We start from the raw sequence: 57,537 nt of genomic DNA, 5'->3' as shown, positions 1-57,537 counted from the left end.
CTGCCGTACACGTCCATAGTAAATGTGGTCTGCTCAGGCGTTGATGACTACTGCCCCGACCTTTACGTCACCCCCACATCGCCGTATTCAGGGGTCGAGGGCATTATTGACATAGGCGGCAAAAGCTATCTTTACAGCGGTGCGTATGCGCTGCTTGATGAATAATAGGAGGGAGAACATGAAAAACAAACTTGCAAAACTTATCGACGTAAAATCCATCGTCACTATCCTGCTGACGATAGTGTTCTGCGTGCTGGCACTCAAACATACCATTTCAGCGGAGCAGTTTTTGACGATATTTACAACGGTCATAGCTTTTTACTTTGGTACACAGTATCAGAAAGGCAAAGGTGAAAACGAATGACAGAAGCAATAATCGTGGCACTGATAACGGCGGCATCGGCGGTGATATGTCAGCTTTTGATCGCCGCCAACAGCCGAAAATCAATGCGTCAGGCGCAGTATGACAGCCAGAAGCTGCTTGAATACAAGATAGACAAGCTGTCAGAGCGTGTGGACAAGCACAATTCCGTTATCGCACGCACTTACAAGCTGGAGCAGGATTATGCACTTATGGACGAGAAAATCAAGGTGGCTAATCACAGGATTGACGATTTGGAAAGGAAGGAATAGTTATGGCAAAGACATTCAAAGGCATTGATGTTTCGCAGTATCAGCAGGGCGTTGACTTCAAGAAGGTAAAGGCTTCGGGGGTTGATTTTGTTATTATTCGTGCTGGCTTCGGCAAGTATGCCAATCAGAAAGACCCTTGTTTCGAGAGTCATTACAAGGCGGCTAAGGCGGCAGGACTTAAAGTCGGCGCTTACTGGTACAGCTATGCAGCGACTGTCGAGGAAGCAAAGGCAGAGGCTCAGACCTGTATCAACGCTATCAAGGGCAAGACATTTGAGTATCCGATATACTTCGACCTTGAGGAGCGTTCACAGTTTGTAAAGGGCAGAGCATTTTGCGATAGCCTTGTCAAGACTTTCTGCAACGCACTTGAAAGCGCAGGATACTGGGCAGGGCTGTACATCAGCCGCAGTCCTTTGCAGCAGTACATATCCACAGATGTCGCAAAGAGATACGCTCTATGGGTAGCTGAGTACGGCTCACGCTGCAACTATGGCGGTACATACGGTATGTGGCAGTACAGCTCAACAGGCAAGGTCAACGGTATCAGCGGCAATGTTGATATGGATATTTGCTATGTGGATTATCCGACGCTCATCAAAGCCAAAGGATTGAACGGATTCAAGAAGGTCACCAGTTCGACCAGCAAGCCGTCTACGACCACCGCAAAAAAGGTAGTAACTTATACCGTAAAACGTGGCGACACTCTTTCAGCGATCGCTCAGCGTTATAAGACTACTGTTGCGAAGCTTGTCAAGGACAACGGTATCAAGAACGCAAATCTCATTTATGTGGGGCAGAAAATTAAGATAAAGTAGATATAGTTTCAGCCGACAGGGGTTATTCCTTGTCGGCTGATTTTTTATTTTTATCATTCTTGACCACGCATGGCGTATGTGTTTTTATATATTAATACTTCATACACTCGGAGAGTATCGGGGCGGGTATTTTGGGTAAAAAATAAGGATAGTAATGAATAAAATCCATTAACTATCCGTGCAAAAACCTCACAACAGGTTTTTTATTTCTTTAATATTATATGCGATTTCTTAGAAAAAGTCAACAAGATTCTTCAAGAAAATTATTGAACTTTTTATTAATAAACTATCACTAAAATAATCTATTTCTCTAATAAGTCTTTTATTACAAAATTCCTTAAATTCCTTCTTGCGTAAAGATTTCATGTCTTTGGGAAGTAATTGATCGACAACATACAGTACGGAAGTAAATTCCAAAATAAATTGATTTTTTAGTTTCTTTCGTCTGGAAGTTTTGCCGATAGTGTTACATTTGCTCACAAAATAGTCTATCTCATATAACGATTTTGTGCTTTGACTGGGAGAAAGATCATGTATTATACAATTGTTGTGTGCGCAAGCATTTCTTAAACTTCGTACAGAATTTAGAATATTAGCCTTAATCGGAAAACCATTATACTTATTGTAATAAAAGTTATAAAAATCAATTAATGTGCCAAATGAAATCATTTCTAAAAAGGCCCATACAGGACAATCAAGTTGCAATTTGCCATTAGTAATTTCATAGTTAAAATAATGGTCAATCAATTCCCCATTATAATGAGAAGACGACGCTCTGCGTATTTCATCTATAACATATTTTTTCTTTGGTATGGACAAAAAGCTTTCTACAATATCATAACCATTTTCGAGATTATTATATTCAATGTCATGTAATATTTTTACTTTTAAACAGTGTTCTATATCAATACACGCTTTAATAATTAGATTGCGTAAGTACATATCTATTTTTGACAGTTCAACAAGGTAAGAAAAATCAAGTTTCTGATAAGTTCCATTAATTTTTTTATAGTTTTTCTTGTACGATATAATTCTAAAGTAATTATTTCTGCTTTGAAGAAATTTTACGGCTTGCGTCCTTGTAATATTATTGAATGTTACTCCTTTGTTAAGGCTCATCTCTCTTACTAATTGAACTGCTGTTTTTTTAGGTCTTGAGCTTTTTAGTCTGCAATTCATATTTACGCCTCGCTTAAGTGTCGATTATTAAAAAGCATATGTATAATTGTAATAGTTATAACGATTACATAACTATAATAACATATTTTTTTACATTTTTCAAGACTATTTGTATTATTATACCTTAAATTTAAAAATTCTAGCTTTTAAAGATACAAATTAATCATCCTCATTATCTGTTTTTTCAGCTTGGCGGACCCGATGGCGAACTTGGTGCGGCGCTGAGGTATCTCAACCAGCGTTATTCTGCACCGTGCAGAGAGGTGCAGGCGATACTAAATGATGTTGGCACGGAGGAACTTGCTCACATCGAGATGATCGGTACTATCCTTTATCAGCTGACAAGGAACCTGTCCATGAAGGAAATAAAGGAGAGCGGATTTGACACCTATTTCGTGGATCACACCACGGGCGTTTATCCTATCGCAGCTTCTGGAGTGCCATTCTCTGCCTCAACGTTCCAGTGTACAGGCGATGCGATCGCAGATCTGACGGAAGATCTTGCGGCGGAGCAGAAGGCAAGAGTCACATACGACAACATTCTGCGGCTTGCCGATGATCCAGACGTGCGTGACCCGATAAAGTTCCTGCGTGAAAGGGAAATAGTGCATTTCCAGCGTTTCGGCGAGGGACTTCGCCTTGTGCAGGATATGCTTGACAGTAAGAATTTCTATGCATACAATCCGAGCTTTGACAAGTAGCGGATAGGTATAAGATGAGCCGTTTTGAGAGATCAAGGCGGCTTTCTTCTATTATGTGTTGGCATACGGATATCTGAAAATAGAATCAATAAAGCCTGCTGTTTTGGTTGACAAAACCATAAAATATGGTATAATATAGGCAGGAAGTGATGATGTGGCTGAGATAATAGAACTTGGCAAACTCAATACTCAGCCATTAGAAAGTGAATTCGGTAAATTAAAAACTGATGAGCTGATCGTTACTAATGAGAGGATAGAACATATCAGGGTAAGACATCCTGAGGATTTTGAGCTGTTTGAGGAGTATAGTCTGTCTGTTGTTAGTGATCCTGAGTTTATTATAAAAGACGGAAAGAATGAAAACACAGTTTTTGTTACTAAAAAACTGGAGAATACAAATTTGAATTTGGTAGTAAAGGTTATTCTAGAAACTGACGAAGATGAACTGAAAAATTCGGTTATGACTTTTTATCGTATCAGAGATAAGAATTTGCGTAAGTTGATAAATAAGAATAAGACTCTTTACAAGAAAGAATAAATATGCTATAATATGAGTAGGATAAGAATAGGTATTTTGAAGTAGAGAATGTGCTGCTACGCACCCTTTGGGTCAAAAGAAATGTGGGAAAGGGCACACCCACCAAAATACCATTGCTTTGAAAGCCGTTTTGAGAGATCAAGGCGGCTTTCTTCTATTATGTGTTGGCATACGGATATCTGAAAATAGAATCAATAAGCCTGCTGTTTTGGTTGACAAAACTGCGCAAAGTGATATAATAAATACCAAGACCACAGGAACGGCGGTAAATGATGTGTATAGTATAGGAAAGATAGATGTTGAGATATATAAATGCGTGACGGAGGATATTCAGACAGATGAAGTTATTATCACTGAACGCCAGATCGAGCATATAAAGGAACGTCACCCTAATGACTTTGAACGATTCGGCCGATATTTTGAGGAAATAGTTAAGTATCCAGATTTTATTATAGAAGCGAATAAACCGAGCACGGCATTGATTTTAAAAGAAATAGAGATCAACAATGAAAAGTTCAAAACAGTTTTACGACTTGCAACTTCCGGAGATGATCCCACATATAAAAATTCTATTATTACTTTTATGAAAATTGATGAAAAGGAATGGAATCGACTTATAAAAAATAAAAAAATACTTTACAAATCAGAATAAATATGCTATAATATGAGTAAGATAAGAAAGGTTATTTGAGGTGGAGGAATTCGTACAGTCCACACGCCGCTGGTACTGACAGGAGCAATCCGAGAGACGCAGGAGAGTTGTACGCCTGCCAAATAACCATTGCTTTGAAAGCCGTTTTGAGAGATCAAAGCGGTTTTCTTCTATTATGTGTTGGCATACAGATATCTGAAAATAGAATCAATAAAGCCTGCGAGGTTGGTTGACAAAACTGCGGAAAGTGGTATAATTAATACCAAGACCACAGGAACGGCGGTAAATGATGTGTATAGTATAGGAAAGATAGATGTTGAAAAGTATCAAAATATTACCGATAAAAGAATATTAACTAATGAAGTAATAATTACAGATAATCGCATTGAGCATATAATTCAACGACGAGGTCAGAACTTTTATGTTGAGTATCACGAGTATTTCAGCAGTATAATTGAGGATCCTGATTACATATTTAAAGATATTAAGGCTGATACTGCAATTGTATCCAAAGTATTTTCTCATAAAGGAAAAAACATAAATCTTGTGGTAAGATTAGTTGTTGAAGGCGATGATCCTAACTTTAAAAACTCGATCATAACCGCTATAAGCGAAAGTGAAAAACGATTTGCACAACGTTTAAGAAATAACACTCCTGTATATAAAAAACTTGACAGTCAAGAATAAATATGCTATAATATGAATAAGATAAGAAAGGTTATTTGAGGTGGTAAACTTCGTAGCGACCACACGCCGCTGGTACGACAGAGAGAAATCTCGAGAGATGCAGGAGAATGCTACGCCTGCCAAATAACCATTGCTTTGAAAGCCGTTTTGAGAGATCAAGGCGGCTTTCTTCTATTATATATGTTTTTTCGCCCACAAGTATATATTATAATAGTATACCCGTGGAAATGTGGAAATATGAAAAGCGTGAAAAACATGAAAACAGAAAATTAAAAAGTTAGTCCTTGTAATGTGGTATGAAATGTGTTATAATGTATCGAACAGCGGAGGTGAAGATGTTGCTGCTTGAAAAAATAGATCAGCGTGAGGCGCTGAGATATATGGGGTATAAGTCGGATATGCCCGATGAAAAAATTCAGGGGATAATTGATCGGTGCGAAAAGGATCTCCTTGCGGTGGTAAAACCGAAATTTATTTATAAGGTCTTTGACATCAGTCACGGCGAAAATGCGGTGAATGTGGAGGGGACTACTCTTGTGCTGGAGGGGAAGGATATCTCCGCTCATCTTAAAGACTGCACAAAATGCGTCCTGCTTGCGGCAACGCTGTCATCTGGGGCGGATATGATAATTAGGCGGCTTGAGGCAGAGGATATGACAAAAGCCGTTATTACTGATTTCCTCGCAAGCGCCGCTGTTGAGCAGGTGTGCGATATAGTGGACAAAACTGTGAAAAGCGACCTTCCTCAGCTTGAACAGACATGGCGGTTCTCACCGGGATACGGCGATCTCCCTATTGAGATACAGGGCGAGTTCCTTCAGGTGCTTGACGCTCCGAAACGTATCGGTCTTAATGCTACGGCAAACAATATACTGACACCGAGAAAGTCTGTTACGGCTGTTATCGGTCTGTCTGAAAATAAAATATCAAAGGGCAGGAGAGGCTGCGTCATATGCAGTATGAAAGACACTTGTCCGTATAGAAAAAGAGGCGAACATTGTGGATCTTAGAACAATGCTGAAAGAAAAAGAATTTATCATACTTGACGGCGCAATGGGTACTATGCTTCAGGCAAAGGGTCTGAAAATGGGCGAGACACCTGAGGCGCTCAATATCGAAAAGCCTGACTGGCTGGTGGATATCCATAAGCAGTACGTTGACGCAGGCTCGGACGTTATTTACGCAAACACATTCGGCGCAAACCGATACAAGCTGGCGAAGTGCGGCTACTCAGTGGAGGAAACTGTGGCTGCGGCTATAAAGAACGCAAGAACTGCGGCGGAGGGTACTTCAACTCTGGTGGCTCTCGACATCGGTCCTATCGGTCAGCTGCTTGAACCGACAGGAACGCTGACTTTTGAAGAGGCTTATGACGTTTTCAAGGAGCTTGTTATCGCAGGAAAGGACGCTGACCTTATAGTTTTTGAAACTATGACTGACCTCTATGAGCTTAAAGCGGCTGTGCTTGCGGCAAAGGAAAACAGCGACCTGCCTATCATATGCACTATGACTTTTGAGGAGAATATGAGAACATTCACAGGCTGCGATATAAGCTCTATGTGCCTTACCCTTGAGGGACTGGGTGTTGACGCAGTGGGTGTAAACTGCTCCCTCGGACCGAAGGAACTTTATCCTGTTGTGGAAAAGCTGTGCAGATGGACAACTCTGCCTGTTGTGGTAAAGCCGAACGCAGGTCTGCCTGACCCTGTGACAAATGAGTATAACTGCTCGCCGGAGGAGTTTGCGGAGCTTGCCGAAAAGCTTATACCACTGGGAATAAAGGTAATAGGCGGCTGCTGCGGAACTGACCCTGACTACATTAAAAAACTGGCAGAGATGCTTACGGACAAGAAGTATGTTCAGCGTGATGTGAAGGTACCTGCTGCCTGCTGTTCTGCCGCAAATACTGTTGTTATAGATCAGCCGAGAATAATCGGCGAAAGAATAAATCCTACCGGCAAAAAGCGTTTCAAGGAAGCTTTGCTGGCAGGGGATATCGACTATATCCTCGGACAGGCTATCGAGCAGGTACACGCAGGTGCGGATATACTTGACGTGAACGTTGGTCTGCCTGCCATTGATGAAAAGGCTATGATGTGCAGAGCGGTAAAGGCTTTGCAGGGCGTAACGGACGTTCCGCTCCAGCTTGATTCCACTATCCCAGAGGTAATGGAGGCTGCGCTGAGGGTGTACAACGGCAAGCCTATCGTCAACTCGGTAAACGCAGAGGAGAAGTCACTTTCCACGGTTCTGCCCCTTGTTAAAAAGTACGGCGCAGCGGTGGTCGGTCTTACCCTTGACGAAGAGGGAATACCTAAGAGCGCAGACAAGCGTTTTGAGCTTGCGAAAAAGATACTGGACAGAGCGCTTTCCTGCGGCATAAGAAAAGAGGACGTTTATATCGACTGCCTTACCCTTACAGCTTCGGCTGAGCAGGAGAACGTTATGGAAACGGTCAAGGCGGTGGAGCGTGTAAAGAACGAACTTGGACTGAAAACTGTCCTCGGCGTTTCAAACATCAGCTTTGGTCTGCCGAACAGAGAGCTTGTGAGCCACAACTTCCTTATGATGTGTCTTACAAAGGGACTTGACCTGCCGATAATAAATCCTAATATCGACGCTATGACAGGCACAGTGCGTTCGTACAAGCTGCTTGCGAACATAGATAAGAACTCGGTGGATTACATTGCGCACTACGGAAATTCAGACGGCGCAGCCCCCGTAAAGAAAGAGGCAAAGTCGGATATCGACCTGCCGTATGCTATCTCGAACGGACTTAAAAAAGAGGGCGCAGACATTACTGCAAAGCTTCTTGAAGAGAACACAGACCCTATGGTAATAGTGAACGATCTGCTTATCCCTGCACTGGACAAGGCAGGCGAGGAGTTTGAAAAGGGCAAGATATTCCTCCCACAGCTTATACAGACCGCAGGCACAGCACAGGGTTGTTTTGAGGTAATAAAGCAGTATATACTTGCCCACGGCGAAAAGAGCGTATCAAAGGGAAAAATAATCCTTGCCACAGTAAAGGGCGACATACACGATATCGGCAAGAACATCGTAAAAGTGCTGCTTGAAAACTACGGCTATGACGTTATAGACCTTGGCAAGGACGTTGACTATCAGACGGTCGTTGACGCAGCCATAGAGAATGACGTTCACCTTGTGGGACTTTCAGCGCTTATGACAACAACTCTTGTAAGTATGGAGAACACCATAAAGCTGCTGAGGGAGAACAATGTTGACTGCAAGATAATGGTAGGCGGAGCAGTAGTTACCCCCGACTATGCGGAGCAGATAGGAGCAGATTTCTACTCAAAGGACGCAAAGCAGTCGGTAGACATTGCAAGGCAGGTATTCGGAAACTGACCTGATAGACAGGAAAAAGTAAAAATATTATCGGAACGTGGAGAGAGTTTCTGCGTTCCGATTTTTTGTGGGGATTTGCTTACGTCTTGTGAGGTAAAGGCATACGAGAATTTAGCAAGGTGGGGTTAAGTATAAGCCACATCTCCGTTTTTTCCGAGCACAAAATGAGAAGTTCGGACAGTAGACAGCGAGCTTGTCGAGCGTAGCGAACCGAGCCGTCCGCCCGAGGACAGCGCAAGGGGCAAGCCCTTGCGGGGGAGTTTGTGCGTGAGGCGAGTAAGGGGCAGCCCTCTATCGCAGGGCTTGCCCCTCTTTGAAAACAGTCCGCTGGACTATTTTCAAATTCACCCTGTGCGGAGCTCCTCCGATGGGGATTTCGCTCCTGCGGGAGCGACAAGGGGACGCTGTCCCCTTTGAACCCTAGCAACCCCTTTTGTAAAAGGGGTTGATCCTAAAACTTGCTTTGTGCGTTTGATAGTTTGTGAGTACTTTTGCTTTGTTTGGTGTTTATGGTTTGTGTGCAGGATTTTAAAAGCCGAGATAAGACCTAATCAAACCCAAAAGAGCCAAAACAAGACCTCATCAAACCCTGTTTCAGTAAAAGCCATATCTCGGTTTCTTCCGAGCGCAAATGAAAAGTTCGGACGATAGACAGCGAGTTTACCGAGTGTCCCGAACGACCCCGTCTGGGAAGACGATTAAAAGTTTTTTTTCTGTCAATAATCATATCAGAAATGATTTGATTGGAGCGGGTATTATGTATTCATTTGAAAAAAAATTCGGGAAAAACTGCGGCTTTAAAAAGCTTTCCTTTTGCCTTTGCGCTGCTTTTGCCTTTACTGTTATGTCCTCTGCGGAGAGCGGTGGTCGGCTGGATATGTGCAGAGCGCAGAAAATGTCGCTCTTTTTCCCATCTCAGGCAATAGAACAGCGTGAATTCACAGATGACGGCGAAACCGAAAACAGCCGACTTAAAAAAGCTAAGATAGGCTCTGTCACCGTCATTGAAGAGGACGGCTCGCAGACAGAGTTCGGCTTTAAACTGGCGGAGATAATAAAAAGTTTGTTTTCTTGACTAATGTACAAAATTTCGGACACATGATCGTTGACAAAACTTTGCGGCAGTGTTATAATTATCTAAATAATAACAAGCGGAGGCGGCAGAGTATGGTGAATATTATCACAGGCGGAAGCGACAGCGTCAGAGAAGATCTGTTTACCGATAAAATAAAAGAGGCTGCACAGCAGGGCAGGGACGTCCTCGTTATCGTGCCTGACCAGTTCTCTTTCGATTATGAAAAAAAGCTTTACGATTCCATGGGCGCAAAGCTTTTCAACGGCATAAGAACGGCAGGCTTCAACAGGCTTGCCGAGAAGATAACCGAAAAGTATGGCGGATATTCCCGTGAGAACGCAGGGGATAACGCAAGAATGATACTTATGTATAAGGCGGTCAGACGCTTTTCAAAAGAGGGCGGAGTAAAGTTCTATAAGAAAAGCCTTGATAAGGGCAGCTTTATCTCCGAACTTATCGACCTTACGGGGAAACTGCGCCAGAGCGGTGTTACACCCGATGACCTTGCCCTTGCCGCCGACAGGCTGGAGGGAACTGTGTCGCTGAAACTTGCCGACCTTTCAAGGCTGTTCAGATATTACCTCGATGAACTGGATAATGCTCAGATGAAGGACGAAGTTTCCGAAATGGCTGCCGCTGCGGAGCTTGCGAAGGAGAGGGAGTATTTCAAAGGGGCGGATATTTTCGTCAGCTCATTCAACAGCTTTACATATGATGAGGAGAAGATCATCGACCTCTGTATCTCCCAAGGGGCAGGCTTTACTATCTCGCTGCTTATGGACAACGACAGCGTGAAAAGCTTTCACAGCCACTCATTTGCCGTAACGGTGAGAACGGAGCAGCAGATAACGGATATGGCGAAAGCGCATAACAAGAGCATAAATATGATACTCGCCGACCGACGAGAGGGGAGATCATACGACATCGGTTTCCTCGGCAGAGAGCTTTTCAATTACAGCAGAGCAGGCTATGCGGCTCAGTCTGAAGATGTGAAGATATTTTCTGCGGACGATGTTTATGAGGAAACTGATTTCATCTGCGCCGAGATATGCAGACTGGTGCGTGAGGAAAATTACAGGTTCAGCGATATTGCCTGCACCGCCCGTGACCTTTCTAAATTCGCCCCTGTGCTGGAAAGTACGTTTGAAAAGTATGATATACCTTATTATACCGACAGACGTGAGAGCGTTTCATCTTCCGCCATCGTCAACTATATAAATGCGCTGTTCAGAACCGTCCTTACGAAAGAGTTCAGAACGGCGGACATAATGAAGCTGATAAAATCTCCGCTTTTCGGTATACTGGAATACGATATAACCGATCTGGAGGAATACTGCATAAAGTGGAACGTTGACAGGCAGATGTGGCTTGCGCCTTTCACCGCCCCCGCAGGAGAGCAGTCCGACAGCGAGGAGAGAAAGGCTGCAAAGCTGCAGAAGATAAATGACCTGCGTGTGAGCATTATTCAGCCGCTCCTTGATTTCAAGACCGCTGCGGCAGACGCAACGGCAAAGGAGATATGCACCGCTTTCTATAAGCTGCTTGGGGATATAAAGCTTTCGGAACAGACATATTCCCTCGTAAAACGTGCAGGCGCATCGCAGAATGAGACCGAAACGGAACTTTCAAGAGAGCTTAAACAGCTGTGGACGATGTGCCTTTCGGCGGTGCGTTCCATTTATGAGATATTGGGTGACGATAAGATATCTTTAAGGCAGTATTATGAGCTTTACAGGCTTATGCTTTCGCAGATGAAGATATCAAATCCGCCGCAGAAACTGGACTGCGTAAGACTTCTTGACGCAGCGAGGTCGAGGACGGACGGCGTAAAGGTAATGTTCGCCGCAGAGGTCAACGACGGCATTTTCCCTGCGCCTGCAGGCGGAGCGGGACTTGTTTCCGAACACGAAAAGGAAATGCTCAGACTGACGCAGGATATAGATATCCGTTCGGGGGCAATGAACGATTTTCAGAACGAACGTCTTGCGGCATACACCGCCCTTTCCTCAGCGGAGGAAAAGCTGTACATACTTTATTCGGGCGCAGACCTGCTTGGCAATGAAAAACGTCCGTCAATGCTTGTGAAAGAGGTAACAGCCATACTCGGCACAAAGGTGAGAAAAATATCCTCCCTCCCTGCGGAGTTTTTCTGCACTTCATACAAGACCGCATACACAAAATATATCGAACATTCAAGGGACAAAACGGCTGAGATGCAGAGCATATATGATTCCGTTATGGGTTCGCCTTTGTATTATGACAAGCTCTGCGGACTGAGGAAAAAGAACTCCTCCCCGAAATATACCCTTGCCCCCGAAAAGGCGGCGGAAACGTTTTTCAAAGGGGATATATCTCCCGTTTCGCCGACAAAGCTGGATAACTATTATAAATGTCCATTTATGTACTTCTGCAACTACGGACTTCACCTCAGCAAGATAAGACAGGTCAAGGTGGACGGACTTAGCGCAGGAAACATAATCCACGGTCTGCTCGAAAAGATACTGAAAAAGCCCGACAGCGAGGAATACGACACCAATTTCGTGCTTATGACCGATGATGAGATAAAGGATTTTATCCGCAGGCATTTTGAGGAATGTTACGCAGAGGAGCTTGGCGGGGATTTCGGCAAGGACGCAGGCTTTGATTTCAGATACAAAAAGCTTGAACAAAAGGCTTTTTACATAGTTAAGTTCGTTCAGAACGATATAAAAAAGGGCAGCTTTGTGCCATGCGCCTTTGAATATAAGCTGTGGCGTGATCCTGAAGAGGGCGGCAGCCTTGCATTAAAACTCAAAGACGGCAGAAAGATAGTTCTGACGGGAACAGTTGACAGGGCGGATATATACACAGACAAGGACGGAGTGAAATATCTGAGGATAATAGATTACAAGACCGGCAGCACCACCTTTGATCTGAGGGCACTGTATCACGGACTAAATCTTCAGATGCTTGTCTACTTGTCGGATATACTTGAAACTCAAAACGAGATAAACAGGGAGGACGCTCTAAAACAGGCAGGTGTGATATACTTCAATTTCAAGGAAACCGCCGAAAACAGAGCGGACAGCGGCTGTACGGACGAGGAGCTTGAAGAAACGCAGACGGAGCATTGCATAAAGGGATTTAAACGCACCGGCAGACTTGTTGACAGGGCGGATATAGTCAAGGCTATGGATCTTTCAACAAGGTATAAGGTGACGGACAGGAAGTTCAGCGCTATGCGTGAGTATGCAAAGCGTAAGGTAGCCGAATACGGTAACAGACTGCTGGAGGGTGATATCGCCGCAGAGCCTTATGAGGGCGTGTGCAGCTATTGCGATTACAGCGGCATATGCGCAATGGCAGTCTATACTGACGAAAATACGGACAAGCCTGCGGAAACGGCGGCTATGGAAGAAATACTTGACGAGATAGCGAACGAACTTGACGCAGAGGCATCGAATACCGAAAATACCGAAAACGAGGGAAAGGAGGCTGAACAGTAATGGGAGTAAAATGGACGGACGATCAGAAAAAAGCCATTGCTCCGAGCGGCAAAGGCACAGTAGTTTCTGCGGCGGCAGGCAGCGGAAAAACTGCCGTTCTTATCGAGAGGATAATAAATATACTCTGCGACAAACAGAAAAGAGTGCCTGCGGACAAGCTTCTTGCGGTGACGTTCACAAAGGACGCTGCCGCCCAGATGAGGGACAAGCTGAACACAGCCATAGAAAAAAAGCTTGCGCAGGATCCAAGGGACGAATGGCTTTTGCAGCAGTACAGCCTTGTGAGCCTTGCGAAGATAGCCACGATAGACTCTTTCTGCCTTGACCTTGTAAAGGATAATATGCACAAGTTCGATTTTCAGGGCGGCATAAGAACCCTTGAAGATGCGGACTCAAAACAGCTGCTTGCAGACTCAGCCGCCGAGGCGATGGAAGAGCTTTGCAGAGATGAGCCGCAGGACTATGCCCTGCTGGACGACGCTTTCGGCAGCGGGTTTGAGGCAAAGGTAACGCAAATGGTGAAAAAGCTCATAGACTATTTCCACACCATATCCTATGCCGAACGGTGGAAAGCAAAGGCTATGGAGTTTTACGAGTCGGACGAAGTTTTTGAAATGCTGACCGACCACGTTATGCAGAACGCACTTGCGGAAATGGAAACGGCACAGGCTGACGTTGAGCGGCTGAGATACTATTATAATTACTGCTTTGAAGAGGGCGGAAAGAAGATATTTCTGAGAGATCATTATAATGCACTGGAGAAAAATTTTGCTGTGCTTTCTGATATCGTAAGCGAAATGAGCCTTGCACTCAGCCACGGTGAATGGGAAAAGGTCGGGGCAGTCGATGTTCCGAAATCATTATCATCATTAAGGATCAGCAAAGAAAAAGAACTTTCTCCTGCGGCTAAGCAAGATCTTGTCAATGCGATAGCGGCTGCAAAAACTATACGGGATAGCATTAAGGACACAACAAAAGATATCCTCTCTGTATTCAGCATACCGAAAGAGCATTACAGGGAAAATATAAGAAAATCCAACAGGATATTCTCCGTTATATGCAAGCTTGAAAAGCGCACAGAGGAGATATCAATGGAGAAAAAGCTGGAGAAAAACGCTCTCGATTTCAGCGATATCGAGCTTATGGCGAAAGACCTCCTTGTAAAGGAAACGGAAAACGGACTTGTCCGCACAGAGCTTGCGGAGGAGATACGCAGCAGCGGAATGTACAGGCTCATCTTCCTTGACGAATATCAGGACGTGAACGACCTTCAGGAAACCATTTTCAAGGCGATCTCCGATACGGACAGCCTTGACATAATGGGAAAGAACGTTTTCCTAGTCGGCGACGTAAAGCAGGCTATATATCGTTTCAGACTGACTAATCCGCAGCTTTTTGTAAACTGCATAGAGCAGGCGAAAGATGAAAAGTATAAAGATGACCTCGAACACATAAGCCTTAAAAAGAATTTCCGCAGCCGCAGGGAAGTTGTCGGACTGACAAACTTCATCTTCGAGCAGATAATGAGCAGGGAATGCGGCGAGGTGGACTATGACGAGGAAAACAGACTTGAATTCGGCGCAGACTACTACACCGAAAGAAACTGTCCCGCACAGCTTTTGCTGGTAGACCCTGAGGCGGAGGTCGATAAAAAGGTATGCGGCTTTACGGCAGAACAGCTTGCCGCCGCAAAGCTGATAAAGCAGATGCTGGACAGCAAAGAGCCTGTCTTTGACGGCGGCGCAGACAGACCATGCCGTCCGTCGGATTTCTGCATACTTATCAGAAACAACAAAGAAAAAAAGATGCTGACCAATGCACTTAGGGTGTATGGCCTTGACGCTTTCAGCGAGGATACAGACGGCTATATAAAGTCGAGGGAGATATCCCTCGCCCTTGATATGCTAAGAACGGTGGATAACCCTATGAACGATATTGCTCTGACGGCGGTGATGATGTCCCCTGTGATGAATTTCACTCCGGACGAAATGAGCGTCATAAGAGAGCAGTGCCACGTCAGCGGAACGAGAGAATATAAGCATATCTATCAGATATTGAGCAACTGCCGCAGTTCAAAGGAATCCGCTTCGCAGGAAAGTTTCAGCCGATACAACGATATGGGCAGCGAGCTGCTGAGGGAAAAATGTGCGGGAGCGCATAAGCTTATAGAATCCCTCCGCTACGATTCAATGAGTATGGGACTGGAAAGACTTATCCGCAGGATATTCGACGTGACCGACCTTATGGCTGTAACGTCACTCTATCTCGACTCGGACAAGAAACGTGCGAATTTAAGGCTTCTTCTTGAATATGCATCTTCCTATGAGCAGAACGGCAAGGACGGCGTAAGCGGATTTCTGCGCTATGTGGATTCCCTCTCAGACCAGAAGGACGCTTTTCAGAACGCAGTGACCGTAACGTCAGGCAAAAGCTCCGTCAATATCCAGACCTACCATAAATCAAAGGGACTGGAATATCCTTTCGTTATCCTGTGCAGCTTGGCGAACAAGATGATAAGAGATGTTAAAAGCGAGAATTTCCATATTCATTCAAAGTTCGGATATGCTTTGAAGTTCGACGAAAATCATCTCAGCGTAAAACGAAATAACCTCGCCTTTGACTTTATCGCAGACGCAACGGCAAGGGAGCAGAAGAGCGAGGTGATGAGGTTATTCTATGTTGGCTGTACAAGAGCAAAGGAAAGGCTTATCATCGTCTGCGTTCCCGAAAAGAAAGAGAAAAATAATCCCGACGGATCAGAGAACTACCGCAGGATAATAAAGAAGTGCGCAGAATATGACAGGATACCTGCCGATATACTGGACAGACAGGATACTATCCTCTGCTGGGTAATGGCGGCGATGTCAAAACATTCGGGAAGAGAGCCGCTGGCGCAGTGGCTCGGTATGGATCTTGACTTTTATCCCGTAAAGGATAATGAAAATCCTGTTGATGTCGAATACATAAATATGACCTTTGATGACAGCGACTTCTCCGCCGCAGAGCTGCTGACGGACGAGGAGGAAAACAAAAAATACCCTGCCGCAGATATTGCGATCGTCCAAAGGCTGAGGGAAAAGTATGCCTTTGAGTATGACAGAGAGCGTTCTATGCAGCCTGCAAAGCTTACCGTAACGGAGATAACCGCCGAAGAAAAGCGCAGACAGTTAGGCAGCAAAGACCCTGAGTTTTATCCTAACCTGCCGAGATTGAATGACGAGCTTGACAAGCTTACGGCGGCGGAGCGTGGAACAAGCACGCATAAGTTTATGGAGTGCGCAGACTATAACAGAGCCTTTGAAGATGTCGAGGGCGAGCTGGAAAGGCTTGTGGCAGAGGGCTTTATGACAAAGCGTGAGGCAAAGGGCGTGTACACAGACAGGCTGAAAAGCTTTGTGAAAACCGACTTCTTTGCAAGAATGAGAGCGTCAAAGGACCTCCGCCGTGAGCAGAAGTTCCTTGCGGCGGTAAAGGATCTCGACCTGCCGCAGGAGTTAAAGAACGTTACAGGCGGCGACGGTATGATACAGGGTATAGCCGACTGCATTTTCAAGGAAGAGGACGGCTGGGTGCTTGTGGATTACAAGACGGATAATTTCCGCTCCCGTGAGGATATGAACAAATACGGCACACAGCTTGCGCTGTACAAAGCGGCTTTCGAGCTTATCTACGGCGAAAAGGTGAAGAGCAGCTATATTTACTCATTCAAGCTTGGCGAGGGAGCAGAATTCAAATTATAAAAATTATAATAAAATTATAATTTATATGGGGGCAATGCCGCATAATACCGGTGCGGCGTTGCCTTTTGTGCCTTGAAATAAACAGGATATTGTGGTATAATATCATTATTTTATAACGTAACGTTTTATGACGTTTGTGACCTGTTACGGAGGATAATTTAATTGGAAGAAATAAGAAAGAAAATAGAAAAGGTGCTGCTTAAAACAAAAAAGCCTGCACGATATATCGGCGGCGAGATAGGCAGCGTGGTAAAGGACAGATCGAAAGTCGATGTAAGATTTGCGTTCTGTTTCCCCGACACCTATGACGTGGGAATGTCACATCTGGGAATGAAGATACTTTACGGACTGAAAAACAACGTGCCTAACTGGTGGTGCGAGAGAGTTTTTATGCCCGAAACCGACTTTGAACAGCATATGCGTGAAAATGATATCCCACTTTACGCTCTGGAGAGCCTCGACCCGATAAAGGATTTCGACTTTATCGGATTTACCTTGCAGTATGAGCTTTCGTTCAACAACGTGCTTGAAATGCTCGACCTCGCAGGTCTGCCTGTTCTGGCAAAGGACAGAAAGGAGCTTACACCGATAGTTGTGGGCGGCGGTCCTTGTGTCTGCAACCCTGAGCCTATCGCAGATTTCTTTGACCTGTTCATTCTGGGCGAGGGCGAACAGGTGAATATGGAGCTGCTTTCGCTCTACGAAAAAATGAAGCCGCATCACCCCACAAAGGAGCAGTTTTTGCGTGAGGCAGCGAAGATAGAGGGCATATATGTTCCGTCATTCTATGACGTTTCGTACAACGAGGATAATACGGTGAAGGAGATAAAGCCGAACGTTCCCGAAGCAAAGTCGAGGGTGAAAAAGCGTGTCATTGCGGACTTTGACAGCGTGTATTACCCCGAAAGTTTTGTTGTGCCGTTCAGCGAGATAGTACACGACCGCTCGGTGGTGGAGGTGCTGAGAGGCTGCATAAGAGGCTGCCGTTTCTGTCAGGCGGGATTTATCTACCGCCCGTTCAGAGAGAAGAATATCGACACTATCAAAAAGGAAACGAAGTCCCTCTGCGAACAGACGGGATATGAGGAAGTTTCACTTTCCTCACTTTCCACCAGCGACCATACGAAGATAAACGAACTGCTGCTGAGCCTTTCGGAGTATACGGATAAGGAGCAGATAAACCTTGCCCTGCCATCTTTGCGTCTTGATACGTTCAGCGATGAGCTTATGGAAAGATTGCAGGCGGTGAGAAAGAGCGGACTGACCTTTGCCCCCGAAGCCGGCACACAGCGTCTGCGTGATGTAATAAACAAGAACATCACGGAAGAGGAGATAATGCGTACCTGCAAAATAGCCTTTGCAGGTGGATATACACAGGTCAAGCTGTACTTTATGCTTGGTCTGCCCACCGAAACGGACGAGGATATAAAGGGCATAGCCGACCTTGCGGAAAAGGTGCTTGATATATACTATCAGACCCCGAAGGAGATAAGAGGACGCTCGGTGCAGGTTTCGATATCCACAGCGACTTTCGTCCCGAAACCGTTCACGCCTTTTGAGTTTGAACCGCAGGCGACACCTGAGGAGATACTGCGCAAGCAGGAATATCTGAGAAGCTGCATAAAGAGCAAGAAGATAAAGCTGAGCTGTCATCATCAGCCGACATCTATACTGGAAGCCGTCCTCGCAAGGGGCGACAGACGTGTGGGCAAGGCTGTATATGAGGCATGGAAGAAAGGCTGCTACCTCGACGGCTGGGCAGAGCATTTCAAGTTCGATGTATGGATGCAGACCTTTGAGGAGTGCGGCATAGATACAGCGTTTTATGCCAACCGCCTGCGTCCCTATGACGAGGTCGCACCATGGTCGCACCTCGACTATCTCGTGTCCCACGAATTTTTCGTGAGGGAAAATAAAAAGGCTCACGCAGCACAGACCACACGCAACTGCAAAGAGGGCTGTTCGGGCTGCGGAATAAAACCTGAATGCGGAGGTGTTTACTGTGGCAAAAAGGCTTGAGCCTAAAAACGTAAATCTGCGGCTGGAGCGTTTCGATTACAGAGTGGTGTACGAAAAATGCGGCAGAGCGAAATATATCTCCCACCTCGACCTTATGAGAATGATGCAGAGGGCGATAAAACGCTCAAAGCTCCCCGTATGGTATACGCAGGGATTTAATCCGCACATTTATATAATGTTCCCCATAAACCTTTCTCTCGGTTTTGAGAGCCGTGTGGAGGTTATGGACTTTGCGCTCATCGAGGACCTCCCCTTTGAAGAGGTGAGGGAAAGACTTGACGCACAGATGCCGGAGGGAATGAAGATAGTTTCCTGCGCACGTCCCGTTCATCAGCATACCGAGATAGCCGCCGCACAGTACAGGATAAAATTCTGCGCCGACAAGTCATCGGAGGAATGTCTTTCGCTTTTCGGGAAGTTCCTTGAAAACGAGAAGATAGAGATAGAAAAGCGCACAAAAAAGAAAACCGTGAATATGGTGGATATACGTCCCCATATCAAGGCGGAAAAAGCGGAATGTGATGGGAAGTATGTCTATATCACCCTCACGCTCCCCGCAGGCGGCAGCTTTAACCTTAACGCAAACGTGGTCATGGATACGTTTTTCGGTATGTATGATATCACAGCAGATGAGCTTTGTATAGAACGCACAAAAATAATGGTGGAGAATGGAGAAAGTTTTACATAGTCCACCGTTGAAAATGCGTGAGGAATATGGTATAATATTAAAGCATTTGAATTACCGTCGGTTTCGCCGACGAGAGTTAATGCCAGTCCGAAAGGACACGACATTAAAGCGGACGGTCCTCTGACTATTGTATTTATAGTGAATGAACGTCTGAAAATATAAGGAGGAATTTTAAAGTGGACGCTTTAAAGAAAATTGCTGAATCAAGTCTTAAGTCTGAAGCACCTGCAGTAAACGTAGGTGACACTGTCAAGGTACACGTTCTTATCACAGAAGGTGACAAGTCAAGAATCCAGGTATTCGAGGGTACTGTTATCGCTAAGAAGCACGGCGGGATCAACGAAACATTCACAGTTCGTAGAGTTGCTCACGGCTGCGGAATCGAAAGAGTATTCCCTGTTCACTCACCTGCAGTAGCAAAGGTTGAGGTCGTAAGAAGCGGTAAGGTCAGAAGAGCTAAGCTCTACTATCTCCGTGACAGAGTTGGTAAGGCTGCTAAGGTCAAGGAAGCAATCAGATAACTCTAATTTTTATGAAAGAGTCGGCTTTTCGGTCGGCTCTTTTTTGTTTAAGGTAATTTTTTTGAAAAAAAGCCTTGTAATTTGTGCGGATTTTTGCTATAATAAATCTATATGAAATAAATTTAATGCATCTGATGCGTTGTTAAGAGGATTATGTTATGAATAGTGATAATCTCGACGAGAAAAATGATATCATTGACGATAAAGAGAACAATGAAAATAATGATAATAATATAAATGACGGCGAGAGCGAAAATATCTCTGAGAACTCTGAAAATTCTGAGAAGTCTGAAAAGACTGCTTTCGGCGAGGTCAGTCAGGAGGATATCGAGCTTGCAAAGCAGGCTGAACCTGAGGACATAAAGGAAAAGCCGCCTGTGGATATAAAGAATGAGATACTGGAATGGTGCGAGTCATTTGTGTTCGCAATGTTCATCGTCATTCTGGTGTTCACCTTCCTGTTCAGGATAGTGCTGGTAGACGGCGAGTCTATGAACGATACCCTTCAGGACAAGGACAGACTTATTCTTTCCCATATAAATTACACTCCCGAAAAAGGGGATATCGTCGTTATCAACAGCGATGTGCTGAACAAGACCATAATCAAGCGTGTTATCGGCACTGAGGGCGATAAGATAACTATTGATTACGGCACAAATACCGTTACGGTCAACGGCGAAAAAATATCCAACGAGCATAACAAGGAAACTATGATAGATACAGGTATGTTCGACATTGCGCATAAGGTCTCGGACGGCGTTTATGAGTATGAAGTGCCTAAGGACAGCGTTTTCGTTATGGGCGACAACCGAAATAATTCTATGGACAGCCGCAGGATAGGCTGCGTGGATATAGATGACGTTCTCGGTGAGGCTGTTTTCAGGATATTCCCATTCGACAGCTTCGGCGGTATCGAATAACAGGTCATGAAAAAAGCGAAAGATAAAAATTCTCAAAAGATAAAAAATATAAACAAGAAGAACAGCATACTCGATCCTGTGCTTGAATGGTGCGAAACACTTGTGGCTGCGGTGTTTGTGGTCATATTCTGCTTTACTTTCATTTTCCGCATTGCGGTGGTGGACGGCCATTCTATGGAAAGCACACTTTTTGAAAACGACAGGCTGATAGTTTCTCACCTTTTCTATACCCCGAAACAGGGCGATATAGTTGTGATAGAATCGGAAGTTCTGGATAAAATGATAATAAAGCGCATCATCGCCGTTGGCGGTCAGCACGTCGAGATAGACTATAACGCTGACAGCGTGACTGTGGACGGCAGAGCGGTGGAGGAGGACTATGTGAACTATCATCATATGTCCGATACAGGCTCTTTTTCGGAGGAGTTTTATGACTCCGACAGAGATGTGTATGAGTATGACGTGCCGCAGGACTGCGTGTTCGTGCTGGGGGATAACAGAAATCATTCCGCCGACAGCAGGACGATAGGCTTTGTACCGACAGAGGATATAGTCGGAAAGGCTGAGTTGAGATTTTATTCCGAAAGGGCAAAACTCGGACGGCTGGAATAAATAATTAATAAATCAACAGTAAAGGAGAGGATTGAATGAGCGAGGCTGCAAGAGTACAGTGGTTTCCTGGGCATATGGCGAAAACAAGGCGCATAATGGCATCGAATATGAAGCTCGTTGACGCAGTGGTCGAGATAACAGATGCCCGCATACCTTATTCAAGCCGCAATCCTGAAATAAAGAAAATATGCGGAGCAAAGCCAAGACTGGTGCTGCTCAATAAGGCTGACTCGGCGGACGCTGACGTTACGTCGATGTGGATAGACTATTATAATCGAAACGGTGTGCCTGCCCTTGCGACAGACTGCCGCAGCGGAAGAAATGTAAATAAGTTTTATCCTATGCTGAGAGAGCTGCTGGTTGACGATATCGAAAAGTGGAATACAAGAGGCATGGCGGGCAGACCGCTGAGGCTTATGATAGTGGGTATACCGAACGTGGGAAAATCCTCCTTTATAAACCGCCTTGCAGGCGCAAAGGCTGCAAAGGTGGAGGACAGACCGGGCGTTACAAGAGGAAAACAGTGGGTGTCCCTCGATGACGGCTTTGAGCTGCTGGATATGCCGGGTGTGCTTTGGCCTAAGTTCGATGATAAGCTGGTGGGCGAAAGACTTGCCTTTACAGGTGCGGTCAAGGACGTTATCCTTGATACGGAATATCTTGCCTGCCGTCTGCTGGAGTTCCTTGACGAGAACTACCACGATATGCTGACGGAAAGATACGGCATCGAAACGGACGATATCCCCCCTGCGGAAGATGAGCTTGCAGGCTGTACAGTTGGCTATGAGATACTCGAACGTATCGGAAAAAAGCGTGGTTTCCTTGTTTCGGGCGGCGAGATAAATACGGAGAGAGCGGCGAACACCGTCCTAGACGAGTTCAGAGGCGGAAAGATCGGCAGGATCTCACTTGAAAAGCCGAAGAGCAGAGGTGCAGTATGACGCTGTATGAGTACGACTGTGCCGTAAGAAATGACTATCCGATAATATGCGGCTGCGACGAGGCGGGGAGAGGTCCGCTGGCAGGCGAGGTGTATGCGGCGGCTGTCATATTCGATAAGGATACGGTCATAGAGGGCGTGAACGACAGCAAAAAGCTTACCGAAAAAAAGCGTGAGCTGCTGTATGACGAGATAATCGAAAAGGCACTTTGCTATTCCATAAGGACCGCAAGCGTGGAGGAGATAGAGGAGTATAATATACTCAACTGCGCTATGCTCGCTATGAAAAGAGCGGTGGAGGATCTGGAGATAAAGCCTGATATCTGCATCATAGACGGCAATAAAACTCCCGACCTGCCCTATAAAACTCAGGCGGTGGTAAAGGGCGATGCACAGTCGCAGACCATTGCGGCGGCTTCCATACTTGCTAAGGTGGCAAGGGACAGGCATATGCTTGAAATGGCGGAGAAATATCCCCAGTATCATTTTGAAAAGCATAAGGGCTACGGCACAAAGCTCCATTATGAAATGCTGGATAAGTACGGTCCTTGTGAGATACACAGAATGAGCTTTCTGAAAAAATATTATGCAAAAAAATCAGAGCAGCCGTAGTATCGGCGATATAGGCGAGGCGGCTGTGTGCGATCTTCTGAGAAGAAACGGATATGAAACGGTGAAAAGGAATTTTACCGTCCGTGGAGGGGAAATAGATATTATCGCACGGAAGAACGATACGCTTGCTTTTGTGGAGGTCAAAACACGGAGCGAGGGTTCTCTTCAAGAGGCTGAGCTTGCGGTGAACGAGTATAAAAGGCAGCATATTATCAGGACTGCCGAAATGTATATCGGGAAAAATCCGTGGGCGGAGCAGTATAATTGTCGGTTCGACGTGGCGGCGGTCACGCTGGAAAACGGCAGAGTAAAAAGCCTGCGGTATTACGCAGGAGCATTTGACGCAAGCAAAAAATAAAAACAGTAAAAAATTTCGGTGAGCCGAAAGATCATAGAAGGGTTGTTGTTTATGTTTTACAAAAGTACAAGAAACGGTAATGTGAATGTTACGTCCGCACAGGCTATCGCACAGGGAATTTCCGAGGACGGAGGACTTTTCGTTCCGTCTGAGATCCCGTCTGTATCTCTGGAGGATATAAAGGCTCTGGGAGATAAGACATACGCTGAAAGAGCGCTGTTCGTTTTCTCAAAGTTCCTCACAGATTATACCGAGGCTGAGATCCGCTACTGCGTTGACGGCGCATACAACACAAAGAATTTCGATACAGAAAATATCGCAGAGCTTGCTCACCTTTTTGACGGTACATATATGCTCGAACTGTGGCATGGTCCTACCTGCGCATTCAAGGATATGGCTCTCCAGATACTTCCTTACCTGCTGACAACTGCAACAAAGAAGATAAACCTCGACAAGAAGGTGGTTATCCTCGTTGCTACTTCCGGCGATACAGGAAAGGCTGCACTTGAAGGCTTCAAGGACGTTCCTGGTACAGAGATACTCGTTTTCTATCCTGACAACGGCGTTTCAGCTATGCAGAAAAAGCAGATGACAACTCAGGAGGGCGAAAACGTAGGCGTATGCGCTATCAAGGGCAACTTCGACGACGCTCAGAACGGAGTAAAGTCTATCTTCACTAATAAGGAAGTCGCTGACAAGCTTGCAGAGAACGGTATGATGTTCTCATCTGCAAACTCTATCAACTGGGGCAGACTTGCACCGCAGATCATTTACTATGTATCAAGCTACGCTCAGCTGGTAAAGGACGGCGAGATAAACCTCGGCGACAAGATCAATATCGTTGTTCCGACAGGCAACTTCGGTAATATCCTTGCAGGCTACTATGCAAAGCATATGGGCGTTCCTGTAAACAAGCTTATCTGCGCATCTAACGCTAACAACGTTCTTACAGACTTCCTCACAACAGGTATCTACGACAGAAACCGTCCGTTCCACGCAACTATCTCTCCATCAATGGATATCCTTATCTCTTCAAACCTTGAAAGACTTCTCTATCACCTCAGCGGTTCTGACGACGCTCAGATCAGAGAGTGGTTCGGCAAGCTTGCTTCCGAAGGAAGATATGAGGTAACTGACGAAGTGAAGGCTATGCTCAAGGACGAGTTCTATGCCGGCTGCTGCGATGATGAGCAGACAAAGGCTACTATCAAGGAGTATTACGACAAGTATTCCTATACCTGCGATACTCATACTGCCGTTGCAGTCAAGGTGTACGAGGACTATGTAAAGGCAACAGGCGATAAGACAAAGACAGTTATCGCTTCCACAGCAAGCCCATATAAGTTCTCAGGCTCAGTTCTTTCTGCACTGGGAAAGAATACAGACTGCGATGAGTTCGGTCTTGTTGACGAGCTGGCTGAGGTTTCAGGTATGACTGTACCTGCTTCACTTGCAGCACTTAAAGATAAGGCTGTAAGATTTGATAAGGTCATCGACAAAACTGAAATGAAAGAATATGTTTTTGATTCACTCAATGTGAAGTAATATATGTGAATGTATGTACCGCCCGCACATTCAGTACGGGCGGGCATATCCTTTTATGACCGTATGATCCGGACAGCTTAAAAGGATATGCGGTGAAAGACATTAGCCCTTCGGTTTAAATGTCAGACATTAGCCCTTTGGCTTGAATGTCAGACATTAGCCCTTAGGCTTGAATGTCTTACATTCTGTTTCGTCACAGCAGTTTGGATCTGAACAAGTGCAGCAGACGTCGATCTTGCCTGCGGTACATTCACAGTCATTCTTGTTGTAGACGCAGTTTGTCACGTCACAGTTGATTCCGTAAATTCTATCCTTTTCCATAGATAAACACTCCTTCCGCAACGTCATGTTGCCCTAGTATTGTGTTCAGGGAAGAGCAAAATATTTGTGGAAAGTTTTTCAAAAATTCTGGAGGTGTATTTTCTGAAAATATATGCGATAGCAGATCTGCATCTGTCTTTCGGCGTGAACAAGCCGATGGATATTTTCGGCGGCTGGCATAACCATGCCGCTCGGATAGAAGAAAACTGGCAGCGGAAAATTACCGCCGATGATCTTGTCGTTCTGCCCGGAGATCTTTCATGGGGAATGAATTTTCAGGAGGCTAAAAAGGATTTCGAGTTCCTTAATGACCTAAACGGCAGGAAGATAATCTCAAAGGGCAACCACGATTATTGGTGGACCACAAAGAATAAAATGGATAATTTTCTGGCTGAAAATTCTTTCGATACCATAAAAATACTTCACAACAACCATTTTAAATGGGAGGATATCGGCATATGCGGTTCAAGAGGCTGGATAAACGACAGATCCGAACCTGCCGACGCTAAGGTGCTTGCGAGGGAGGCAGGCAGACTTACGCTCTCCATCGAGTCGGCTCTGAAAGAGGGACTGCGACCGGTCGTGTTCCTGCATTATCCCCCCGTTTTTGCAGGCAGCAGGAATGAGCCTATACTTGATGTGCTGTATAAGTACGGCATAAAGACCGTCTTTTATGGGCATCTTCACGGAAAAGCCAAGAATTATGCCATAAACGGTATGTATGACGGCATTGATTATCACCTTATTGCCAGCGATTTTTTGCAATTTGACCCATTGGACATTACTAAAATTGTGCAAAGTGACAATTCTTAAAAAAACGCTGGAAATAGGCTTAAAAGTATGATATAATACATAAGATACATTTTATAATGGAGGAATAATAAATGAGTTTAAAGGCTACAAATAATGTTGGAACAAATAAGTATGAACTGGAGATCGAGATCTCTGCTGAGGCTTTCGAGGAAGCTCTCGGAAAGGCTTATAACAGAGCTAAGAAGAACATCTCTATCCCTGGTTTCCGTAAGGGCAAAGCTCCTCGTAAGCTTATCGAGAAGGAGTACGGCGAGAACGTTTTCTTTGAGGACGCAGTAAATCTCCTCTACGCTCCTGAGGTAAACGGCGCTATCGAAGAGTCAAAGCTCGTTCTTGTTTGCCAGCCTGAGGTCGAGGTAACAGCTATCAGCAAGGAAGAGGGCGTTAAGCTCAAGGCAATATGCACAACAAAGCCTGAGGTTGAAGTTAAGGACTATAAGGGTATAGAGATCGAAAAAACTGTCAATCCTGTAACTGACGAGGATATCCAGAAGAGAGTAGATCAGCTCAGAGAAAAGAACGTAAGGATCATCACAGTTGACGACAGAGCCGCTGAAATGGGCGACGATGTTGTTATCGACTTCGAGGGCTTCAAGGACGACGTTGCTTTCGACGGCGGCAAGGCTGAGGACTTCACACTTTCTCTCGGCAGCGGTCAGTTCATTCCTGGCTTTGAAGAGCAGATCGCAGGTCATAATATCGGCGAAGAGTTCGATATCAACGTTACTTTCCCAGAGGAGTATCAGGTAAAGGAACTCGCAGGCGCACCTGCTGTATTCAAGATCAAGCTCAAGAGCATCTCAAAGAAGGAGCTTCCTGAGCTGGACGACGATATGGTAAAGGATTCAACAGATTTCGATACAGTTGACGAGTACAAGGCTGACATTAAGAAAAACCTTGAAGAGGCTGCTGAGAAGTCCGCTGACGCTAAGGTAGAGGCTGACATTTTCGATAAGGTCATCGAGAATATGACAGCTGAGATCCCACAGGTAATGTTTGATAACAGAGTAAATGAAATGATATCTGAGCTTGAGCAGAGACTTGCTCCTCAGGGTATTTCTCTCGAGCTTTATATGCAGTATACAGGTCAGACTATCGACACTGTAAAGAAGGCATATGCTGAGCAGGCTGAAAAGCAGGTCAAGCTCAGACTCGCTCTTGAGAAGATCGTTGAGCTTGAAGGTATCAAGGCTACTGACGAAGAGGCTGCCGCTGAATTTGATAAACTCGCTGAAACATATAAAATGGACGTTGATCAGATCAAGCAGTATATCCACGAAGAGGACATCAAGAAGGATATCGAGGTTGGCAAGGCAGTTGACCTTATCAAGGAAGCTGCAGTTATTAAGTAATGCATAATTTTTCGCCTGCACTGATTTTCTGATGCAGGCGAAAATATATTAAGGAGGCAATTTTTATGGCATTAGTTCCTTACGTTGTAGAACAGACCAGCAGAGGCGAGCGCAGCTATGATATATATTCAAGACTGCTCAACGACAGAATAATAATGCTCTGCGACCAGATCGACGACGCTGTTGCAAGCGTGGTTATTGCACAGCTGCTGTATCTTGAAGGACAGGATCCTGAAAAGGATATCGACCTTTATATTAACAGCCCCGGAGGAGTTATCACTGCGGGCATGGCGATCTATGATACAATGCAGTATATAAAGTGCGATGTTTCTACTATCTGTATAGGTATGGCTGCTTCAATGGGTTCTTTCCTGCTTTCAAGCGGCGCAAAGGGCAAGAGATTTGCTCTGCCTAACAGCGAAATAATGATCCATCAGCCGCTCATCGGAGGCGGCGGAATTTCAGGTCAGTGTACAGACATCAAGATCCACTCCGACCATATGGTTGCCACAAGAGAAAAGCTCAACAGAATACTTGCACAGAATTCAGGCAAGTCTATCGAGCAGATCGCTCAGGATACAGAGCGTGATAATTATATGACTGCACAGCAGGCTATGGAATACGGACTGATCGACAAGGTAATTACAAACAGATAGGTTTGGTGAAAAGAATAAATGGCAAACGATACATCAAAAAGATGCAGTTTCTGCGGAAAACCTGAAACCAAGGTACAGCATATGTTCTCTGCGGGAAACAGTCATATATGCGAAGAATGTGTTCTTTTCTGCTATGATATACTTGCGGAGTCGGGCAGCGTACCTGCCAGAAGCAAGGGCGGCGCTAAGAAGGGAAACCCTGCTGACGGCATAACTCTTAAAAAGCCTGCCGAGATAAAGGCTGTGCTGGACGATTATGTTATCGGTCAGGAGGACGCTAAAATTGCGCTCTCAGTTGCGGTCTATAACCATTATAAGAGAATAATCTCGCTGGATAATAATGACGATGATGTCGAGATACAGAAGTCCAATGTGCTGCTGTTAGGTCCGACAGGTACGGGTAAGACTCTCCTTGCCCAGACGTTGGCAAGACTGCTCAACGTTCCTTTCGCTATCGCAGACGCAACCACTCTCACTGAGGCAGGTTATGTTGGCGACGACGTTGAGAACGTGCTGACAAGACTTATTCAGGCGGCGGATTACAATGTTGAGGCTGCTCAGCATGGTATCATCTATATCGACGAAATTGATAAGATCTCAAGAAAGTCCGAGAACACCTCCATTACACGAGATGTAAGCGGCGAGGGCGTTCAGCAGGCACTCCTGAAGATCGTCGAGGGTACAGTTTCAAACGTTCCTCCGCAGGGCGGAAGAAAGCACCCTCATCAGGAATTTATACAGATCGACACGAAAAATATTCTCTTCATCTGCGGCGGTGCTTTCGAGGGACTTGAAAATGTCATCAAGAAGAGAACGGAATCATCCTCTATGGGATTTGGCGGAAAGGTCAAGAGTAAAGAGGACGAGCATAATATTATGAAGAAAGTCCTCCCGCACGATCTTGTTAAGTTCGGCATCGTGCCTGAACTTGTGGGCAGACTTCCTGTTATAACCGTTCTGGACGAACTCGACGAGGACGCTCTTTGCAGAATACTCACCGAGCCGAAGAACTCACTTATCAAGCAGTATACAAAGCTTTTCAAGCTGGATAACATTGATTTTGAGGTAACTGAGGACGCAAAGCGTGAGATCGCAAAGGTAACTATCGAGCAGAAAACAGGCGCAAGAGGACTCAGAGCTATTGTCGAGAAAATACTGACAAAGCTTATGTTTGAAGCTCCGTCTGACAGCGAGATAGTCGGAATAAAGATAACTGCCGAGTGCGTAAGAGGCGAGGCAGAGCCTGAGATAACAAGGGCAATAAGCTCACCGAGAGCGAATTAAGCAAACTGAATAAACTGAATAGTACAGTATCTCCCCGATGTGAATGCGTCGGGGAGTTTTTTTGTGTAAAAATAATAGTAAATTGATTTAAAGTATGTGCAGAACGCTGAAAAATTTTTATACTGTTGACAAATCGGGATAAAGGGTGTATACTCTAACTGTACCACAGCGGATAATACAGTTAGTACACATAGGACGATCGAAAAGAAACAACAAAACAAAAGCCGTAAGGCGGAAAGGAGTGAGCAGTTTGATATCGTTGGATCTTACTGGCAGAGCGCCGATATATGAGCAGATATGTCAGCGTATAAGCGAGCTTATCGCAACGGGCGTGCTGAAAGAGAATGATAAGCTGCCCGGCGCAAGAACTATGGCGAAGGATCTGGGACTTAATCCGAATACCGTCGCTAAAGCTTACAGCAGGCTGGAACTTAATGGGATAATCTATTCCGTGGCAGGAAAAGGCTGCTTTGTGGCGAAACAGCAGGGCAGTATACAGAAAAAACTGCTGGACGAATTTGACGAAAAGGCTCAGGCTGCTTTGAACGCAGGAGTCAGTGCAGAACAGTTGTGCAAAAGAATAGAAAAAATAGAAAATATCGCACAGCAAAAGGAAAAGAAAGATAGTGTGGAGAAAGGAGAGGGGAACATTGATAGCGATCAATAACGTAAGTATGGATTTCGGCGGAGGTTTCGGCGACAGGGATACGTTCAAAGCACTGGATAACGTCAGCTTCCAGATACCCGACGGCTGTATATACGGCTTCCTCGGTTCTAACGGAGCAGGAAAAAGTACGCTTATGCGTATGATCTGCGGAGTTTACAAAACGAAAAACGGCAGCATAATGATAGACGGCGAGGAGGTCTACGATAACCCGACGGCAAAGTCGAAAATATTCTTTGTGAACGATGAAACCATTCAGTATGCCTCATTCACTATGACGGAGCTGAAAAAGTATTACGCAGGATATTATCCAGACTTTTCCGAAGAGCTTTTCGACAGCCTTACGGCAAAGCTCGGACTTCCCACAAACAAGCGCCTTTCGCAGTTCTCAAAGGGTATGAAACGTCAGGCGATAGTCATTGCGGGACTTGCCTGCAAGACAAAATATCTTATGCTCGACGAGGCCTTTGACGGACTTGACCCTGCAATGAGAAATATCATAAAAACTATGATAATCGAGGAGCTTATGGACAGAAAAGCTGCCCTCATCATCTCTTCACATAACGTGGCGGAGATAAGCGAGATATGCGACAGGGCAATGCTCATTCACAAGGGAAAACTTATTTTCGCCGACGAGATAGACGAACTGAGAAGCGGATTCTGCAAAATTCAGATAGCTTTTCAGGATAAGCTCATCACCTGCGACGATATCAAAGCCGAGGGAATAGAGGTCATGAAGTACAGCGCAGTGGGCAGCGTTGCGCTGGTCATTGCAAAGGGCGAACCGCAGACCATTATGGAAAAGCTGAAAAAGAAAAAACCTGCTATTCTGGAGCTTGTACCTCTCACGCTGGAGGAAATTTTCATTTACGAACTGGAGGTGCGTGGATATGGCACGAATATCCTGGAGTAGGATAGTCAAAGCCTCTAAGGCTGAATGTATGACCCATAAAAAAATGCGCTTTATCACTCTGCTGCTGACGGTGGCAGGTATGCTTATGGGGCTTGCGGAATTTAGCACGGGAATAGGAGATAACGGTGAGTTCCAAAGTATCTATATAGATTCATATGTGGGAATATTCCTGCTCTGTACGGCGGCATTTTTCAGCTGCTTCACCGTATTTGAGGTGTTCAGAGAGCTGACTTCAAGACAGCACGCAGATGTTCAGATTTCCCTGCCTGTCAGCGCAAATGAAAGATTTCTTTCCAAAATACTCTCGGTGCTGAAAATAAGCGTTCTGCCTATTGCGGCAGCTGAGATAGTCCTCTCGATATTTGCCTTGATGATATGCGTATTTTGGGGCGGCGCAACGTTGGGCAATGCGCTTTCTGCGTTCTTTCCAATAGTGAGAATTTATCTGGTGATAATTGCCTTGACCATGTTCTTTATCAGCGTGTCGGTTTTCTGTATGACCTGCTGCGGAGCAAAGGGCGAAGGGATATACACATCGTTCATTCTTATGTTCATCATAAGCGTACTGCCTTACCTTATGTGGTACAGGATATCCATCACCTTTGCAGGCGTAGAATCTTTGCCGACCGAACCGACGTTCCTCTTCTACTGGGGAGCAGGTGCTTTTATGATCGGGCTTGACAGCGATACGCCGATACTGATGTTCTTTATAAATGTCATCATATCCTGCCTTGTTATAGCGGCGGCAGGTGTCATCTACAAAAAGCGTGACGCTCAGGCGGCAGGAAAGCCGATAGTTTTCAAAGGCTTTTTCGAGATATTTATGTTCCTCGGAATAATAACCGTCTGCGATATCTCCTTCCATTCGTTGATATGGTGGCTGGGAGTACTTATAGCGGGCATCATAAGTATGATAATCAGAATAGTAGTTTCGAGAGCAAAGCTGTCGGTAAAGTCGTTTATGATATGGATAGTGCAGTTCGCCGCAAGTGCAGGACTTTTCTTCCTCATAATGTTTGCAGGCTATCAGACCGAGGGATTTGGCATAAAGTACATAAGTCCTCATTTCAGCGGCAGCGAGTTTACAGCGACAATTTCCACCACAGATGTCGAAGTCTACACCCGCAGCACAAACTTTTATTACAATTATGAACTTGATAACGACGGGCTGAACAAGCTGCTTGATGTTATGGACGGATACAAGGATATTTCCGTCAAGAGCAACGTGACCTTCTGGGACACAGTAACAGACAGTTCGGGCAGATCAAGCTACCTCAACAGCGGCATAGATTATTTCGATAACCTTGCAGAACGTGGACTTACCTCTATATATCTGACGGTCAGAGATCAGTCAACTGATGAAAGCTATGAGATACGATTTTATGTACCGAAGGATTCCACAGAAGATCTCAAAGATAAAATACTTGAAATAGACGGATTTTCATGTGACCAAAACGATGATATTTTTGAAAACAGCTATTCGTGGTAAAAAATCAAACAAATCAGATAAATTAGACAAATCAAACAAAGAAATAAAGACAACAAAAAATGCAGTATCGCTTTTGCGGTACTGCATTGATTTTTTATGCTTTTTATGTTTTTTATTTTTTTACGGATAAATTATGTAACCCTGCGAACGCAGCTGAGTTATGGTATCCTCCATCTGTTTTTCACCGAGGAAAAGCGGCTTTTCGTCAATTATCTTGTCCCTGTAATCGTCCGCCACATAATTGCGGTACTTGCCGATAAGTTCTGCGGAGCAGGCGGCAATGGTCCGTGGCTCAGCCTCTTTTACAAGCCTTACACATTCCTTATAGCTTTCCTCAGCAACGATAACGCTGTTGAACCTGTAAAGCTCACGCCATTTCTGCTTTGTCATATCGTCATAGCCGTAGCCGAGCGTTCCGAGGAAATCGAAAAGCTTTGGCTGAACCGCCTCGTCCCAAGCTATATCCGCCCAGCAGTGGAACATATAGCCTTTGAGGTAGTCGGGACAATGGGAATATCTCTCCTTATTATTGATATAAAAATCGTGGAGCTGCTTTTTCCATATGTCGTAATCCCTCGAACGGATATGTGCGGCATAGCGGACCTCCTCGCTTGCCTGTTCAGTTCCGAAATTAACGCTGTCGGGAGCTATGGAACCCAGCAGGAAATCTGCCTTATTTTCTATTCCCATTTCATCGCTCATCATATAAGCAAGCTTCAGATGTACAGGTGATGACGGCATTTACTTTCCCTCCAGTCCTTTAAGAGCCTTTATCTCGTGCTTGTCAAGCTTGATAACAGCGTCCTTTATGACCTCAACATCATCTTTCTTGACCGTTACCACATTATCGCTCTTGTCAAGTTTTACTCTCAGCTTTCCTGTCAGCAGGTTGACTTCCTCGACAACACCCTTGCCGTCAGCGGTCTTTACTATCGCTCCTGCCTTTGGTGTGTGTTTGAGAAGATCTTCATAAGCGTCCTGCTCGTATTTAAGGCAGCACATAAGCCTGCCGCAAGTACCCGATATCTTTGTTGGGTTAAGGGAGAGTCCCTGTTCCTTTGCCATTTTTATTGATACAGGCTGAAACTCGCCCAGAAATCTCGAACAGCAGAAAGGCTGACCGCATATTCCAAGTCCGCCCAGCATTTTAGCCTCATCTCTTACGCCGATCTGACGCAGCTCTATCCTCGTCCTGAAAATGGACGCAAGGTCCTTTACAAGCTCTCTGAAATCCACCCTGTTTTCAGCGGTGAAGTAGAAAAGCAGCTTGTTGTTGTCGAAGGTGCATTCAACGTCGATAAGGTTCATTTTCAGCTTGTGTGCGGCAATTTTCTGCTCGCATATCCTGAAAGCGTCCTTTTCCTTCTCCTTATTTTTCTCAATGGTCTTGAAATCCGCCTCTGTCGCAACACGGATAATAGGCTTGATAGGCGAGTTGAACTTCGTTTCGTCTATCTCCCTGTCTGTGAGAACGACCTCGCCGCACTCTATCCCCCTTGACGTTTCAACGATAACGTGGTCGCCCACATTTATCCTGTTGAAGAGGGGATTGAAGTAGTATATTTTTCCCACGCTTTTAAAGCGCACTCCTATGATCTTAAGCATAAGCTTTTCCTTTCTAAAACCGAAAAGTTGAAATAGTTGAAATAAATGTATCTATTTGCATATCTGCGCTATCTGTCCCGCAAGGCTGTTCACCGTCATGGAAAGATTGCAGTTTGCGTCTATGCGTCTGATGTATTCTTCCAGCGTATCGTAAAGCTCTGTGCAGGAAGAGCATAAGAGCCTGTCCGAAAGCTTTGCCGCAAGCCTTTTGTCGCAGCTCACCGACATATCCGAACCTTTTCCCTCAAGACGGAAAATACAAGCGTCCCGCACTATCTCCGAGAAAAGATATACAGCCTCTCTGACCATAGCCTTTTTGCCGTCCGTCTGAACAAAGGCTTTGAGTATTTCGTATTCGCTGCCCCCTGCCGCCGCAGCCGCAATATCTCTTGCAGCCGCCGCAGAGTAGAAAAACTGTTCCCTTTTTATATAGTCGGAGCATCTTCCGATATTTCCTCTGCCTGCATATACCGCCGCCGAGATCTCCTCCGGTGACTTGTCGGGGAAATTGTTCTGGAGAAAATCTGCGCTTTCGCCGTCCGTAACGCTCACCATACCAAGGGAAAGCACTCTCGAAATAATGGTGTCGAGAAAAACTTCCTTTGAACGTGCTGTCATTATGACAGCGGTATGCTCCGGCGGCTCTTCAATAAGCTTCAGCAGTATGTTCTGTATGGTGACAGAAGTTATGGTCGAGCGGTCAAAATCGGGTATGACGTATACCTTCATACTGCCCTCTGTGGGCATGACCACCGAATCCGCAACTATCCCCTCACGGATATTCTCCACAGGATAGTTCCCCTTGTCGTTCGCCTGTGCGATGATAAGATCGGGGTGAACGCCCTTTTCAAGCATTCTGCAAGCCTTGCAGTGACCGCAGGGCATACCCGAATGTTCCTCGCACATAAGCTGAGCCGCAATATATTTCGCAAGAGTTTTCTTCCCCAGACCTTTTTCGCCGTGTATCATGATAGAATGAGGCTCTCTGCCCTTTCTTATCATACCGGCGACAGTCTGAACGACCTCTTCGTTTCCGTATATCTTCATAAAAGGTCAGACCTGCTCAAAACGTTCGATATCTGTAACAAAAATAGTAGCGCCGCCGATAGAAACCTCAACGGGATAAGACTGTCCCCCTGTGTTGTCCATTACAGCGGAGGAAGGAACGAACTGTTTTCTCTTGCGTGAATGTTCCTTGAGGACCTCGATAACGCTGTCCACCTCGCCGTCCTGACAGCAGATCATAAAGGTGGTGTTTCCCGCCATAAGAAATCCGCCTGATGAAGCGAGCTTTGTTGCCCTTATTCCTTTTTTGGAAAGTCCCTTGTTTACCGAGTAAGCGTCATCATTGTTTACTATTGCATACACAAGTTTCATATCGTAACTATGCTCCGTGCTTATTGGGCAGGAAGCATATCCTCCTTTCGACATACAAATACATTCAGATAATATCATTATATCACATTTATCTCATAAATGCTATACCTTTTAAGAATTTTTATTATATCCGCAGTAATTTCCTCGCCGCTGATAACGATAGGTACAGAAGGCTGACAGCAGGTAACGGTCATAGCGCATATCCTGCCCTCAGCGTCATCGACCTTTACAGAAGTGCAGTCCGAAAAAGCCGCCCTGCGGATATTCATTTTCGGCTTTGCACGAGGTATGAAAATATCATCTTCCTGCGGACGAACTCTTATTTTAGGCTGAACTATCTTCGTCATAGCTTTTTCAAGAACCTCGAGATCTCTCTCCTTATTAAAAGGCGTTATCATAAGCACAACGTAAGTAAGATCAGTGTACTCAGGCTCTATGCCATTTTCCCTCAGCATATCACCAAGCTCTGTCCCCTCTAAACCGCTCCTGTTTGCGTTTATGGTTATCTTGCACTTCTCATCACCGCACAGCACCCAGCCGTATGAGGCTATCCGCTCTTTGCACAGCGCAGTGCGCTTTACAGTTTCCGCAAGTTCTTTTCTGTATTCACCGTTTATATATTCCGAACAAAGGTCAAGGCTCTGCATAATAAGATACGATGGACTTGTGGAGGCGAAAAGCGACATAGCGTTTTTCACACATTCGGAAAATACTTTCGGCGCATTTTTTGAAATGTGCAGATACGCTCCGCCCGTATAACAGGGGAGAGTCTTGTGAGCAGAGTCACAGCACATATCCGCACCCAGTGTAATAGGGTGGATATCCTCCTCCAGGAATTTAAGATATGCCCCGTGAGCGTTGTCGCATATAAGCGGTATACTATTTATATGGCAGACCTCCGCCATACCACTTATATCGCATATGTTCCCCAGATAGTCGGGCGAGGTCACATAAACGCAGTCGGGCTTTCTGCCGAACTTTGAACTTTCGCATTCCGCAATAGCTTTTTCTATATCCTCCGCAGTTATCTCACCACAGCAAATAGAACTGCTGGGCTTTTTCGGATATACCCAGAAAACCTCAGCGTCGAGAAGTATGCAGGCATTTATAAAAGCCTTGTGAACGTTCCTCGGAGCAACGCACAGCATACGCTTGCCCTTGCTTTTCCTTTTAAGCTCAATGACCGCAAGCATCGTCTTTATGCAAAGGCTCGAACCCTCGGTGGAGTAAAGCGTCCTTGCCGTATCGAATGCGGCGGCAGTCTGAGCCTCGCTCTGTGCGATTATGCCGTCGGGTTCAAAAAGATAGTCTGCACCCCTTATCTCGGTTATATCCATATCTTCCATACCATGAAACTTCACGCCCTTGTGACCCGGCATATGAAACCTCACCGTACCGCTCTGTGCATATTTTTTTATAAATTCATTTATCGGCGCTGACATAGCGCACCTCCTTTTCAGCAATCCAGCAGCTGCCTTATGCAGCGCTTTTTTGCCCCTCTGAGAAGATTTTCACGTCCACGCTTTATCGTCCGTGAAACTGTGGACTTTGAAACGCCCATACGCTCTGCGATCTCGTCCATAGTCAGCTTATCTCTGTAATATAACATTATATAACATTTTTGCTTTTTCGTCAAATTGTCGTTGAGAAGATCTAAAACGGCTCGGCTGCCGAAAATGTGCCGACCTGCCGAACCGCCGACATCATCATCTCCGTCATACCCCACAGGGACGTTCTGCCCCGCCTTTTCACTCTCCGCAAGATCAAGATCTACCCTCCTGTACTGCAATAAACTTCGCCTCCTGTAATTTTGTACGAACAAATGTTCTTAAAAATAGTATACTATATATTGTGGTCAAAGTCAAGACGGGAAACTATTTTTTTGAAATTTGGTGAAATTGAGGGAAAATATTCGGACTGTTTGTGCATTTTACCGTTGCATTTTGGGGAAATGTATGATATAATACTACTTACAGAATGGGTTCTGGGCGTTTTGTTGGACTGTAAAAATTAAAAAAATATAAAGAGAAATGTTCCGCAGAACAAACAGTATATTTCTGATATCCTGAGGGTATTGTGTAAGCCCGAAGGTGTTTTTTATCCTATATCATAAAATTATGTCCCGCAAAAATAAAAATATCGGGACAAGTTTTTAAGGAGCAGTGTAAAAATTTATGGAGAAAAAAAAGCTTGACAGATTGTCGGAGCTTACAGCTATTTCCAGAAAAAGAGAGCTTACCGAAGAAGAAAAAAATGAGAGGCAGGCGCTCAGGACGGAGTATAGGCTGGCGATAAGGGCAAATTTTACCAACACCCTTGAGCATACGACGATCCTTGAACCCGACGGTTCTAAGATAAAAGTTTCGGATATGAAGCGCAGCGGGGAGGACAAATAAAAGTGGCAGGACTATCAAGGCAGAAACAAAAGCTTCTGACAATGAAGAAGCTTTTTGAAAGCAAGACCGACGAGAGCCATTCCATAACGGGGGCAAAGCTGATCGAAACGCTTGCCGCCGATGGTATAAAGGCTGAGAGAAAAACTATATACGACGACATAAAGACCCTGTGCGACAGCGGTATGGATATCGAGACCACAAAGGACGGTCATTCAAACGCATACTATCTTGCACAGCGTACTTTTCAGGACGAGGAGCTTTTTGTGCTTGCGGACGCAGTTGCGTCATGCAGATTTCTCACAAAGAAAAAGTCGCAGGAGCTTATAAAGAAAATACAGTCGCTGACTTCCGACTATAAGGCGAAGCAGCTCAGACGTATGTTCTATGTCGAGAACCGTGTAAAGAATTTCAACGAACAGATCTACTACACCATAAACAAGATACAGGCAGGCATCTTCAATGAAACGGAGATAAGGTTCAAGTATACCGAATTCAACCCCGATAAAAAGCAGGTGCTGAAGCATGGGGGAGAGGTATATACCGTTTCGCCTTATTCCCTTGTGTGGGAAAATGAGAACTACTATCTTGTGTGCTACTGCAATAAGCATGAGAAAATATGCCGTTACAGAGTGGACAGAATGGTGAATGTGGAGAATACCGATACCGAGCGCAGGAAAGCCAGCGATGAGGATAAGGCTGAGATAGCTAATCAGCAGTCTGTATACGGTATGTACGGCGGTAAGCTTGAGAGCGTTACAATGCAGTTTGATAATTCCCTTGCCAATGCGGTGATAGATAAGTTCGGAATGAACTGTCACCCTCACAGAAATTCGGAAAATACGTTCTGCTTAACGGCGGACGTGCAGATCGCTCCTACGTTCTGGGGCTGGTTCTTCCAGTTCGGAACGAAAGCGAGGATACTTGCCCCTGAAAACGTTGTGGAGCAGGCGGCAGAGTACATAGAAGAGCTTGGCTCTTGCTATAAAAAGGTTTGATCTTTGAAATTTTGGAGATTTTGGAGAAAAGTAAACGGGAAAGAGAAAAGATACCGTAAAAATGCCCTCTGACAGCGATATAAGCAGTTCAGAGGGTGTTTTGTTTAGGCAGCACTGTAAGATGTGATGCCTTAGAAGAAAGGGGAGGTAGGATATAAAATGATATTGACTATTTTGCTGGCTGTACTGGGAATAATATTGTCCGTCGCCTTGTTCGTGGTGATAGTTATGTTCGCAGGTCCTGTGGCAGCGGTGCTGCTCATTATACTGGGTCTGGTGGGACTTGTGCTGAGTATGCCGTTTCTGGTGTCGTGGGCGGTGATACTGCTTATAATGGTGGCTGTGATAAAGCTGCTCATCGTGCCGTATTTTGACAAGCGGAAAAAGTCAAGGCTTGACCTTGAACATATGCTCATCATTCCACAGAAGCAGAAAGTCCGTGTGGATATGAACAATACCGTCAACGGCTTTAACCCATATGTGATAGACTGTTTCTATACGGACGAGAAAACAGGCAGAGAGTTCGTTTTTACGAGCAAGCCGTTTTTGAATGACCCCACACCATATCTTGAAGGAGTTCAGCTTGGCGTGTTCGTGAACCCTGTGGACTACTCTAACTACTATGTCGATGTCAGCAAGCTGGGAGATATAAAGTGACGCACTGTTGACTTATCTCAGCGGGTATGGTAAAATTGTTACTGAAAAATAATAAAAATAATAAAATAATTTTGTGTAAGGAAGTGTTAGCTTGAATAATCTGCTTGAAGCGGGAAAAATAGTATCGGTGTTCGGTATAAAAGGCGAGGTAAAGGTGCAGCCGTGGTGCGATTCACCCGAATTTCTCTGCGAGTTCGATACACTCTATTATAAAAGCGGAACTCCTGTGGAGATAGAAAAGTCAAGACGTGCAAAAAATATCGTCGTTATGAAGATAAAGGGCGTCGATACCGTTGAAGAGGCGCAGAAGATACGCAACCGTGTCCTCTATATCAGCCGTGATGACGTGGAGCTTGACGAAGGCTGTTACTTTATCGCCGACCTTATCGGTCTTGAAGTTGTGGACGCCGACAGCGGCAGAGTTTACGGAACTATAACCGACGTTACCGAAACGGGCGCAAACGACGTATATCATATTAAGGCTCAGGACGGCAAAATGTACTATATCCCTGCCATTCCGCAGGTGGTGGCTGAAACGGATACCGAAAATGGCATAATGAAGATAACTCCCCTCGAAGGACTTTTCGAGGGCATGGAGGAAGTCAGATGAATATTGACATAGCTACCCTTTTCCCAGAAATGCTGGAAAGCTATCTTACCCAAAGCGTTGTGGGAAGAGCAAGGGCAAAGGATATCTTCACCGTGAACTGCCATAATATAAGAGATTATACAAAGGATAAGCACCGCAGAGTGGACGATACCCCGTACAGCGAGCAGAAAGGTATGCTCATGCAGTGCGACCCTATATATAATTGTTACTGCGCCGTAACGGAGGGAAAGCCTAAGCCTCACGTTATCTATATGTCCCCGCAGGGAAAAACTCTCACTCAGCAGAGGGCGAGGGAACTTTCTCAGCTGGACAGCATATTTATATTATGCGGGCATTATGAGGGCGTGGACGAGCGGATAATCGAAACTATCGTCGATGAGGAGATATCCGTAGGGGATTATGTGCTGACAGGGGGAGAGCTTCCTGCGCTCGTGCTTGTGGACTGCGTTGTGAGAATGCTTGACGGAACACTTTCACAGCCAGACTGCTATGAGGACGAGAGCCATTACAACGGACTGCTGGAGTACCCTCAGTATACACGCCCCGAAGTGTGGCACGATATGACCGTGCCGCCCGTTCTGCTTTCAGGACACCATGCGAATATAAAAAAATGGCGGCATGAACAGGCAGTGCTCAACACTTATAAAAAGCGCCCCGAACTGCTTGAAAAATTGAAATTATCCCCAGATGATTTGGCTATAATTCACAAATACAAAAATTCCGACCCGAATTTAAAAATATGAATTTGGACAATTCGGATACAAATGTTAAATGATTTTGTATAAACTGATAAATAGCGAAAAAGGAAAACAAACAAATGCACAAATTTTAACCTGATTGTAAGTTACTTTTAGGCAAAGTATACGAAAATAAAAGAAACGGTGATTGTTTGTCTAATTTTTGCGTTGACTAATGCGGGCTGGTCGGGTATAATTAATTTATCAAATTAAACGATATGCCAACTCAGACCGTTTAATTAGAGTATGAAGTTTATAACTATTCAGAATGGAGAGATTAATTATGTTACAGAATACGGTTGTTGTTCAGAATCAGGTAGGTCTTCACGCTCGTCCGGCTACATTTTTCATCCAGAAGGCTAATGAATTCAAGTCATCTATCTGGATCGAAAAGGAAGACAGAAGAGTAAATGCAAAGAGCCTTCTCGGTATTCTTTCACTCGGTATCGTAGGCGGAACTACAATAAAGATCATTGCAGACGGCGTTGATGAGGAAGCTGCAGTAAAAGGCCTTGTAGACCTGGTTGACAGCGGTTTTTCTGAGGACGCAAGATAATCGTTATCTGATTTTTTATAGTGATATTGTTAAGGGGATTGTTTTTACAATCCCCTTTTTTTGCTTGCTTTGCACCCCCTTTTGTTTCTTTGGGCAGTTCATTTTTGCGATATTCGGGTGTGCATCGGCTGTAAAATGTCGCCAACTTTGTTGCCGCTGTGAAACTTTTTCAGACAGTGTATAAAGTGGTGAAAACTGCGTAAATAAAGGGCGGGGCAGCGTTCATAAAAAATTTATTGTTTACAATTTGATGACTAAGTGTAGAAAAATGGAGTGCGAATTTTGTGTAAAATTAACAATTGCACAAGTAATTTAACAATGTGTTCACACATTGCATTGAAAAATGTGTTACAATTTGTAATACATTAAGCTGAAATGTAACCGTTTTGCGGTCAGTAAAAAGTTTTTTATGTATTTTTGCACTTTTTACTATAAAACACTTGCAAAATTCCGCATTTTTTGTTATAATTACAGTAAGCAGACGTTTTGCCGCTGGACGGGCATATTGCGCCTGTACACGGTAATTATAATTCAAATTTGCAAGCAGAGGGGAATAACTTATGTCAAACAGATTATTTCAAAGCGTAGTTCATCAGATGCGTGACACGATAGATTGTGTTATCGGCGTTATAGATGAAACTGCAACTATTATCGCCTGCTCCGAACTGGCTCAGGTTGGTACTACAAACGAGTTCGTGTCACTCGATCTGGGTGATTCTCACGATATATTCGTCCGTGACGGTTATACCTATAAGCCTTTTGGCGCACATATGAAGCCTGACTATGCTGTATTTGTTGAGGGTACAGACGAGGTGGCTGCGAAGTATGCAAGCATTCTCGCTATCACTCTTTCAAGCATCAAGCAGTATTACGATGAAAAGTACGACAGAAACAACTTCATCAAGAATGTTGTGCTGGATAACGTTCTTCCCGGCGATGTTCATGTCAAGGCGAGAGAGCTGCATTTCAGCGCTGATATATCAAGAGTCGTTCTGCTCATAAGAATAGTTTCTTCAAACGATGTTTCAGCATATGATGTTATTCAAAATCTGTTTCCGGATAAAAACAAGGATTTCGTGTTCAATATCACAGAATCCGATATCGTGCTTGTTAAGGAAGTCGCTAACGGCGTTGAGTCGAAGGACCTTGAAAAGCTGGCACGTTCTATCTCTGATACCCTTTCAAGCGAGTTCTATACCCGTGTAAATGTTGGTATCGGTACGGTCATCGAGGGTGTAAGGGATCTTGCACGTTCATTCAAGGAAGCTCAGATCGCTCTCGAAGTCGGAAAGGTGTTCGATACCGACAAGAATATCGTTTCTTATGATAATCTCGGTATCGCAAGACTTATCTATCACCTCCCGACAACACTCTGCGAAACCTTCCTCAAGGAAGTTTTCAAGAAGGGTTCTATCGAAAATCTCGATCACGAAACACTCTTCACTATACAGAAATTCTTTGAAAACAACCTCAACGTTTCGGAAACTTCAAGAAAGCTGTTTGTACACAGAAATACTCTGGTGTACAGACTTGAAAAAATCAAGAAACTCACAGGTCTGGATCTTAGAGAGTTTGACCATGCTATCATCTTTAAGATTGCGCTGATGGTAAGAAAATATTTGTCAGCCAATCCGGTCAAGTTCTAAGCGGACCTTATAGTCGGGAGAATGTGTAACTCCCAAATACTTAAGGCGGTGTAAATTTTGGTAGAGTTTAAGGATGTGTCCGTCACCTATTCATCAAGTGGTGTAGACGCATTGAACAAAGTAAATCTGAAGATAAACGACGGCGATTTCGCTTTCGTTGTCGGACCGTCAGGCGCAGGTAAATCTACGCTGATAAAGCTCGTGCTTAAAGAGATCGATGCGACGAGCGGTACGGTCATGGTAAACGGATTTAACCTCAAAAAGCTCAGAAGAAGAAAAATACCTGCGCTCAGAAGAACTATCGGCGTGGTATTTCAGGACTTCAGGCTCATACCCACAATGACGGTGTATGAAAACGTAGCTTTCGTATTGAGAGTTATCGACGCTCCTGCAAAGTACATAAGGAGCAGAGTGCCTTACGTTATCAGCCTTGTTGGACTTTCCGAAAAGGCTAAATGCTATCCGACCGAACTTTCGGGCGGCGAGCAGCAGCGTGTGGCTCTGGCGAGAGCGCTGGTAAACGATCCGCAGCTTATCATTGCGGACGAGCCTACGGGTAATATCGACCCTGCGCTTTCATATGAAATAGTTGAACTTCTCAAGGGAATAAACGAGTGCGGCACTACCATTCTTATGGTTACCCACGAGCATGACCTTGTACGTTACTTCGGCGGCAGAATAATCAATATCAACAAAGGCGCTATCGCCTTTGACGAGGTAATAGGAGGTTCAAATGAAAGCAAGTAGCTTCAGATACCTTGTAAATCAAGGCTTTAAGGGAATTTGGCGCAACAGAATGATGACTTTCGCTTCATTCTGTATCCTGCTGGTATCACTGCTTATGGTAGGCGTTTCCTGCCTGACAGCTATCAGCCTGACGAGAGTTATCGGCGGTATCGAGGATCAGAGTGAGGTAGTTGTTATCGTTGATGATGCTGCAACTAAGGAGCAGGAGGCGGAGCTTGGCGACAAGCTGAAAGCTATCCCGAACGTTAATACCGTTTCCCTCTACACTAAGGAAGAGGCTTGGGAGAATATGCTCAAGGGCATGACCGAGGAGGAAAAGAATTTCTTCCAGTATGCCGATGACAACCCGCTCCCCGATACATACAAGATAACAGTCAAGGATATCGAGATAATGGCTGACACCACAACACAGATCGAAACCTTCGATCACGTTGAGTCAACTCAGTCGCCTACGGCTTTCGCCGATATCCTTATCAATATCAGAAGAATTTTCTCTATCGTCGCTTTTGCGGTGGTTCTGGCGCTGGTAATAGTATGTCTTATCATCATTTCCAACACCACGAGAGCCAGCGTTTTCGCAAGACGCAAGGAGATCAACATTATGAAATATGTTGGTGCGACAAACTCATTCATCAGAATACCTTTCTTTGTTGAGGGTATGATCGTCGGCTTGCTTGCTGCATTGGGCGCATTGCTGCTGACTAAGTTCGCTTATGAGGGCGTTTACAACATATTCAATGACAACTTCAGTATATGGAGTATTCTCGGTATGCAGAACCTTTATTCGTTCGACGATCTGCTGCTGCCGGTAAGCGTATCCTACCTTGTGGCAGGTGCGTTCATAGGAGCTGTCGGTACTTCTATCAGTACAGGCAAGCACCTTAAAGTTTAATTTGACGTTAATGGCAGAGGATGGGGGTAATGCTTATGCTCTGCCATTAATTATATAAGCTCGATTGTGTAAAAATGCTGCGTACAGTTAAAGATATAGAAACAGACGGCGCAGCTCAACTCAGACGGAGGATTTGACGTGAAAAGAATAACTCAGTTCAAGAGAGTGCTGGCGTGTGCGGCTGCGGTAGTCATTTGTATGACAGCCCTTGTCGGCGCAGGTTCAGGCGTTGTTGCCACAGAAACCGCCTCAGCTGAAAGCACGGAAATGAAGAAGAACAAAACAGACATCTCAGATACAAAGGATAAGCTGTCGGAGCTTGAAAAAAAGCAGAAGGAGCTTGACCAGAAAATCAGCGATACAAAGGATAATATCTCTGCCGAGCAGGAAAATCAGGACGCTATCGAGGAGCAGATAAATACCGTTCAGGAAACTATCTATACCCTCGAAACTTCCATCGATGAGCTTGGAAACGATATAATCGTGCTGGAGGACTCTATCGCACAGAAGGAGATCCAGATCGCCGATAAAAAGCAGGAGATCGAGGACGGCGTCAGCGATTTCAAGTCGAGAGTGAGAACGATGTACGTTTCGGGCAGCGGCTCATATTCGGACATCATCATCGGCGCAACGGATTTTTACGATATGCTTATGAAGATAGAGCTTGTGAAGAGAGTTGCAGAGCATGACGACGGAATGATCGACAACCTTGTTTCCCTCAAGCAGCAGTATGAGAATGACGAAAAGGCTCTCAACGAGGAAAAGGCTAACCTTGAAAAGAACAAGTCTGACCTTGAGGAGCAGCAGGCAGCTCATCAGAAGCAGAAAGAAAAGCTTGAAGAACTCTTTGCACAGAGTCAGGCTAACCTCGACCAGCTTGCCGCAGATCAGGCTTACTATGAGTCCAATAAGGACAGCATCGAAAAGGAAGAGGCTGAATTTGAGGCTCAGCTCCAGAAACTCTATAAGGAGCAGCAGGAGATAAAGGATAAGGAAGAGGCTGCAAGGAAAAAGGCTGAGGAAGAGGAGCGCAAGCGTCAGGAAGAGCTGAAAAAACAGCAGCAACAACAGCAACAGCAGAATAATAACAACAATAATTCCAACAGCGGTTCAAACAGCAACAGCGGAAATAATAACAGCAATAACTCTACCAACAACAGAGATTACAACTATGTTGACAAGAGTATGTTCACATGGCCTGTACCGGGATTTTATCATATCTCTTACGGCGTGGGCTGGCGCTGGGGCGCATATCATAAGGGTATAGACATCTGGTCCAACGGCATCAGAGGCGCAAATATCTGCGCTGCCGCATCAGGTACGGTCATTCTCGTAAGCAATACCTGCACCCACGACTACGGTAAGAACTATTCCTGCGGCTGCGGCGGCGGTTACGGAAATTATTGTATCATAGACCACGGAAACGGCTACTGGACGCTTTACGGACATTCGCAGGGAATAACCGTTAAGCAGGGACAGCACGTTGAAAAGGGAGATGTTCTCGGACCTATCGGTTCGACCGGACATTCCACAGGCGACCACCTGCATTTTGAGGTGCGCCTTAACGGAGTAGCGCAGGATCCGACAAATTATGTATAATAAACGGCTGTATAATATAGTAGACCGTTGAACAGTAAGGAGTAATTTATTTCTATGAGCAAGCGTTTTAGCTTCAAAAGAATTTTAGCCTGCACGGCTGCCGTGGCGATAGCCTCCGGCACAGTCGGCAGCGGGTTCAGATATACAAGCGCAGAGGCAGATCAAGACAGCTCAGAAAGCTATTATTATGAAGGCTCGGATTCCGCCGCAGGCGATGATACCAACAGCGGCGAAAGTTCAGAGGACGCTGCGCCGAGCTATGATATCACACAGTATGCCGAAAGACTGAGGGAGATAGCTCAGAAACAGCAGGAGCTTGACGATCAGATGTCACAGGCGGAGTCGGATATCAAGGACGAGGAAAAAACTCAGAAAATTCTGAAAAAGAAGATAGACGCTATCAATGAGGAGATAGACGCTCTTAACGAATATATGACCGCTCTCGAAATAGAGATAAGCACCAACAAGCGTGAGCTTGAAAACACTCAGCTGGAGATAAATGACGGCGTTGAGGGACTGAAAAAGCGTCTGCGTGCAATGTATATCGCAGGCTCGGATTCCTATACCACAATGATACTGGAGTCGGACAGCTTTTATGACGTGCTTATGAGAATGGAGCTTATAAAGCGTGTGGCAAAGCACGATGACAGCATTATAGATAATCTCTATAAGCTGAAAGCGCAGTACGAGTCAAAGGAAAAGGAGCTTGCCGCAAAGCAGGCTGAGTATGATACGCAGTATGAGCAGTATCAGACGGAGAAAGCAACACTGGACGAGCTTTATCAGTCCTCCGAGGAAACCAAAAAGCTGCTGGAGGAAAAGCAGAAAAAGTTACAGGAGGAAAATGACGCTTTCGATTCGGAAAAATCACAGTATCAGGAGGACCTGTCGGGAATATTAAAGACTTCCTCAGGTACGACCTCCCGTGATGATGAGGTAAGGGCGACTATGGCTCTGGCTGATGTCAAGCTGGAGGAGCTGCATACCGAGATAAGGGAAAAGCAGAAGAACGGAGAAAAGCTTGAAGATAATGAGCCGACATATACCTTTGCATGGCCTGTGCCGGGCTGTTACAACATAACCTCAGGCGTCGGCGCAAGATGGGGTTCATACCATACGGGACTTGATATCTCTGGCGCACACGGAACGGAGATACACGCCAGCGAAACAGGTACGGTCATAAGAGCGAGCCAGACCTGCACCCACGATTACGGAAAAACATCTTCCTGCGGCTGCGGCGGCGGTTACGGAAACTATATTATCATAGACCACGGCAATGATTTCATCACCCTTTACGGACACCTTACAGAGGTTGACGTTGAGGTGGGCGATGAGATCAAGCAGGGTGACGTTATCGGCAAAATGGGTTCAACAGGATTTTCCACAGGCGATCATCTGCATTTCGAGATCAGATATCAGGGATATATCCTCAACCCTGCGTACTATGTTGACGTTTCACAGTAAAATATATCAAAAAGGATCGGAAAGTCTGACGGCTGTCCGATCTTTTTGTTTTGTTGCTTTGCAGGCTTTACATTCGGAAAGTTTTGGGGTATAATAGAAGTACAGTTCAATGAACAGTAAAAGTTCAATGAACAGTAAGGTTCATTAAACAATAAAATAATAGAAAAGAGGCTTTGACAATGAGCGAAGAAACTATACAGAGAATACCAAAGAGAAGTGAAGTGCCTGAAGAATTCAAGTGGGCGCTTGAAGATATCTATCCAACGGACGAGGCTTGGGAGAAAGACCTTGAAAAGCTGAAAGCTATCCCCGAAAAGGTGACTTCATATAAGGGCAGACTGGGGGAGAGCGCAGAGGCTCTTTATGAGTTCATGCAGCTTTCCGACGAGATATCCGTGCTGTGCGACAGCCTTGGCAACTATGCCCAGCGCCGTGCGGACGAGGATACGGCGAACCCGAAATATCAGGGATATATGGGTCAGATAATGAACGCATACGTTGAGATAAATTCCGCAGGCAGCTTTGAAACACCTGAACTTATCGGTATCCCCGAAGAAACCATAAATTCATTTTATGAGCAGAAGCCTGAGCTTAAACTCTATAAAAGACAGCTGGACAGAGTAAGACGCAAAAAGGAGCATATACTCTCCGAGGCTGAGGAAAGGATAATCGCTCTGACGGGTGAAATGGGACAGTCGCCTGAGAACATCTATTCAATGTTTTCTGACGCAGACCTTAAATTCGCTGACGCTGTTGACAAGGACGGAAAGGCTCATCAGGTAACTCATGGCAGCTATATCCCACTAGTCCAAAGCTCGGATAGAGTGCTGAGAAAATCTGCCTTTGAGTCAATGTATGCCGCATACGGCTCATATAAGAACACCTGCGCCGCTATACTCAACGGTCAGATAAAGGCTGTTCAGTTCTATTCAAAGGCGAGAAGATATAATTCAAGCCTTGAAGCCGCTCTTGACGGAAATGAAGTTCCTGTTGAGGTCTACACAAATCTTATTCAGGCTGTTCACGAGAATATGCACTATATGTATGACTACGTTGCCCTCAGAAAAAAGCTGCTGGGAGTTGACGAGCTGCATTTCTATGACCTCTACACACCTGTTGTTTCCGATGTGGATATGAAGATATCCTTTGAAGAGGCAAAGGAAACTGTCCTTAAAGCCTTAGCACCTATGGGCGAGGATTATCTTGCAATTCTTAAAGAGGGCTTTGAAAACCGCTGGATAGACGTATACGAAAACGAGGGCAAGACAAGCGGAGCGTATTCCGCAGGAGCGAGAGTACACCCATACGTTCTCCTCAACCACAAGGACACACTTAACTGTATGTTTACCCTTGCCCACGAAATGGGACACGCTATTCACTCTTACCTCTCCAACAAAAATCAGCCTGTGGTATATTCAGATTATGTTATTTTCGTGGCTGAGGTCGCATCGACCTGCAATGAGGCTCTGCTTATGCAGTACCTTCTGAAAAATACTGAGGACAAGAAGGAGAAGGCATATCTTATCAACTATTTCCTTGAACAGTTCAGAACAACTCTTTACAGACAGACTATGTTTGCTGAATTTGAGCTGAAAATAAACGAGATGTGCGCAGCAGGGGAGAGCCTGACAGCTGAAAAGTGCTGCGAGATATACGGCGAGCTTAACAAGCTTTATTTCGGCGACGGAATAGTTCTTGACGAGGATATAAAGCTTGAATGGGCAAGAATACCACATTTTTACTATGATTACTATGTTTACCAGTATGCAACAGGCTATTCCGCAGCCATCGCCCTTTCTCAGAGAATACTCAAAGAGGGCGAGCCAGCCGTAAATGATTATCTCAGCTTCCTTAAAGGCGGCTGCTCAGCAGACCCTATCACACTGCTCAAAATCGCAGGTGTAGATATGTCCACCACAAAGCCAGTTTCAGACGCACTTGAAATGTTCGGCGAGCTGATAAAGGAAATGGAAACACTGGCTGAATAGATAATAAACGGACGATCTGCATTAAACATTATCAAAGTTTAGTTCAATACAAAGGGCGACCATTGGTCGCCCTTTTGCATATTTTGAAAGGTCAAGATAAGAGTTTAGCGGTGTTGGGGGATAATCGGCAATCGCAGGTAATCGGGGTTAGCGATAGGTTTCAGTAAAAGCCGGCACTTTGTTTCTTCCGAGCACAAATGGGAATACCCGACAATAGACAGCGAGCTTGCCGAGCGTCCCGAACGACCCCGTCTGGGAAGACCCGAACGAGGACGTGCAAGAGGCAAGCCCTTGCAGGGGAAAGAGCGAGGTAGGCAAGTAAGGGGCAGCCCTCTATCGCAGGGCTTGCCTAAGTCAACTGCCGTAGGCGTTGACTTTTCACCCTGTGCGGAGCTCCTCCGATGGGGATTTCGCTCCTGCGGGAGCGACAAAGGGGCGCTGCCCCCTTTAATTCTTACGAGCTTGTCGAGTAAGAATTTTACCCCTGCAAGCCCTCTAGCGGCGGGCTTGATCGACCGCTTTGCCTTGTGCGTTTGATAGTTTGCGATTGCTTTTGCTTTGTTTGGTGTTTAAAGTTTTATGCAAACTTTTAAAGCCGAGATAAGACCTCATTAAACCGAAAAGAGCCAATACAAAACCTCATCAAAGTCGGTTTCAGTAAAAGTTCCGCACTTGGTTTCTTCCGAGCACAAATGAGAAAACCCGACAGCAGACAGCGAGCTTGTCGAGCGTAGCGAAATGAGCCGTCCGCCCGAGGACAAAAAAGCCTCCGTAGATTTTACTGCGGAGGCTTTTGTTATGCGGTTTTACAACTGTCAAAAGATTACTTCTGTGGACCTGCAGATACAAGTGCCTTACCAGCTGGGTTGACCTCATACTTAGCAAAGTTCTTGATGAATCTGTCAGCAAGATCCTGTGCCTTTGCTTCCCACTCAGAAGCGTCAGCATATGTGTCACGAGGATCAAGGATAGCAGGATCAACGCCTGGAAGAGCTGTCGGAACTTCAAAGTTGAAGTGTGGGATAGTCTTTGTTGGTGCGTTGAGGATATCGCCGTTAAGGATAGCGTCGATGATTCCACGAGTATCCTTGATGGAGATACGCTTGCCTGTGCCGTTCCAGCCTGTGTTTACGAGGTATGCCTTAGCACCGCTCTTTTCCATCTTCTTAACAAGCTCTTCAGCATACTTTGTTGGGTGAAGCTCAAGGAAAGCCTGTCCGAAGCAAGCTGAGAATGTAGGTGTAGGCTCTGTGATTCCACGCTCTGTACCAGCAAGCTTTGCAGTAAATCCTGAAAGGAAGTAGTACTGTGTCTGCTCAGGTGTGAGGATGGATACTGGAGGAAGTACACCGAATGCGTCAGCTGAAAGGAAGATAACGTTCTTTGCAGCCGGTGCAGAAGAAATAGGACGAACGATGTTCTGGATGTGATCGATAGGATATGATACACGAGTGTTCTCTGTAACGCTCTTATCGGCGAAGTCGATCTTGCCGTTCTCGTCAAGAGTTACGTTCTCAAGAAGTGCGTTGCGCTTGATAGCATTGTAGATATCAGGCTCAGAATCCTTATCGAGGTTGATTACCTTAGCGTAGCAGCCGCCCTCGAAGTTGAATACGCCGTTGTCGTCCCAGCCGTGCTCGTCGTCACCGATGAGAAGACGCTTAGGATCTGTTGAAAGTGTAGTCTTACCTGTTCCTGAAAGACCGAAGAAGATAGCTGTGTTTTCACCGTTCATATCTGTGTTAGCTGAGCAGTGCATTGAAGCCATGCCCTTGAGAGGGAGGTAGTAGTTCATCATTGAGAACATACCCTTCTTCATCTCTCCGCCGTACCAAGTGTTGATGATGACCTGCTCACGGCTTGTGATGTTGAACATAACAGCTGTTTCAGAGTTAAGACCAAGCTCCTTGTAGTTTTCTACCTTAGCCTTTGAAGCGTTGTAAACAACGAAGTCAGGCTCGAAGTTCTCAAGCTCTTCAGCTGTTGGCTTGATGAACATATTTGTTACGAAGTGTGCCTGCCAAGCTACCTCAACGATGAAACGGATAGCCATACGAGTGTCCTTGTTAGCGCCGCAGAATGCGTCAACTACATAAAGCTTCTTGTTTGAAAGCTCCTTGATAGCGAGATCCTTAACGGACTTCCAAGCTTCCTGTGAAGCAGGGTGGTTGTCGTTCTTATACTCGTCAGAAGTCCACCATACAGTGTCCTTTGAATTTTCATCAACAACGATGAACTTATCCTTAGGTGAACGGCCTGTATAAACGCCGGTCATAACGTTTACTGCGCCGAGTTCACTTTCCTGACCCTTTTCGTAGCCTTCGAGATCAGCTTTTGTTTCCTCCTCGAAAAGCAGTTCATAAGAAGGGTTGTAAACAACTTCTGTGGTTCCGGTAATACCATACTTGCTCAAATCAATTTTTGACATGCTGCAATAACCTCTTTTCTAAAAAATTGTCATTTTTAACACCCATGTGCTGAAAGAAGTGACACATTCATTTTCTTTCCTGATACGATCTATCCCGACTGCTGAAAGTTCAGCTGACGGAACACTGCAAAACAATGTTTAGTCCTCTAACCGCACTTTTAAGGGCAATATCATTATACCATATCTTTTTGCAAATTGCAAGCGTTCACAATTAATTTATACAGCTTGTTTTAATTATTTACACATTTTCGATAACATTATCTTACAGCTAATAAAATAATTTGCAGGAAACTGAACTCTATCCTGCAAAATGATAAAAAAATACGGCTGCCGATCAATCATTCGGCAGCCGCAGTGATGAACTTTAAGCATACGTTCAGGTTATGTATTGGTAACTACTGAACTGTTGGAGTGGATATACTCGCACTTATTGCCGCTGTAAACATAAACGTGAGCGTCAGTACGGTATTTTCTGCCCTTGACGTGCTTATCGTAGGTGTTTGTCGCATAAACAGTTCTTGTGGAAGCTGTTTTTGAAACTGCGGAAACGTCCACCCACTTACCGTCCCTGTATTCCTGAAGGTAAAGGTAAATATTTACCTCTGTGGCATTGGATTTTGCCGCTACCATACAATAGTATGATATTTTGCTGTTGGTCTTTGACAGCGAAGTGCTTACCGACATGGTGTACAGGTTTCTCGCACCGACGCTGTTTGCCGTATAAACATTCGTTTCATCAGCGCAGGCAGTTATTCCGAAACAGCCCGCAAGAATGCATACAGAGATAAGCACAGAGATCAGCTTTTTCATAGTATGCACCTCCTTTCACGCAAATTTTCCCCTTTTGTATATTAAGATACGGGTTTGGGTGAAAGTGTGCACACTTTTATATCAAAATTTTTTTAATTTGTTGTAATCAACGAATTCGCCATGCGAATTATGTCGCTTTTTGGTATATCTCCCGATATAATGTAAGAGTATTCGCTGTCCGTCCAGCAGATTATAGACTCCTCGTCATTATAGGAAACAAGGGCTTTTGTGCCGTTTATCTCTGTTTCCTCAAGACCTTTTCCCTCTGTATCAATGCTGTGGATACAGCTGAGGTCGCTCTGATTGTAGTCTATTATCCTGCCGCTTTGGTCAGTATAAGTGATGATAAAGAAACCGTCCTCCCTGACGGAACTTTCCACCGAAAATCCCTCGGGGATATCCTGCGGTTCAAGATATTCAAAAATATCCTCATCATCTATAACTGTGTCGCCTTTGACAAAGCCAACGTCAGCCGAAGTGTCATAAGTGTTCACGAACAAGCCTGTGAACCAGTCCCTCAGCGGCTTTACCGCAGCTACCGTCATTGCTCCGGCTATTATTGCAGCCGCTATGATGCATACGGTACGTCTGAACGATGTCTTTATGAGCGGATAATATGACTTGTTCCTGCGGCGGATAAGTTTTTGCATTTTTCTGATGTAATCTTCCGAGAATGTGACGCTGCTGTCATCAGCCTGTGCAAGCTGCTGTGCGTAAGGGATAATTACAGCTTCTTCAATGGCTTTGTACAATGCTGAATTTTCATTTATCATAACCATCATTCAACCTTTCTGATAATTTCTTATGTGCCTTGTTCAGGTATTTGTAAACAGTTCGCTTTGATATGCCCATGATCTTTGCCGTTTCAACTGCGCTGTGACCGTAATAGTAGACGTAAGCCAAAACAGCCTTGTATTTTTCGTCAAGCTCAGTTACAGCCTGCAATATGATAGTGTTGTCCATATGTTCGAGCCAGTCAAAATTCAGCCTTTTTTCTGCCTCGGACATAGTACCTCTGTTCAGATAAAGCTTCTCTTTATTGCTTATCTTATAAGATTCCCTCTTAATAGTTATGATAAGGTAAGCCTCCATTTTGTGCACAGGTAAATTGTAAACAAATTGAAAATTTTCTGCTATCCTGTAAAAAGCCTCCCAAACGGCATTTTCCGAAAGGTCGTGGGAGTTCAGCACCTTATATGCCTCGTGGTACAACTTGTTCTGATATTTTTCTACCAGCCTCTCAAAACTTTTCCGATCATCGTCATTATCTATCATTGCCAGACAAACTGCGAGCATTTTATCACATCCTTACAGCACATTATACCATAAAAGCCATATTTATTCAAGTTCTAATACATATTATGACATTTGCCGACTGAGGCAGAGCAAAGGATAATGCCCATAAAAAGCTTGAAAACTGTTGTGACTTTTGTGACAGAAAGCAGGGGAGGAATTTGTATCAAATGCCGAAAACATACAGATATATCAAAAATATTCTAAATATATATTGCTAATAATGGCAGAATGTGCTATACTCAAATCAGGGAAAACATAGGATCGTAAAGTACAGAAGAAAGGTGGTATAGCTATGAGGAAATATCTTGTTTTTACAGTATCAATTCTGTCAGCTGTGGGAATGCTGGCAGGCTGTTCGCAGGCGGCGGATAATTCATCGTCTAAAAATGAAAGTTCGGCAGTATATTCTGCGGCGGAGGTATCGTCCGAGAAAACAACGTCCGCTCCGTCTGAACCCGAAAGCAGCGGAAGTGATGTCACGACCTCTGAGTTTGAGCCTATAAGACCTGTGAGAGTGGGATTTACAACTGTGTCGGATAACGAGCTGCTGTCAGATGACGGTATGATAAGCTGCAGTTACACATACGAAATGAGCGAGAACGCAGACAGCATAGACTTCACAATAGTGACTGAAAACCGCAGCGACAAAGAGGTATGTCTGTCGGTGACTCCCGGCAAATACTATTATACAGACCTTACAGAAGACCCCGACGCAACACGCAACGCAAATTCCATGTTGGAAACTCATACCATCGCAGCAAATGACAAGTATGAGGAGCATCTGAAAATCGACTTTGAGGAAGGCTGGAGTACGGCGCATATAGAGCTGAAAATCGGTGCGACATCATATTCGGAATATGACAGCGACTATGATTTTACCGACGGCGAGGCAATATACAAAGGCGGCGAAAGGTTTATCCTTGACTTCACCAAGACCGCAGACGGAGCAGAGCTTACGTCATTGAGCTATTCGTAATATTAATAAGCATAACAAATATAACAAAAAGGAGTGGTGTTAAAGACCACTCCTTTTTTGGGGACAAGAGAAAATCAAAACAGGGAAACCACAAACCATGGTTTCCCTGTTGACTTATAAAATCATAATATTTTAGTAAAGTATATGTTTGCAGTTATGAGATCTATCATTGCTCTGTAAAAATATCTTCTGCGTTACAGTTCGTAGAACCACTGGGGTCGGCATACTCCGAATCAGGTTGCTCTTTGTTTTTGACATCTTCTGCTATACAAGCGCCTGACAGGTCAACGGCAAAATTTCCATTGTCCCCGAAACGTATTAAAATGTCGTTGAGAGCCGAACGGGTGATGAATGCTCCTGATAAATCGATCGCCACATTTGCGGTATCATCATCTTTGCTGTTGATCTCTGCTTTTACCTCATCAAAAGTCATATCCTCAAGATCTGCATAAGCTGAAAGCTCTTTTGGCGCACAAAGCGTTGCAACGGCGTGCATTGCAACGAACACAAACCTGAAATCCTCACAGTCGAAAGTGCTGAAAGGTATCTCAAACAGCCTAAGCATGCCTTCGTCGGTCTTTTTGCATAGAAGAGGCTTATATCTGTTCTGAGCCAAATCATAGGAATAGCAGTTCTCATATGCCTCCTCTACCGAACTGCCCTCAGGCATCGGCAGGATCATAAAGCGAGAAGTTTCGTCTTGCGTATCGCAATAGCCGCCGACTATCACAAATCTGAAAACATAGTCGGTATTTTTCTCAAGCTTTTTGTCACAGCATATCTGCGTCCAATCCCAACTCCAGTTTCCGATAGAATAGGCGATAGCGTTCTTGCCGTCCTTGTCGGTCACAAAATATTTAGCTATGACATTACTTTCGCAGGACTTATCTGCCTTAAAATCTCTAGGATCAAAATTAATTACTTTACTCATATTATTTACCTCCGTAATATCCACGGTCGGCTTATGAGTATCCAATATTCTTATGGTACGATTCATATCATTGGTACGATCCGTACCATTTTCACAGCCGTTGACATACTCTGCCCGACCGTTTTTCACAAGCCCCTTAGCCCTTTTGGGATAGGTAGCTCCAATTCGTTTTCCGTTTAGGTCTGTAACAATAACGTTTTTTTCTATGGGTATCTCCCCCTTGCACAGTTTAACATTAAATATTAAATTTACCGCCTGCACAGTACAGGCTTGCGTTCAAGCTGCGACGCTGTTATTTTCTATGGGTGCCGTCCCCAGTCTTTGCTTAAAGTAAGTTTAACAGACGTTTTTACGTTTGTCAAGGGGAACGGCGCATTTCCGCCATTACACACAATAGCGTTCTCTTTATCTTAGTACATATGCACAAGGATCTGTCGCAGCAAATAAAAAAATATAAGCGCAACACAGCGCTTGGCATGACTGTGCTGACGGAAAGTTGAAAGGCAAGATAAGGATTTAACATAGTTGGATAAGCGGGCGACCGCAGGTGATTTGTAAATTGCAGTAGGTATAGGAAAGATAGGATCGGTATAAGCTGGCGACCACAGGTCGCCCCTACGGAAACGTTCAATAGCCGAGATAAAACCTTATCAAACCGAAAAGAGCCAATGTAATACCTAATCAAAGTGGGTTTAAGTAAAAGACATATCCTAGTTTCTTCCGAGCGCAAAAGTAAAAGCCAGCACAGCAGACAGCGAGTTTACGAGTGTCCCGAATTACCCCGTCTGGGAAGACCCGCCCGGTGAGGACAAAAAAAGCTCACTGTTTCTTCCGTGCACTAAATGAAAAGCGACGAAAGCAGACAGCGAGCTTGTCGAGCGTAGCGAATTACCCCGTCCGGGAGGACCCCGTCCGAGGACTGGTCGAGGTGACGGGACGTTGAACAGTGGGTTCAAGCCTGCGTTTCGACCAAAATAAAAAGAGCCATGCTTTTCGATTTCTCAAAGCATAGCCCTTTTTACTGGTCGAGGTGACGGGACTTGAACCCACGGCCTCTGCGTCCCGAACGCAGCGCTCTACCAAACTGAGCCACACCTCGAAATTACTAATATATTATACACTAATTTTTCCGCTTTGTCAATGCCTTTTTTATCTTTTTATGCATATGAAAATTGCAATATAAAATGTCACCAAAGTTCAGAAGGGAGATTTAGTAAAAGTGACGCTTCAAAAGGTGAAAGCC

General features: G+C 44.9%; 54 protein-coding genes and 1 tRNA gene. 41 read left to right on the top strand and 14 right to left on the bottom strand.

Translation table 11 applies throughout. From position 1 onward, the window contains the following. Positions 1 to 178: 178 nt before the first annotated feature. The 3 genes from Q0E19_RS09705 to Q0E19_RS09695 are packed head-to-tail and all read left to right on the top strand — an operon-like array spanning position 179 to position 1,451. Positions 179 to 364, top strand: coding sequence for a hypothetical protein (locus tag Q0E19_RS09705; RefSeq protein WP_294409272.1), 186 nt, complete (start codon positions 179 to 181; stop codon positions 362 to 364). Beyond that, a complete protein-coding gene (locus tag Q0E19_RS09700) occupies positions 361 to 633 on the top strand; it encodes a hypothetical protein (protein ID WP_294409271.1) in 273 nt (90 codons plus the stop codon). The genes Q0E19_RS09705 and Q0E19_RS09700 overlap by 4 nt, the downstream gene beginning before the upstream one ends. Positions 634 to 635: 2 nt before the next feature. Continuing rightward, entirely contained in the window at positions 636 to 1,451 is an 816-nt protein-coding gene (locus Q0E19_RS09695; protein WP_294409270.1) for a GH25 family lysozyme, read from the top strand. A 231-nt stretch (positions 1,452 to 1,682) separates the two neighbouring features. Here Q0E19_RS09695 and Q0E19_RS09690 read toward each other — a convergent pair whose 3' ends face one another. Further along, positions 1,683 to 2,630: an Abi family protein gene (locus tag Q0E19_RS09690; RefSeq protein ID WP_294409269.1), complete on the bottom strand. Its 948-nt coding sequence runs from the start codon at positions 2,628 to 2,630 to the stop codon at positions 1,683 to 1,685. Between the two features lie 152 nt (positions 2,631 to 2,782). Here Q0E19_RS09690 and Q0E19_RS09685 point away from each other — a divergent pair, with 152 nt between their 5' ends. The 18 genes from Q0E19_RS09685 (at position 2,783) to thrC (ending at position 25,092) form a co-directional block, all read left to right on the top strand. After that, entirely contained in the window at positions 2,783 to 3,331 is a 549-nt protein-coding gene (locus tag Q0E19_RS09685; protein WP_294409276.1) for a manganese catalase family protein, read from the top strand. A gap of 154 nt (positions 3,332 to 3,485) precedes the next feature. Continuing rightward, positions 3,486 to 3,869 carry a hypothetical protein gene (locus Q0E19_RS09680; RefSeq protein ID WP_294409268.1) on the top strand — a complete coding sequence of 128 codons (384 nt, stop codon included), beginning with the start codon at positions 3,486 to 3,488 and terminating at the stop codon, positions 3,867 to 3,869. 67 nt (positions 3,870 to 3,936) lie between these two features. Further along, entirely contained in the window at positions 3,937 to 4,521 is a 585-nt protein-coding gene (locus tag Q0E19_RS09675) for a PBECR2 nuclease fold domain-containing protein (protein ID WP_294409267.1), read from the top strand. 177 nt (positions 4,522 to 4,698) lie between these two features. Then, positions 4,699 to 5,208 carry a PBECR2 nuclease fold domain-containing protein gene (locus tag Q0E19_RS09670; protein WP_294409266.1) on the top strand — a complete coding sequence of 170 codons (510 nt, stop codon included), beginning with the start codon at positions 4,699 to 4,701 and terminating at the stop codon, positions 5,206 to 5,208. A 335-nt stretch (positions 5,209 to 5,543) separates the two neighbouring features. Further along, positions 5,544 to 6,218, top strand: a complete 675-nt coding sequence (locus Q0E19_RS09665) for a methionine synthase (RefSeq protein ID WP_294409265.1) — start codon at positions 5,544 to 5,546, stop codon at positions 6,216 to 6,218. A gap of 4 nt (positions 6,219 to 6,222) precedes the next feature. Further along, positions 6,223 to 8,577, top strand: a complete 2,355-nt coding sequence (locus Q0E19_RS09660; RefSeq protein WP_294409274.1) for a homocysteine S-methyltransferase family protein — start codon at positions 6,223 to 6,225, stop codon at positions 8,575 to 8,577. A 757-nt stretch (positions 8,578 to 9,334) separates the two neighbouring features. Continuing rightward, positions 9,335 to 9,652 (top strand): hypothetical protein, encoded by a 318-nt coding sequence (locus Q0E19_RS09655; RefSeq protein WP_294409264.1) that lies wholly within the window; start codon positions 9,335 to 9,337, stop codon positions 9,650 to 9,652. A gap of 92 nt (positions 9,653 to 9,744) precedes the next feature. Then, positions 9,745 to 13,137 carry a PD-(D/E)XK nuclease family protein gene (locus Q0E19_RS09650; protein WP_294409263.1) on the top strand — a complete coding sequence of 1,131 codons (3,393 nt, stop codon included), beginning with the start codon at positions 9,745 to 9,747 and terminating at the stop codon, positions 13,135 to 13,137. After that, a complete protein-coding gene (locus Q0E19_RS09645) occupies positions 13,137 to 16,877 on the top strand; it encodes a UvrD-helicase domain-containing protein (RefSeq protein ID WP_294409262.1) in 3,741 nt (1,246 codons plus the stop codon). Before Q0E19_RS09650 ends, Q0E19_RS09645 begins: the two co-directional genes overlap by 1 nt. A 162-nt stretch (positions 16,878 to 17,039) precedes the next feature. Next, positions 17,040 to 18,896, top strand: a complete 1,857-nt coding sequence (locus Q0E19_RS09640; RefSeq protein WP_294409261.1) for a TIGR03960 family B12-binding radical SAM protein — start codon at positions 17,040 to 17,042, stop codon at positions 18,894 to 18,896. Continuing rightward, positions 18,880 to 19,584 (top strand): TIGR03936 family radical SAM-associated protein, encoded by a 705-nt coding sequence (locus Q0E19_RS09635; protein ID WP_294409260.1) that lies wholly within the window; start codon positions 18,880 to 18,882, stop codon positions 19,582 to 19,584. Before Q0E19_RS09640 ends, Q0E19_RS09635 begins: the two co-directional genes overlap by 17 nt. A 176-nt stretch (positions 19,585 to 19,760) precedes the next feature. Beyond that, complete coding sequence (gene rplS / locus Q0E19_RS09630; RefSeq protein ID WP_294409259.1) at positions 19,761 to 20,105, top strand: 50S ribosomal protein L19; 345 nt, start codon at positions 19,761 to 19,763, stop codon at positions 20,103 to 20,105. Positions 20,106 to 20,263: 158 nt separating this feature from the next. Next, positions 20,264 to 21,025: a signal peptidase I gene (lepB, locus tag Q0E19_RS09625; protein WP_294409257.1), complete on the top strand. Its 762-nt coding sequence runs from the start codon at positions 20,264 to 20,266 to the stop codon at positions 21,023 to 21,025. Between the two features lie 6 nt (positions 21,026 to 21,031). Beyond that, positions 21,032 to 21,637 carry a signal peptidase I gene (gene lepB, locus Q0E19_RS09620; RefSeq protein ID WP_294409256.1) on the top strand — a complete coding sequence of 202 codons (606 nt, stop codon included), beginning with the start codon at positions 21,032 to 21,034 and terminating at the stop codon, positions 21,635 to 21,637. A 35-nt stretch (positions 21,638 to 21,672) separates the two neighbouring features. Then, the gene (ylqF, locus tag Q0E19_RS09615) at positions 21,673 to 22,578 is read left to right on the top strand and encodes a ribosome biogenesis GTPase YlqF (protein ID WP_294409254.1); all 906 of its coding nucleotides are present in this window, start codon (positions 21,673 to 21,675) and stop codon (positions 22,576 to 22,578) included. Continuing rightward, positions 22,575 to 23,189: a ribonuclease HII gene (gene rnhB / locus Q0E19_RS09610; protein WP_294409253.1), complete on the top strand. Its 615-nt coding sequence runs from the start codon at positions 22,575 to 22,577 to the stop codon at positions 23,187 to 23,189. Before ylqF ends, rnhB begins: the two co-directional genes overlap by 4 nt. Then, positions 23,164 to 23,547, top strand: coding sequence for a YraN family protein (locus Q0E19_RS09605; RefSeq protein ID WP_294409252.1), 384 nt, complete (start codon positions 23,164 to 23,166; stop codon positions 23,545 to 23,547). The genes rnhB and Q0E19_RS09605 overlap by 26 nt, the downstream gene beginning before the upstream one ends. 51 nt (positions 23,548 to 23,598) lie before the next feature. After that, positions 23,599 to 25,092: a threonine synthase gene (gene thrC / locus Q0E19_RS09600; RefSeq protein WP_294409251.1), complete on the top strand. Its 1,494-nt coding sequence runs from the start codon at positions 23,599 to 23,601 to the stop codon at positions 25,090 to 25,092. A gap of 156 nt (positions 25,093 to 25,248) precedes the next feature. On the opposite strand, the gene Q0E19_RS09595 is transcribed toward thrC, so the two are convergent. Beyond that, positions 25,249 to 25,413: a DUF1540 domain-containing protein gene (locus tag Q0E19_RS09595; protein ID WP_294409250.1), complete on the bottom strand. Its 165-nt coding sequence runs from the start codon at positions 25,411 to 25,413 to the stop codon at positions 25,249 to 25,251. Positions 25,414 to 25,515: 102 nt separating this feature from the next. Between Q0E19_RS09595 and Q0E19_RS09590 the strand changes: the two genes are divergently transcribed. The 7 genes from Q0E19_RS09590 to Q0E19_RS09560 all read left to right on the top strand — a co-directional run bounded on the left by Q0E19_RS09590 (position 25,516) and on the right by Q0E19_RS09560 (position 32,584). Beyond that, positions 25,516 to 26,226, top strand: a complete 711-nt coding sequence (locus tag Q0E19_RS09590; protein WP_294409273.1) for a metallophosphoesterase — start codon at positions 25,516 to 25,518, stop codon at positions 26,224 to 26,226. Positions 26,227 to 26,297: 71 nt separating this feature from the next. Further along, positions 26,298 to 27,578 carry a trigger factor gene (gene tig / locus Q0E19_RS09585; RefSeq protein WP_294409249.1) on the top strand — a complete coding sequence of 427 codons (1,281 nt, stop codon included), beginning with the start codon at positions 26,298 to 26,300 and terminating at the stop codon, positions 27,576 to 27,578. A gap of 65 nt (positions 27,579 to 27,643) precedes the next feature. Further along, the gene (clpP, locus tag Q0E19_RS09580; protein WP_294409248.1) at positions 27,644 to 28,234 is read left to right on the top strand and encodes an ATP-dependent Clp endopeptidase proteolytic subunit ClpP; all 591 of its coding nucleotides are present in this window, start codon (positions 27,644 to 27,646) and stop codon (positions 28,232 to 28,234) included. Positions 28,235 to 28,252: 18 nt separating this feature from the next. Further along, a complete protein-coding gene (gene clpX, locus Q0E19_RS09575; protein ID WP_294409246.1) occupies positions 28,253 to 29,518 on the top strand; it encodes an ATP-dependent Clp protease ATP-binding subunit ClpX in 1,266 nt (421 codons plus the stop codon). 241 nt (positions 29,519 to 29,759) lie between these two features. Next, positions 29,760 to 30,185 carry a GntR family transcriptional regulator gene (locus Q0E19_RS09570; RefSeq protein WP_294409245.1) on the top strand — a complete coding sequence of 142 codons (426 nt, stop codon included), beginning with the start codon at positions 29,760 to 29,762 and terminating at the stop codon, positions 30,183 to 30,185. Next, entirely contained in the window at positions 30,169 to 31,095 is a 927-nt protein-coding gene (locus Q0E19_RS09565) for an ABC transporter ATP-binding protein (RefSeq protein WP_294409243.1), read from the top strand. The genes Q0E19_RS09570 and Q0E19_RS09565 overlap by 17 nt, the downstream gene beginning before the upstream one ends. Continuing rightward, a complete protein-coding gene (locus tag Q0E19_RS09560; protein ID WP_294409241.1) occupies positions 31,073 to 32,584 on the top strand; it encodes a hypothetical protein in 1,512 nt (503 codons plus the stop codon). The genes Q0E19_RS09565 and Q0E19_RS09560 overlap by 23 nt, the downstream gene beginning before the upstream one ends. 120 nt (positions 32,585 to 32,704) lie before the next feature. Here Q0E19_RS09560 and Q0E19_RS09555 read toward each other — a convergent pair whose 3' ends face one another. From Q0E19_RS09555 to Q0E19_RS09530, 6 genes are all read right to left on the bottom strand, one after another. Next, the gene (locus Q0E19_RS09555) at positions 32,705 to 33,325 is read right to left on the bottom strand and encodes a hypothetical protein (protein WP_294409240.1); all 621 of its coding nucleotides are present in this window, start codon (positions 33,323 to 33,325) and stop codon (positions 32,705 to 32,707) included. After that, complete coding sequence (locus tag Q0E19_RS09550) at positions 33,326 to 34,189, bottom strand: stage 0 sporulation family protein (protein WP_294409239.1); 864 nt, start codon at positions 34,187 to 34,189, stop codon at positions 33,326 to 33,328. 51 nt (positions 34,190 to 34,240) lie between these two features. After that, positions 34,241 to 35,236 carry a hypothetical protein gene (locus Q0E19_RS09545; protein ID WP_294409238.1) on the bottom strand — a complete coding sequence of 332 codons (996 nt, stop codon included), beginning with the start codon at positions 35,234 to 35,236 and terminating at the stop codon, positions 34,241 to 34,243. A 6-nt stretch (positions 35,237 to 35,242) separates the two neighbouring features. Continuing rightward, positions 35,243 to 35,566, bottom strand: a complete 324-nt coding sequence (locus Q0E19_RS09540) for a cyclic-di-AMP receptor (RefSeq protein ID WP_294409237.1) — start codon at positions 35,564 to 35,566, stop codon at positions 35,243 to 35,245. Positions 35,567 to 35,643: 77 nt separating this feature from the next. Further along, entirely contained in the window at positions 35,644 to 37,008 is a 1,365-nt protein-coding gene (locus Q0E19_RS09535; protein WP_294409236.1) for a PLP-dependent transferase, read from the bottom strand. A gap of 14 nt (positions 37,009 to 37,022) precedes the next feature. Then, a complete protein-coding gene (locus Q0E19_RS09530; RefSeq protein WP_294409235.1) occupies positions 37,023 to 37,355 on the bottom strand; it encodes a sigma-70 family RNA polymerase sigma factor in 333 nt (110 codons plus the stop codon). Between the two features lie 385 nt (positions 37,356 to 37,740). Here Q0E19_RS09530 and Q0E19_RS09525 point away from each other — a divergent pair, with 385 nt between their 5' ends. The 12 genes from Q0E19_RS09525 (at position 37,741) to pepF (ending at position 49,853) form a co-directional block, all read left to right on the top strand. Beyond that, a complete protein-coding gene (locus Q0E19_RS09525; RefSeq protein ID WP_294409233.1) occupies positions 37,741 to 37,962 on the top strand; it encodes a DUF896 domain-containing protein in 222 nt (73 codons plus the stop codon). 2 nt (positions 37,963 to 37,964) lie between these two features. Beyond that, positions 37,965 to 38,957 carry a WYL domain-containing protein gene (locus Q0E19_RS09520; protein ID WP_294409232.1) on the top strand — a complete coding sequence of 331 codons (993 nt, stop codon included), beginning with the start codon at positions 37,965 to 37,967 and terminating at the stop codon, positions 38,955 to 38,957. A 159-nt stretch (positions 38,958 to 39,116) separates the two neighbouring features. After that, positions 39,117 to 39,614: a hypothetical protein gene (locus Q0E19_RS09515; RefSeq protein ID WP_294409231.1), complete on the top strand. Its 498-nt coding sequence runs from the start codon at positions 39,117 to 39,119 to the stop codon at positions 39,612 to 39,614. A gap of 91 nt (positions 39,615 to 39,705) precedes the next feature. Beyond that, on the top strand, positions 39,706 to 40,224 hold the full coding sequence (gene rimM, locus Q0E19_RS09510; protein WP_294409230.1) for a ribosome maturation factor RimM: 519 nt from the start codon (positions 39,706 to 39,708) through the stop codon (positions 40,222 to 40,224). Further along, positions 40,221 to 40,967: a tRNA (guanosine(37)-N1)-methyltransferase TrmD gene (gene trmD / locus Q0E19_RS09505; protein ID WP_294409229.1), complete on the top strand. Its 747-nt coding sequence runs from the start codon at positions 40,221 to 40,223 to the stop codon at positions 40,965 to 40,967. The genes rimM and trmD overlap by 4 nt, the downstream gene beginning before the upstream one ends. A 277-nt stretch (positions 40,968 to 41,244) precedes the next feature. Continuing rightward, positions 41,245 to 41,517: an HPr family phosphocarrier protein gene (locus Q0E19_RS09500; protein ID WP_294409228.1), complete on the top strand. Its 273-nt coding sequence runs from the start codon at positions 41,245 to 41,247 to the stop codon at positions 41,515 to 41,517. Between the two features lie 560 nt (positions 41,518 to 42,077). Further along, positions 42,078 to 43,163 (top strand): helix-turn-helix domain-containing protein, encoded by a 1,086-nt coding sequence (locus Q0E19_RS09495; RefSeq protein WP_294409227.1) that lies wholly within the window; start codon positions 42,078 to 42,080, stop codon positions 43,161 to 43,163. Between the two features lie 57 nt (positions 43,164 to 43,220). Next, complete coding sequence (ftsE, locus tag Q0E19_RS09490; RefSeq protein ID WP_294409226.1) at positions 43,221 to 43,910, top strand: cell division ATP-binding protein FtsE; 690 nt, start codon at positions 43,221 to 43,223, stop codon at positions 43,908 to 43,910. Continuing rightward, positions 43,897 to 44,802 carry a permease-like cell division protein FtsX gene (gene ftsX / locus Q0E19_RS09485; protein ID WP_294409224.1) on the top strand — a complete coding sequence of 302 codons (906 nt, stop codon included), beginning with the start codon at positions 43,897 to 43,899 and terminating at the stop codon, positions 44,800 to 44,802. Before ftsE ends, ftsX begins: the two co-directional genes overlap by 14 nt. A 138-nt stretch (positions 44,803 to 44,940) precedes the next feature. Then, on the top strand, positions 44,941 to 46,401 hold the full coding sequence (locus tag Q0E19_RS09480) for a M23 family metallopeptidase (protein ID WP_294409223.1): 1,461 nt from the start codon (positions 44,941 to 44,943) through the stop codon (positions 46,399 to 46,401). A 54-nt stretch (positions 46,402 to 46,455) separates the two neighbouring features. Next, on the top strand, positions 46,456 to 47,865 hold the full coding sequence (locus Q0E19_RS09475) for a M23 family metallopeptidase (protein ID WP_294409222.1): 1,410 nt from the start codon (positions 46,456 to 46,458) through the stop codon (positions 47,863 to 47,865). A gap of 179 nt (positions 47,866 to 48,044) precedes the next feature. Continuing rightward, positions 48,045 to 49,853: an oligoendopeptidase F gene (gene pepF, locus Q0E19_RS09470; RefSeq protein ID WP_294409221.1), complete on the top strand. Its 1,809-nt coding sequence runs from the start codon at positions 48,045 to 48,047 to the stop codon at positions 49,851 to 49,853. A gap of 823 nt (positions 49,854 to 50,676) precedes the next feature. On the opposite strand, the gene pckA is transcribed toward pepF, so the two are convergent. The 4 genes from pckA to Q0E19_RS09450 form a co-directional block, all read right to left on the bottom strand. Next, complete coding sequence (gene pckA, locus Q0E19_RS09465; protein WP_294409220.1) at positions 50,677 to 52,281, bottom strand: phosphoenolpyruvate carboxykinase (ATP); 1,605 nt, start codon at positions 52,279 to 52,281, stop codon at positions 50,677 to 50,679. Between the two features lie 381 nt (positions 52,282 to 52,662). Further along, entirely contained in the window at positions 52,663 to 53,091 is a 429-nt protein-coding gene (locus Q0E19_RS09460) for a hypothetical protein (protein ID WP_294409219.1), read from the bottom strand. A gap of 92 nt (positions 53,092 to 53,183) precedes the next feature. Next, positions 53,184 to 53,864, bottom strand: coding sequence for a DUF4367 domain-containing protein (locus tag Q0E19_RS09455; RefSeq protein ID WP_294409217.1), 681 nt, complete (start codon positions 53,862 to 53,864; stop codon positions 53,184 to 53,186). Beyond that, positions 53,854 to 54,387, bottom strand: coding sequence for a sigma-70 family RNA polymerase sigma factor (locus tag Q0E19_RS09450; RefSeq protein ID WP_294409215.1), 534 nt, complete (start codon positions 54,385 to 54,387; stop codon positions 53,854 to 53,856). Before Q0E19_RS09450 ends, Q0E19_RS09455 begins: the two co-directional genes overlap by 11 nt. A 292-nt stretch (positions 54,388 to 54,679) precedes the next feature. Here Q0E19_RS09450 and Q0E19_RS09445 point away from each other — a divergent pair, with 292 nt between their 5' ends. Continuing rightward, positions 54,680 to 55,363 (top strand): hypothetical protein, encoded by a 684-nt coding sequence (locus tag Q0E19_RS09445; protein ID WP_294409213.1) that lies wholly within the window; start codon positions 54,680 to 54,682, stop codon positions 55,361 to 55,363. 166 nt (positions 55,364 to 55,529) lie between these two features. Here Q0E19_RS09445 and Q0E19_RS09440 read toward each other — a convergent pair whose 3' ends face one another. Both Q0E19_RS09440 and Q0E19_RS09435 read right to left on the bottom strand, forming a co-directional pair. After that, the gene (locus tag Q0E19_RS09440) at positions 55,530 to 56,294 is read right to left on the bottom strand and encodes a hypothetical protein (protein WP_294409212.1); all 765 of its coding nucleotides are present in this window, start codon (positions 56,292 to 56,294) and stop codon (positions 55,530 to 55,532) included. A gap of 1,022 nt (positions 56,295 to 57,316) precedes the next feature. Then, positions 57,317 to 57,393, bottom strand: a tRNA-Pro gene (locus Q0E19_RS09435). Positions 57,394 to 57,537 lie beyond the last annotated feature (144 nt).

Origin of the sequence: uncultured Ruminococcus sp. (assembly GCF_934476685.1) — a bacterium.
In the GTDB taxonomy this organism is placed as follows: domain Bacteria; phylum Bacillota; class Clostridia; order Oscillospirales; family Ruminococcaceae; genus Hominimerdicola.
Note: the sequence above shows the minus strand (reverse complement) of the source record. Positions and strands in the feature narration are given on the sequence as shown.

Excerpts from the sequence above, each read along its gene's own strand:
- Q0E19_RS09705 (WP_294409272.1), top strand. The coding sequence starts at position 179 with ATGAAAAACAAACTTGCAAAACTTATCGACGTAAAATCCATCGTCACT.
- Q0E19_RS09700 (WP_294409271.1), top strand. The coding sequence starts at position 361 with ATGACAGAAGCAATAATCGTGGCACTGATAACGGCGGCATCGGCGGTG.
- Q0E19_RS09695 (WP_294409270.1), top strand. The coding sequence starts at position 636 with ATGGCAAAGACATTCAAAGGCATTGATGTTTCGCAGTATCAGCAGGGC.
- Q0E19_RS09690 (WP_294409269.1), bottom strand. The coding sequence starts at position 2,630 with ATGAATTGCAGACTAAAAAGCTCAAGACCTAAAAAAACAGCAGTTCAA.
- Q0E19_RS09665 (WP_294409265.1), top strand. The coding sequence starts at position 5,544 with ATGTTGCTGCTTGAAAAAATAGATCAGCGTGAGGCGCTGAGATATATG.
- Q0E19_RS09660 (WP_294409274.1), top strand. The coding sequence starts at position 6,223 with ATGCTGAAAGAAAAAGAATTTATCATACTTGACGGCGCAATGGGTACT.
- Q0E19_RS09655 (WP_294409264.1), top strand. The coding sequence starts at position 9,335 with ATGTATTCATTTGAAAAAAAATTCGGGAAAAACTGCGGCTTTAAAAAG.
- Q0E19_RS09650 (WP_294409263.1), top strand. The coding sequence starts at position 9,745 with ATGGTGAATATTATCACAGGCGGAAGCGACAGCGTCAGAGAAGATCTG.
- Q0E19_RS09645 (WP_294409262.1), top strand. The coding sequence starts at position 13,137 with ATGGGAGTAAAATGGACGGACGATCAGAAAAAAGCCATTGCTCCGAGC.
- lepB (WP_294409257.1), top strand. The coding sequence starts at position 20,264 with ATGAATAGTGATAATCTCGACGAGAAAAATGATATCATTGACGATAAA.
- lepB (WP_294409256.1), top strand. The coding sequence starts at position 21,032 with ATGAAAAAAGCGAAAGATAAAAATTCTCAAAAGATAAAAAATATAAAC.
- ylqF (WP_294409254.1), top strand. The coding sequence starts at position 21,673 with ATGAGCGAGGCTGCAAGAGTACAGTGGTTTCCTGGGCATATGGCGAAA.
- rnhB (WP_294409253.1), top strand. The coding sequence starts at position 22,575 with ATGACGCTGTATGAGTACGACTGTGCCGTAAGAAATGACTATCCGATA.
- Q0E19_RS09605 (WP_294409252.1), top strand. The coding sequence starts at position 23,164 with ATGCAAAAAAATCAGAGCAGCCGTAGTATCGGCGATATAGGCGAGGCG.
- thrC (WP_294409251.1), top strand. The coding sequence starts at position 23,599 with ATGTTTTACAAAAGTACAAGAAACGGTAATGTGAATGTTACGTCCGCA.
- Q0E19_RS09595 (WP_294409250.1), bottom strand. The coding sequence starts at position 25,413 with ATGGAAAAGGATAGAATTTACGGAATCAACTGTGACGTGACAAACTGC.
- tig (WP_294409249.1), top strand. The coding sequence starts at position 26,298 with ATGAGTTTAAAGGCTACAAATAATGTTGGAACAAATAAGTATGAACTG.
- clpP (WP_294409248.1), top strand. The coding sequence starts at position 27,644 with ATGGCATTAGTTCCTTACGTTGTAGAACAGACCAGCAGAGGCGAGCGC.
- clpX (WP_294409246.1), top strand. The coding sequence starts at position 28,253 with ATGGCAAACGATACATCAAAAAGATGCAGTTTCTGCGGAAAACCTGAA.
- Q0E19_RS09560 (WP_294409241.1), top strand. The coding sequence starts at position 31,073 with ATGGCACGAATATCCTGGAGTAGGATAGTCAAAGCCTCTAAGGCTGAA.
- Q0E19_RS09555 (WP_294409240.1), bottom strand. The coding sequence starts at position 33,325 with ATGCCGTCATCACCTGTACATCTGAAGCTTGCTTATATGATGAGCGAT.
- Q0E19_RS09550 (WP_294409239.1), bottom strand. The coding sequence starts at position 34,189 with ATGCTTAAGATCATAGGAGTGCGCTTTAAAAGCGTGGGAAAAATATAC.
- Q0E19_RS09545 (WP_294409238.1), bottom strand. The coding sequence starts at position 35,236 with ATGAAGATATACGGAAACGAAGAGGTCGTTCAGACTGTCGCCGGTATG.
- Q0E19_RS09540 (WP_294409237.1), bottom strand. The coding sequence starts at position 35,566 with ATGAAACTTGTGTATGCAATAGTAAACAATGATGACGCTTACTCGGTA.
- Q0E19_RS09535 (WP_294409236.1), bottom strand. The coding sequence starts at position 37,008 with ATGTCAGCGCCGATAAATGAATTTATAAAAAAATATGCACAGAGCGGT.
- Q0E19_RS09525 (WP_294409233.1), top strand. The coding sequence starts at position 37,741 with ATGGAGAAAAAAAAGCTTGACAGATTGTCGGAGCTTACAGCTATTTCC.
- Q0E19_RS09515 (WP_294409231.1), top strand. The coding sequence starts at position 39,117 with ATGATATTGACTATTTTGCTGGCTGTACTGGGAATAATATTGTCCGTC.
- trmD (WP_294409229.1), top strand. The coding sequence starts at position 40,221 with ATGAATATTGACATAGCTACCCTTTTCCCAGAAATGCTGGAAAGCTAT.
- Q0E19_RS09500 (WP_294409228.1), top strand. The coding sequence starts at position 41,245 with ATGTTACAGAATACGGTTGTTGTTCAGAATCAGGTAGGTCTTCACGCT.
- Q0E19_RS09495 (WP_294409227.1), top strand. The coding sequence starts at position 42,078 with ATGTCAAACAGATTATTTCAAAGCGTAGTTCATCAGATGCGTGACACG.
- ftsX (WP_294409224.1), top strand. The coding sequence starts at position 43,897 with ATGAAAGCAAGTAGCTTCAGATACCTTGTAAATCAAGGCTTTAAGGGA.
- Q0E19_RS09475 (WP_294409222.1), top strand. The coding sequence starts at position 46,456 with ATGAGCAAGCGTTTTAGCTTCAAAAGAATTTTAGCCTGCACGGCTGCC.
- pepF (WP_294409221.1), top strand. The coding sequence starts at position 48,045 with ATGAGCGAAGAAACTATACAGAGAATACCAAAGAGAAGTGAAGTGCCT.
- pckA (WP_294409220.1), bottom strand. The coding sequence starts at position 52,281 with ATGTCAAAAATTGATTTGAGCAAGTATGGTATTACCGGAACCACAGAA.
- Q0E19_RS09460 (WP_294409219.1), bottom strand. The coding sequence starts at position 53,091 with ATGAAAAAGCTGATCTCTGTGCTTATCTCTGTATGCATTCTTGCGGGC.
- Q0E19_RS09455 (WP_294409217.1), bottom strand. The coding sequence starts at position 53,864 with ATGATAAATGAAAATTCAGCATTGTACAAAGCCATTGAAGAAGCTGTA.
- Q0E19_RS09450 (WP_294409215.1), bottom strand. The coding sequence starts at position 54,387 with ATGCTCGCAGTTTGTCTGGCAATGATAGATAATGACGATGATCGGAAA.
- Q0E19_RS09445 (WP_294409213.1), top strand. The coding sequence starts at position 54,680 with ATGAGGAAATATCTTGTTTTTACAGTATCAATTCTGTCAGCTGTGGGA.
- Q0E19_RS09440 (WP_294409212.1), bottom strand. The coding sequence starts at position 56,294 with ATGAGTAAAGTAATTAATTTTGATCCTAGAGATTTTAAGGCAGATAAG.